This window comes from Flavobacterium fluviatile (genome assembly GCF_010645065.1).
Taxonomy (GTDB): Bacteria; Bacteroidota; Bacteroidia; order Flavobacteriales; family Flavobacteriaceae; genus Flavobacterium; species Flavobacterium fluviatile.
This window is the reverse complement of record NZ_JAADZW010000001.1, coordinates 57672-115342: the sequence shown is the minus strand read 5'-3', so window position 1 is coordinate 115342 and position 57671 is coordinate 57672. Positions and strand designations below refer to the sequence as shown.

Annotated in this window: 37 protein-coding genes and 1 pseudogene (2 of these 38 cut by a window edge); all 38 read right to left on the bottom strand. The window is 35.3% G+C overall.

What is annotated here, in order from left to right:
• Positions 1-1260: the 5' portion of a glycoside hydrolase family 16 protein gene (locus GXM17_RS00390; RefSeq protein ID WP_163397321.1), read on the bottom strand. 384 nt of this gene lie to the left of the window's left edge; only the first 1260 of its 1644 coding nucleotides appear in the window; it begins with the start codon at positions 1258-1260; its stop codon lies beyond the left edge, outside the window.
• 96 nt (positions 1261-1356) lie between these two features.
• Positions 1357-3438, bottom strand: coding sequence for a DUF5696 domain-containing protein (locus GXM17_RS00385; protein ID WP_244307291.1), 2082 nt, complete (start codon positions 3436-3438; stop codon positions 1357-1359).
• 271 nt (positions 3439-3709) lie between these two features.
• Positions 3710-5212, bottom strand: a complete 1503-nt coding sequence (locus tag GXM17_RS00380; protein WP_163397320.1) for an arylsulfatase B — start codon at positions 5210-5212, stop codon at positions 3710-3712.
• Between the two features lie 21 nt (positions 5213-5233).
• Positions 5234-6859, bottom strand: a complete 1626-nt coding sequence (locus GXM17_RS00375) for a sulfatase (RefSeq protein ID WP_163397319.1) — start codon at positions 6857-6859, stop codon at positions 5234-5236.
• Between the two features lie 17 nt (positions 6860-6876).
• Entirely contained in the window at positions 6877-8913 is a 2037-nt protein-coding gene (locus tag GXM17_RS00370) for a glycoside hydrolase family 127 protein (RefSeq protein ID WP_163397318.1), read from the bottom strand.
• Positions 8914-9274: 361 nt separating this feature from the next.
• Positions 9275-10471, bottom strand: a complete 1197-nt coding sequence (locus GXM17_RS00365; protein WP_163397317.1) for a T9SS type A sorting domain-containing protein — start codon at positions 10469-10471, stop codon at positions 9275-9277.
• A 288-nt stretch (positions 10472-10759) separates the two neighbouring features.
• Positions 10760-11977, bottom strand: coding sequence for a family 16 glycosylhydrolase (locus GXM17_RS00360; protein ID WP_163397316.1), 1218 nt, complete (start codon positions 11975-11977; stop codon positions 10760-10762).
• A 353-nt stretch (positions 11978-12330) separates the two neighbouring features.
• Positions 12331-15573: a glycoside hydrolase family 2 TIM barrel-domain containing protein gene (locus GXM17_RS00355; RefSeq protein ID WP_163397315.1), complete on the bottom strand. Its 3243-nt coding sequence runs from the start codon at positions 15571-15573 to the stop codon at positions 12331-12333.
• Between the two features lie 181 nt (positions 15574-15754).
• On the bottom strand, positions 15755-17164 hold the full coding sequence (locus tag GXM17_RS00350) for a hypothetical protein (protein WP_163397314.1): 1410 nt from the start codon (positions 17162-17164) through the stop codon (positions 15755-15757).
• 177 nt (positions 17165-17341) lie between these two features.
• Positions 17342-17977 (bottom strand): bifunctional 4-hydroxy-2-oxoglutarate aldolase/2-dehydro-3-deoxy-phosphogluconate aldolase, encoded by a 636-nt coding sequence (locus GXM17_RS00345; RefSeq protein WP_163397313.1) that lies wholly within the window; start codon positions 17975-17977, stop codon positions 17342-17344.
• Complete coding sequence (locus GXM17_RS00340) at positions 17967-18920, bottom strand: 2-dehydro-3-deoxygalactonokinase (protein ID WP_163397312.1); 954 nt, start codon at positions 18918-18920, stop codon at positions 17967-17969. Before GXM17_RS00340 ends, GXM17_RS00345 begins: the two co-directional genes overlap by 11 nt.
• Positions 18921-18924: 4 nt before the next feature.
• Positions 18925-20358 (bottom strand): aldehyde dehydrogenase family protein, encoded by a 1434-nt coding sequence (locus GXM17_RS00335; protein ID WP_163397311.1) that lies wholly within the window; start codon positions 20356-20358, stop codon positions 18925-18927.
• Between the two features lie 2 nt (positions 20359-20360).
• The gene (locus GXM17_RS00330; protein ID WP_163397310.1) at positions 20361-21494 is read right to left on the bottom strand and encodes a mandelate racemase/muconate lactonizing enzyme family protein; all 1134 of its coding nucleotides are present in this window, start codon (positions 21492-21494) and stop codon (positions 20361-20363) included.
• A 30-nt stretch (positions 21495-21524) separates the two neighbouring features.
• Positions 21525-22535, bottom strand: coding sequence for an L-rhamnose/proton symporter RhaT (locus GXM17_RS00325; protein ID WP_163397309.1), 1011 nt, complete (start codon positions 22533-22535; stop codon positions 21525-21527).
• A 484-nt stretch (positions 22536-23019) separates the two neighbouring features.
• Positions 23020-23901, bottom strand: coding sequence for an AraC family transcriptional regulator (locus GXM17_RS00320; protein ID WP_163397308.1), 882 nt, complete (start codon positions 23899-23901; stop codon positions 23020-23022).
• 243 nt (positions 23902-24144) lie between these two features.
• Positions 24145-25134 (bottom strand): phosphatidylinositol-specific phospholipase C, encoded by a 990-nt coding sequence (locus tag GXM17_RS00315; protein ID WP_163397307.1) that lies wholly within the window; start codon positions 25132-25134, stop codon positions 24145-24147.
• Positions 25135-25386: 252 nt separating this feature from the next.
• The gene (locus tag GXM17_RS00310) at positions 25387-27213 is read right to left on the bottom strand and encodes an alkaline phosphatase (RefSeq protein WP_163397306.1); all 1827 of its coding nucleotides are present in this window, start codon (positions 27211-27213) and stop codon (positions 25387-25389) included.
• 218 nt (positions 27214-27431) lie between these two features.
• Positions 27432-28967 (bottom strand): RagB/SusD family nutrient uptake outer membrane protein, encoded by a 1536-nt coding sequence (locus GXM17_RS00305; RefSeq protein ID WP_163397305.1) that lies wholly within the window; start codon positions 28965-28967, stop codon positions 27432-27434.
• A 23-nt stretch (positions 28968-28990) separates the two neighbouring features.
• A complete protein-coding gene (locus GXM17_RS00300; RefSeq protein WP_244307290.1) occupies positions 28991-32314 on the bottom strand; it encodes a SusC/RagA family TonB-linked outer membrane protein in 3324 nt (1107 codons plus the stop codon).
• A 209-nt stretch (positions 32315-32523) separates the two neighbouring features.
• The gene (locus GXM17_RS00295) at positions 32524-33444 is read right to left on the bottom strand and encodes a FecR family protein (protein ID WP_163397303.1); all 921 of its coding nucleotides are present in this window, start codon (positions 33442-33444) and stop codon (positions 32524-32526) included.
• Positions 33445-33541: 97 nt separating this feature from the next.
• Positions 33542-34099 (bottom strand): RNA polymerase sigma factor, encoded by a 558-nt coding sequence (locus tag GXM17_RS00290; protein WP_163397302.1) that lies wholly within the window; start codon positions 34097-34099, stop codon positions 33542-33544.
• 368 nt (positions 34100-34467) lie between these two features.
• Positions 34468-36822 carry a glycoside hydrolase family 2 protein gene (locus GXM17_RS00285; RefSeq protein WP_163397301.1) on the bottom strand — a complete coding sequence of 785 codons (2355 nt, stop codon included), beginning with the start codon at positions 36820-36822 and terminating at the stop codon, positions 34468-34470.
• Positions 36815-38284: pseudogene (locus GXM17_RS00280) on the bottom strand (sulfatase family protein). Before GXM17_RS00280 ends, GXM17_RS00285 begins: the two are co-directional and overlap by 8 nt.
• A gap of 70 nt (positions 38285-38354) precedes the next feature.
• Positions 38355-39713 (bottom strand): sulfatase, encoded by a 1359-nt coding sequence (locus GXM17_RS00275; RefSeq protein ID WP_163397300.1) that lies wholly within the window; start codon positions 39711-39713, stop codon positions 38355-38357.
• A 26-nt stretch (positions 39714-39739) separates the two neighbouring features.
• The gene (locus GXM17_RS00270; protein ID WP_163397299.1) at positions 39740-40627 is read right to left on the bottom strand and encodes a sialate O-acetylesterase; all 888 of its coding nucleotides are present in this window, start codon (positions 40625-40627) and stop codon (positions 39740-39742) included.
• Positions 40624-42252 (bottom strand): sulfatase family protein, encoded by a 1629-nt coding sequence (locus GXM17_RS00265; RefSeq protein WP_163397298.1) that lies wholly within the window; start codon positions 42250-42252, stop codon positions 40624-40626. The genes GXM17_RS00270 and GXM17_RS00265 overlap by 4 nt, the downstream gene beginning before the upstream one ends.
• Before the next feature lie 458 nt (positions 42253-42710).
• The gene (locus tag GXM17_RS00260) at positions 42711-46772 is read right to left on the bottom strand and encodes a hybrid sensor histidine kinase/response regulator transcription factor (RefSeq protein ID WP_163397297.1); all 4062 of its coding nucleotides are present in this window, start codon (positions 46770-46772) and stop codon (positions 42711-42713) included.
• 303 nt (positions 46773-47075) lie between these two features.
• Entirely contained in the window at positions 47076-48680 is a 1605-nt protein-coding gene (locus GXM17_RS00255; RefSeq protein WP_482788936.1) for a sulfatase family protein, read from the bottom strand.
• A gap of 333 nt (positions 48681-49013) precedes the next feature.
• Complete coding sequence (locus tag GXM17_RS00250; protein ID WP_163397296.1) at positions 49014-50819, bottom strand: alpha-1,3-galactosidase-related protein; 1806 nt, start codon at positions 50817-50819, stop codon at positions 49014-49016.
• Positions 50820-50878: 59 nt separating this feature from the next.
• Complete coding sequence (locus GXM17_RS21615; protein ID WP_208796398.1) at positions 50879-51082, bottom strand: sulfatase/phosphatase domain-containing protein; 204 nt, start codon at positions 51080-51082, stop codon at positions 50879-50881.
• 81 nt (positions 51083-51163) lie between these two features.
• Entirely contained in the window at positions 51164-51421 is a 258-nt protein-coding gene (locus GXM17_RS21610) for a sulfatase/phosphatase domain-containing protein (RefSeq protein WP_341872897.1), read from the bottom strand.
• Positions 51385-52317, bottom strand: coding sequence for a sulfatase-like hydrolase/transferase (locus tag GXM17_RS21605; protein ID WP_208796396.1), 933 nt, complete (start codon positions 52315-52317; stop codon positions 51385-51387). Before GXM17_RS21605 ends, GXM17_RS21610 begins: the two co-directional genes overlap by 37 nt.
• A gap of 363 nt (positions 52318-52680) precedes the next feature.
• On the bottom strand, positions 52681-53010 hold the full coding sequence (locus GXM17_RS00240) for a sialate O-acetylesterase (protein WP_163397295.1): 330 nt from the start codon (positions 53008-53010) through the stop codon (positions 52681-52683).
• 40 nt (positions 53011-53050) lie between these two features.
• On the bottom strand, positions 53051-53218 hold the full coding sequence (locus GXM17_RS00235) for a hypothetical protein (protein WP_163397294.1): 168 nt from the start codon (positions 53216-53218) through the stop codon (positions 53051-53053).
• A gap of 35 nt (positions 53219-53253) precedes the next feature.
• On the bottom strand, positions 53254-53553 hold the full coding sequence (locus GXM17_RS00230; protein ID WP_163397293.1) for a sialate O-acetylesterase: 300 nt from the start codon (positions 53551-53553) through the stop codon (positions 53254-53256).
• 52 nt (positions 53554-53605) lie between these two features.
• Positions 53606-54895 carry a glycoside hydrolase family protein gene (locus GXM17_RS00225; protein WP_163397292.1) on the bottom strand — a complete coding sequence of 430 codons (1290 nt, stop codon included), beginning with the start codon at positions 54893-54895 and terminating at the stop codon, positions 53606-53608.
• Positions 54896-54906: 11 nt separating this feature from the next.
• On the bottom strand, positions 54907-56475 hold the full coding sequence (locus GXM17_RS00220) for a sulfatase-like hydrolase/transferase (protein ID WP_163397291.1): 1569 nt from the start codon (positions 56473-56475) through the stop codon (positions 54907-54909).
• 186 nt (positions 56476-56661) lie between these two features.
• Positions 56662-57671, bottom strand: partial view of a PQQ-binding-like beta-propeller repeat protein gene (locus GXM17_RS00215; RefSeq protein ID WP_163397290.1) — the 3' end only. The gene runs 1813 nt beyond the window's last position; only the last 1010 of its 2823 coding nucleotides appear in the window; the start codon falls outside the window, past its right edge; its stop codon occupies positions 56662-56664.

Sequence of the window (57671 nt, the reverse complement as noted above, 5' to 3'; positions counted from 1 at the left end):
AGTAAAGCCTTTTGAGATTTCAACCCATTTTCCTTTTTGTACCCCTGAAATATCAATATCCATTATTTTGAACGGATTTCTTAAAATCACTCTTAAATTATTTACTGCTGTATTGGGATCAATCCAAATTTTCATTTTAATTTCATTGTCTCCTGTGGGCAGATTTAATACACCATAAGGCGAGTACATAGTATAGGTAAAAGTTGCTGGCAAAGGAGTTGTATTTTTAAAGCGTAGACTCAAATCTCCTGTTGCTGCTTTATCATTTTTCATTTTCCACGGATGCGTATTGTTAGCGTACCAGTTGGAACTTCTTCCCTGATAATAAAAAGGGCCTTCAAAACCGAGTGCATTGAAATCTTGTGCGTTTTTTTCTTTTTGCCAAATGCGTACATAGTCAATTTTAAACTCAGCGGGAACGTTTAAATCAGCCATAGCTGGTAAGCCATACCATTCAAAAACTTCGGTATCCAACCATAACTCTTGAGGGTACATATATTTCCATTGGTCTTTTACCTCTAATTCAGCTCTTGTAAAACGATTAATCTCTACACCGTTGAAAAAGATTTTCACATAGTCTTTATCCCATTCAAAACCATACACGTAATAGTCACTAGCGACACGCACGTTCACATCAGTTTCTACTTTTATCGGGTCATTAACGCTAATACTTTCAGAATCCCAATTGATTAAATTGGTTCTGTATTTACGCTCTAGACTTTCTGGTCTATTTTTTGGATTTCCAATTGGACGTTTTCCATAATTTTCGACCATATCAATTTCAGAATGGTAACCTGTTGTCCAAAATGCTCCTGTTACTGGGGCTTCGGCTAATTTGCACCTGATTTCCATATAACCGTATTTAAAAAAGCGCTCACTTATAATGGCCGCTTGAGTAATTGGATGGCTTTTATTGACTCCTCCGTAAGGAGTTCCGTCTTGCGATTCATTTAAAAAAGTAAAATTAGGCTCCCATTGTGAAGACAAAATGAGGTTGCCATTTTCTACTTTTACATTTTGAGGGGCAAATTGTCCAGGCGCACGACCTTTCCACTTACTACGGTAATCGCCATTTTCGCCAAGAATCCACCATTTATTTTTGTCTAAGCTAGTGCCGTTAAATTCGTCACTCAAAAGATCGCAAAATACCCATCCTGAAGCATTGGTAGGATCCGACATTGGATTGTTTTGTGCGGAAATCGAAAGTGCACAACAAACAACAAAAGACCATTGTAAAACATGTAAGTAATTTAATTTCATAAGCTGTTTTTTACATAGTTCATATGTAGACCGTCGCGGAGTATCACAACAGCAATGCACATAAAATACGGGTTAATAATTGGTTATTCTTTAGAATTATTTTACCGTCACTTGAAAACTTCCTTCGGCGGTTTTCCCATTACTGTAGGTTACTTTATAACCAAAAGCAGGTACGGTTACACCACCTGGCGTGGTTTGTTGTACAGGGCCTAGATTAACTAATACTTCGGTGCCCGAAGCAAATTTTGATCTTTGTAAGTTAAAATCTGGACTTAAATATTCGTGTGATTGTAATTCTGCAAAGAAGGTTTCACGATTTACGGGACTCACTACTTTATTGGCCATTTTAATCATGTCTTTCATTCCATCAAATTCGTAAGGAGAAAAGAAAATAGTTGTTCCCAAACCAAAAAGCATGTTTCGCAAGGATTTTACTCTAAAATCACCATTGATTGAAATTTGGTTATCTGGATCTTGAATTTTTCCAAAAACCGCAATAGCATCGTGAAACACCAAGTTAAAAAGTGGCGCTCTGTGTGAAATTTGTACCAAATTATAATTTGGCAAATAGGTCAACCCTTCAAACATGTCAAAGTACGGAATCCACTGCTGTTGCCCGTGTTCCGTTCCATTTACCAAATTTAAAGAATCGATATATTTCGCTAAATCAAATAAACCTTTGTTATCACCTTCTGGAAAAGTAGCAAAAGAAATATCAGTAATGTCGGCCTCTAATCCTAAAGCCTCAATTTCTTTTCCTAAGTTCTTTTGCGCCAAACCAACTTGTTTGTTCGGGTCAATATTATCCCAACGGCTTCCTGTATTTTTAAGTTTTCCCTTGTCATCTTTAGCGAACAAAGCGGTATTAAACTCTGGATCGTTCTCTAAGGTTGCTGAATACGCATGGTAAGAGGAGTACAAATAGCCGAATTTTTTTGTCAAATCTACTGCGGCTCTCAGTTTTGGTTCTCCACCTAACTTTTCGTTAATCGGCCAGCAATTTGGTACAAAATTGGAAAAAACACCCCAAGCATGAAAAAACGCATTGTCTACCTTCAATTCGTCATGGGTTGTTTTGATGATTCCTTGTAATTCATCAAAAGTAAAAGCCATTCCTTTCATATTAACATAATGTGGGTATCCACCATAAACCCCCATATAAATGGCACCTGGCAATTTATTTACATCTGGATCTCTTTTTGCTTTGTCTTTTAAGGAGACAAAATATCCTCTTTTAATAGCTTCTTTTCGGTACACTTTTGCCATGTCTACATAATCTCCATTTGGAATAAAAGTGTAAGTGATGATTTTTTTCTCTTCTGTTTTATTAAAATCCCAAATCGGATCTAAATAGGCCAATCGTTCGTAAGGTGACATTTTCCCCTCTGGATTAAATAAATACTGACCATTGTTATTAATATTATAAAACATATCCGGACGAGTAGATTCGTCTAAAATTCCAATTACTGCCGATTTTTCATTGTACGTTCCCCACCACGGCATTGTTAACCCGGTGCCATTATTGAACAACTCCAACTTGCCCATTGATTTATTATAATAGGTGGCATCGTCCCACTGGCAAAAAGTTCCCCCATTCATCGGAAAAATGTAGGAAGGACAGATTACCCCTTGTTTTTCTGGAATTACCGCTGCTCCTTTATCGACATCGGTCTCTAAACTAAAACCTCTCGCGGGATAGCGTAAATCAATGAGTTTGAAACTTCCCGATTTAAACGATTTCACCTCTACCGCTAAAGTTCCTGAAGCAGCTGCTAAACGCAATTCTGTTGCGATACTTACACCCTCTGCTACTTTAGAATTTTCTAGAACGGGATTGGAAAATTCAATACTAATCGTATTTCCATTTTTGGCTACGATAATACTTTTTGAATTGGAAATATTAATCGTTTGTTGTTTTCCAGAAGCATCCTTTAAGGTCAATAAACCTGCAGCATTTTCCCAAGGATCTGATTGCCATAATTGTCCCGATTTTTTTTCTAAAACAGAAAAACTTCCGGTTTTTTGGTCAACAGTCACCTTTAGAAAATCATTTTCCACAACAACGTCATTAGCAATCGCATCATTTTTTAACACGGTATCTTTGGCAGTAAAACTATAAAGTACTTGCATGCACAAAATAGCTGCAATCAATCTTAAAATTGAACTGTATTTTTTCATTATATTTTTATAATTTATTGTTTTCAATCCATAATAGTTATAAACAAACACAATCTGCAGACCTAGTTCTTAATCACATTGCTACAAATTGTATTTATTTTGACTTCCCAATACAGAAATTACTACATTCAAAATAGTAACACTTTTTTAAGCGACATAGAGATTTGAATGCAAGTTAAAAAATACTGTAAAATGTATCGAAAGCTTCACTTATTGTAACTTCTCAATACATTTTTATTTCTATTATTAAAATTCAATCGGACGGAAAAAACTATTCTTTTTTCTGTTCTAAAGACTCTTGGTATTCAATAGGTGACATTCTTAACTTTTCAATTTCGAAAGTATCGTCGTAATTCGGAAGTCTACCTGAAGCCCAATATTCTGCATCTGCTTGCGAATAAAACCATAATGGTGTAATGTGTGATTTTGTCCATTCTTTGGTTTCTGCTACCATTTCTTTTACACGTTCTGGAAATTGACCTGCTAAATCTTTATGTTCTCCCATATCATTTGTGATGTTGAATAATTGCCAAGGCTCATTACCCATACGCGTAATTTTCCAATCTTCTTTTCGAGCAGCAACATCACAATAACCTTCGCGGTAACGCAATGCGTAAATCATTTCGTTTTTGTGTGGACTGGTATTAGCAGCCAAATCATTCCAAATATTTAAGCCATTAACTTTTTTACCTTTTGGTAATTTTGTTTTAGCCAAATGCGCAAATGTTGGGTACAAATCTAAAGCAGTAACAGGGTGGTCAAACTGTGCTCCCGCTGCTACTTGATTGGGCCAATGGAAAAACATAGGAACGCGAAAACCGCCTTCAAAAGTATCTCCTTTTGTTCCTTTTAGTGGGTAATTATTGGCTCCATGATCAAAGTTTCCACCATTATCACTTAAAAATACAATCAACGTATTATCAAATTGATTGGTTGCTTTTAAGGTTTTTACAATTTCTCCCACACCACGATCTACAGCATATACCATTGCTGCATAGGTTCGTCTGTCTTTGTCTTTTATATTTTCAAAAATTTTCAAATCTTCTTCTTTTGCTTCTAATGGTACGTGCGGCGCATTATAAGCTAAGTACATAAAGAACGGTTTTTTCTTTGCCGAAGATTCTTTGATGACACGAACTGCTTCTCTAGAAAATGCATCTGTAATGTACTCTGTTTCCTTTACTTCTTTATCATTGTGCAACAAAGGTGTAAAATACACATTGATTGGATAGGCTCCTGCTGCTTTTTGTTTTTCATAGTACGGTTGATACTTCTCAGGAAAATATTTATGACCACCACCTAAAAAACCATAAAAGTCATCAAAGCCCCTATTGTTCGGACGAAATTCTGGATTGTCTCCCAAGTGCCACTTACCAATAACAGATGTATAGTATCCCGCATCGTGTAACATAGTACTCATAAACGTTTCTTTTACTGGAACACCACTTGGAGTTGCACGACCGTCGTCTCTTAAATTGTAAGGAGTACCTATTTCTTGTGTATAACGACCTGTCAACAAAGCCGCTCTACTAGGACCACAAAAAGTATGTCCTACGTAAGCCGAAGTAAACGTTGTTCCGCCTTTAGCTAATTTGTCTATTTCTGGTGTAATGATATCTGTTGATCCATTAAAGCCAACATCATTATATCCTAAATCATCGCATAATATTACAAGTATATTAGGCTTTTTAGTTTGTGCTTGTCCAAAAGAAACCAAACATAGTATTAATGCTAATGCAAATTTGATTTTATGGTTTGTTACGATATTAATCATTATTCTTAGGTTTAAAAAATATTAATTAGAGAAAACTTTTTTCTGACTTTTATTAAATTGTTTGGTTAAATTGGCTATTATTTTAGTATTACTGTCTGCAATATTGGTGGTTTCATTAGGATCTTTCTCATGATCATAGAGTTCTACAAACAGTGGAGCATCATTACGATGTCTTCTGTCTTTCCACAAAACAAGACGGTAACGATCCGTTCGCATCGCATATCCCATTACAAATTCTTCAAAAGCAGCACGGTTCCATTTATCACCCATTTGATTTTTTATCTTGGTTTCAATTTTCTCAATTAATGGGGCAAAAAAAGAATTGCGAAACGGAGGTGTAAATGGACGTGCAGCCCATTCGCGTAAAGCAGGCGTAGGAAACACACTAAAAGCAGCTTCTGCTCCTTTTTTACTTGGATTTTTAATTATAGAAACAATACTATTTCCTTCTAAGTGCGTAGGCTGCTTTAATCCTGCCAGCTCACATAGCGTTGGATAAACATCTATCAACTCTACTAAGGCATCTGCCTTTTGTCCTTTTACTTTGTCGGTTACACCTGGAGCCACGATGATGAAGGGTACACGAGTAGAAATTTCATAATTAGTTGCTTTACCCCAATATCCCATTTCGCCTAAGTTAAAACCATGGTCCGACCATAATACGATAATGGTATTTTCGTACTCACCTGAAGCTTTTAGCGCCTCAACCATTTTTCCTAATTGGGCGTCTACGTAAGACACACAAGCAAAATATCCGTGACGCAACTTACGTTGCAATTCTGGTGAAAAAGCTTCCGTTTTAGGCATATCTGCTCCCACACGAACTTCTAATGATTCGGAAAGCCCCATAGCAGCACCATTTATAGGAGGATCTACTTGTGTGGCAATTGGAATTTCAGACTCATCATACATATCCCAATATTTTTTGGGTGCTATCCAATCGAGGTGCGGTTTATGAAATCCTAATCCTAAAAACCAAGGTTTATCGCTTTTGGTTAATTCATTTAAAGTAGCAATAGCAGCGAGTGTATTTTCGCCATCTTCATAAGTTTCATCTGGAACATCGGCACATTCTACATCTGGACCTTTTGCCAACCAGTTTTCACGAATCATTTTTTCGCCGTATTTGGCATCCAATTCCTTTTTATTATCGATGTACATTTGTTGGTTTTCCTTCAACGCATATCCCCCTTTTGTTTCTGGTATATTTGGATCTTTCTTAGGTTGCGTCGCTTTACGACTCCATGACAATTCATCATCCGTATACTTTCCGTGAAATACTTTTCCGGTATAAACAGTTTCATACCCATTTTCACGAAAGTGTTGTGGCAAGGTTATAATACTTGGACAGTTGGCTCTAAAATCTTGAAACAAATCAATTACATTAATCGTTTCGTTACGTGCCCCCGTCATGATGCTCGCACGTGATGGACCACAAATAGCTTCCTGACAGTACGCTCGATTGAACTGTACTCCCGCTTTCGCTAATGCATCAATGTTAGGCGACTTCACAACTTCAGAACCATAACAGCCAAGCTCTGTACGCATATCATCAAAAGCGACAAATAGGATATTTGGCTTTTTTTTCTGCCCCTGACTTACAAAGCAAGCCAAGGACAACAAAAAACATAAAAAATTACTTTTCATTGAATTTTTTTATAATATTAGTCCCAAATAATTGGCATAAAAACAGTCATTTCTGAATCACCTCTATTCGACCAAGCATAATAAGGAACAAAAGACACTTTAGAATCTTCTAAAACAGGTTTTGAAATAGTATGGTACATCGTATCTGGTTTTTTATCTTTTCTAATCATAACATCAGTAGTGATTGATGAAATTCCACCTAAAAGATCAGGACGGTACGTTACATCAAATTTGTTTTTTCCAGAAAGATAAACATCTAAGATACTGGTTCCTTTTGGTAAATCGGTAGATTCTGCACAGTACACTACTGGACCTCTTTTGATAGCTACTTGGTTACGTACTTCTTCAATGCGACCATTTCCTTCTACAAAGTTAACGTCCATTGGCATATCCAAGGTTACAACGTCTCCTTTTTTCCAAGCTCTGTCTATGGTCGCAAATTCTCCCGCCACAATTTCTACGGCAGTATTTACTCCGTTTACTTTAATTTTACTTCCTTTTGCCCAGTTTGGGATTCGGAGCATCATTTTAAAAGCTCCTTTTTTACAATCTTTAACCGTTACACTTACCGCACCATCCCAAGGATAATTGGTTACCTGCTCCAATTTTAATTTAGAACCATCAAGCATGGTCGTATTTAATTCGTTACCACCATAAAGATTTACAGCCACACCATTATCGGTCAAACTGTATGCCCAACCAGAGATTTGAGCAATAGTACGCACCAAGTTCGGAGGACAACAGAAACACTCTAAATATGATTGGCGCTCTGGGTATTCGGTATTCATTTTTGAATAATCTCTTGAACCGTGAATCTTACGTAATGGGTTTGAATAATAGTATTTATTTCCTTCAAGGTTGATTCCTGAAAGTGCACTGTTAAACAGTACATTTTCGATAACATCAGCATACTTAGAGTCACCACGTAATCCCAACATACGGTAACTAAACATGGAATTACAAATGTTTGCACAAGTTTCATTATAAGCCGTCATGTTTGGCATCATGTATTCATCAATAAAACCCTCTTCAATCATCTGACGGTTACTTGAAGCTCCATAATGCGTCTGTCCTACTGCTCCTGTAACATACATTTTTTTGTTAGTCACATTCTCCCAAAGACGATCTAAGGCATCTGACAATGCTTGTTCACCTGTTTCTGCTACAACATCTGCTGCTCCTGCATAATAATACAAAGCCAACACTGCATGACCTACTGCCTCATCGGACTTACGAATAGGTGTAAATTCTTGCACCATATCTCCTACTGGATATCCTTTAGTTGTCGAATTCTCTTCGATACCATAAGCACCACGACGGTTGATGAATTTTTCTGCTAATTCTAGATACTTTTTATCTTTTGTAGTTCGATACAATTCAACCAACCCCATTATTTGTGTTTGATTGAATCCAAAACGAGCATAATGCTTGGTGTCTGGATAGAAAACTTCGTATAAATTATCAGCATGTTTTACAGCGATATTTAAGAAATTTTTTTTGCCTGTAGCTCTGTAATGAATACAAGCACTAGTATACAAGTGTCCACTATTGTACATTTCATGGTATTTACGATTCTCAAAAGGATCTATAGCACCTTTACTAATTTGAATAGTAGTTTGTAAATACCCATTTGGCATTTGCGCTTTTGCGATAATCGCAATAATATCATCTAATTGTTTTGCAATTTTTGGATCTTTATTTTGAGCATAAACGTAAGACATTGCTTCCATCCACTTATAAAAATCTCCATCATGCCAAGCAAATCCTTGGTGTTTTCCGTCTTTGAGTCCTGCTGCAATTTTAAAATTATTCAAACCATGCCCCACATCACCCATTAAAACCTCCCCCATATACGGAAGCATTTCATCTTGACAAATTTTAAACTTATCTGCCCAAAATCCATGTGTCCAGTGGCAATCAGACATACCAATACTTTTAAACTTCACATTCGGACTGTTGGCATTATCGATAATTCCTTTGTGCTGTCCGAAAGAAGCGCTTAGAAAAAACAGACCTACCACAGCCAATCCGTATTTGCTTGTAATCTTTTTCATTTTTTAAATTTTATGTTTTTGTTTTTTGATTATGCTACACTCTCCATTTTTCTTTGATGCAAAATAGTCCTCTATGACCAGCATAGTATTAATATTCACGCCGCTTATCAAAAAATCTAGTAATAGCATAAAAGAGTCGGAAACACAAAGTAAATGTAAAAAGCGTTTTTTACTCCTCTAAAAATTACCATTCACATACATTATTTTACCTTATTTTAAGTAAATGTTATTTTTTTGAGATAATTCTGTAAAAAAAAGAGGCTAACTTAACGTCAACCTCTTTACTAACTAGACTACAAGAATAAAAATATTAAAAAACAAAAACCTTACCTATAAATGAGTCAAGTTATAACTAAAAAAATTATTCTACTATTAGTTTTTGAACGTACGCCCCTTTCTCATTTTCTACTTTAAGTAAATAGACTCCTTTGCTATATTTATTTAAAGACAAAATGATATTTAACTCGGCACTTTTTTGGTCAAGAAGTAGTGAACCATTCATGTCAGCCAAGGAGATTTTAGCTTCGCCACCATACTCGTTGAATGCGATTGTCACAGTATCTTTAACTGGATTTGGATACACATTAATCCCCATTTTTTTTGCTGCACTTTCTTTCAAATTAAGTGTTTCTTTCTTCTTCCATACTCTAACATAATCTACAGACATAGTTGTTGGAATCGCAGCTAATTGCTTATTTGCACGCTCATCTGCTCTTGGATCAATAGGTTCAAATCTATTATTTTGAAATTTAACAAAGGGTACCCGTAGACCAAGCGATACGGTCACATTCATAGGTCTGTACCAATAAGTATTTGGCTTTCGCGCAACTTCTAAACCATCTACATACCATATAATTTGACTTTCATTAACCTCACAGCCATAAATATGGTAATCTAAAGTAGGATTAAATTTAGCCGTATAATGATTTTTTTGAGCTTCTGGACTTTGCTTCGGTCGGTACCAAACCTCTTTCCCTCCTTCTTTAGCAACCCGATGCAAATTCATATCCATATCATAAATATCATCTTGTTCACCGTTGTAATAATCGAATTGTTGTAATTCTACCACATCAATTTCAGAGTAAACTGTTTTACCTTCAGCAGCATTTCTGTCAAAATCACTATACAACCAAAACGAAGGACAAACGCCACGTCCGTTGTCGGTTCCTGCAACATTAAGAATAGCTCCCTTTATCCTGGCCTCCACGTATCCTGTTATAAAGGTTCCTTTGGTTTTTAAAATTCCAGAACTAAAATAAGTTCCGTCTACAGGTACGTTGTTAGTGTTATGACTCATTTTAATTTCTACAGCATTGTTTACAATAGTCAAATTGGCATTGTTATCCCATTTCCATGCATTTACGTTGGGCAGTTCACTGTTATAAAACCATTTGTTAGTCCAATCGATCTTAATATCAGTAAACTCATCTGACAAGTTTTCTTGATACTCCCATTTTTTAGTAGAATCGGGTGCTACCATAAACGGATTATATTGTGCCTGCATTGCGAAATTAGATAGGACAATTATTAATGAAAATAGAATTTTACAATTTTTCATATTTGGGGGGAATTGATTACTTAGCGCAAAAAAATTTTTATTAAACTGTACAATAAATCCTTTAACTTTTTAACTTAAAACTGACAGTATAGTAAAAAATAATCAACGATAAATGATATTTATTGCTAATAGTTAATTTAACAAAACGCAAATTTAAACCTAATATGTTGCTTTTTACTAGCACTATTTTAACTTATAATAAGCTTGTTCTACCTTTCCGATATTTCTATAAAAAAAAGCCTGCTCACATAATAAATAGACTTTCTTCCAAAAACAAAAGTTAGAACTTTATTTTATAAATATTTTTTGACTGTGTACTCCATTTTGATTCGTTACATGTAATATATAAGGTGCATTAGGATATGAGTTTGTAGGTAATACAATCTCCGAAAGTCTACTGGTGGTATCCAATAACTTCGTTCCACTTAAATTAAACATCGTTATTCTCGATTCACCCGAAAAGTTACCTAAAACAATATTCAGCGTTTTTAATCTCTGGTTAAGAAATACTCTTATATCGCCCTTGTACCCATCAGTTGGATTTGTAGTACCTGTATCGCTTCCTGTACTATCAGACCGCTTACTTTTCCACACACGGACATAATCTACTGACATGGTTGTCGGAATAGCGGAAAGCTGATTCTTTGCACGTGCATCTATTAAAGGATTTACTGGTTCAAAAACATTATTTACAAATTTCACAAATGGAACGCGTAATCCTAATGATAAAGTTACATTCATTGGTCGGTACCAGTAAGTGTTTGGTTTACTAGCAACGCGAGCACCATCTACATACCAAATAATTTCTTTTTCATTCACTTCGCAACCATATACGTGATAATCTTTTGTCGGATCAAAAGAAGCAGTATAATGATTTTTTTGAGTAGCTACATTTTGTTTAGGGCGAAACCAAACATCTTGTCCGTTTACTTTTCGAACCAGATGTAGATTATGTTCCATATCAAAAATATCATCCTGTTCTCCATTGAAGTAATCGTATTGCTGCAACTCTACAATATCAATTTCCGAATACACAGTTTTCCCTTCTCCGACAGAACGATCAAAATCGCTATATAGCCAGAATGACGGACATACACCTCGTCCATTGTCAGTACCGGGAACATTCATCACTGCGCCTTTAATTCGAGCTTCAACGTAACCCGTTACAAAAGTTCCCTTAGTTTTTAAAATACCCGAATTGAAGTAAGTACCATCAACTGCTATATTATTGTTGTTGTGACTCATTTTAATTTCTGCAGCATTCCCAACAAGCTTTACATTATTTCCGTTGTTCCACTTCCATGCTTTTACAGTAGGTAAATTATTGTTGTAAAACCATTTATTGTTCCAATCAAGAGCATTACCATTAAATTCATCAGACAAATTTTCTTGATATTCCCATATTTTACCGCTGTCTGCAGCATTTATTAAGGGTTCGTACTGTGCTTGTACTACGGCAGTACCCGTGAGAAAAAATACACTAGCTAAAGTTTTAATTTTTATCATTTTATCATAGATTTTGGTTAAATCCAAATCTACTCATAATAATCCTTATCAAGTAGCTCTATACTAACTATATATGAGACTATTTTAGCTACAAGTTATTGATTACTTAAAAAAAACGTGCTTTTTTTTTACACTAAATAAAAAAAACACAAAAATTATAATAAAATAGAACTTGTAGTTTTTGGATTATGGTCGAATTTTATGAAACGCAATTTAATTAGCATCATAATACTTAAAGAAATAAAAATTATTTTTACTTCAAATATACAGTTAAAAAAAAACCTTGATAAAAATGCAGTAGTATGCATCTTTACCAAGGTTTAATCATAATTAACAATAATTATTTAACTAAACTAATCAAGGGATTTAATAGAAAATTCAAAATTGTATTTACCTGGTTTTAATAAATATTTTTCAATCGGTTCGGATAACGTACCTCCTAAACTTCTTTGGCGTAAAGCAATATTAACCGTATAAAATCCTTGTGGCTCCAAATCTTTAGGATGGCGTGCTTCTTCTATATTGTCCGAGCTATATTGCCAAACGGAAAAATCAAAAACTGGCTTGGCTATAAATTTGAAGCCTTCTTTTTTATGATTTGATTGCAATGTCATCCATCGTGTTTCGGTATGATTTCCTGTTTCTTGTGGTTTGATATAGTGGTAAAAAAGATCATTTGTCTTTACATCATACACATTTACTTCTGCCGATTCCGCGCGGTCGATGTAATTTTCCCAAGGTCCTTTTCCGTAATAAGAAGTATTCTCTAATGCTTTTGAAACGCCCATTGTCCAACCAATTCGCATCATATCGGGAAGGTTTTCCTCTGCATCCAAATCCATTTTTACTGCTAAAACACCCTCAACTGTTACTGTGTAATGCAATTGCAATTTTACTTTATCTTGAAAAGCTTGTGTAACTGCCACTTGTACCGCATTTGATTTCCCTTTGGAAACCGTAACCGATTTGGTTTCAAGTTTCGATACGATGTCTTTCCAAAACGTTTTCGATTTCGACCATGTTTTAGCATAATACCCTCGGTGATCATTGTCTATCGCTGGTCGCCAAAAGTTAGGTTGTAAAGGGGCTTTTAATTGTTCTCCGTTTTTATTCTTTAATGAAGTAACAAAACCAGTCTTTTTAGATACCGTCATTTCGAAATTTTTACCGCTAACGATAATCGCATCTGCACTTTCTGTAAAATCAAAACCAGCTGCATTTTTAGTCGACTGCTTTTCTTTTTTGGCGTCGGCTGCGTGAAGCAACAGTTGATTAGAGCCTAACTCGTATCCTTTTTTGCACCATAAACGATCTGCTTTTTCGTGTAAACTTACACGCAACCAATAATCGTTTTCTTCTTTGAAATTGATTTTTCCAAATGGAATTTTTATTTCTTTGAACTCCCCTGCGGGAATATCGAGGCTAGCAAGTGTTCCACTTTTAATCACCTTTCCGTTCTCTGCAACTGTCCATCTTATTTCGTAATCCGAAACATTGGTAAAGTTCATACGATTTACAACGCGCACTACTTCATTACGATGTTTTACAGCTTCAAAAGCGACAGGCTGAAAAACGTGTTTCGCTTCGTGCGCATGCGGATTCGGTTTTAAATCTGGTGTAAAAACCCCATTGATACAAAAATTACTATCATTAGGAATATCTCCAAAATCACCCCCGTAGGCGTAAAAAGTTTTTCCGTTTTCATCTTTTTTCTCCAGACCTTGATCGACCATATCCCAGATAAAACCACCAATCAAATTTGGACGAGAACGAATTTCCTTCCAGTAATCTGTGAATCCTCCTAGCGAGTTACCCATAGCATGCGCGTATTCGCAAAAAATAATTGGCCTATTGATATAAGGCGATGTCGCCAAACCAATGGCATGTTTGTAACTTGGATACATTCTACTAATTACATCCACATATTTAGGATCATCAGGATTTGCCATTGTAGGGAACTGTTTCACATTATACCCTACATCATCTCCTTCTATATAAGCAGGATTCAAAGGATCGCCTTGTGCACCCTCATAATGTACAAAACGTGACGGATCAAAATACCTGATCCAGTTGGCTGCTGCCGCAAAAATTGGTCCTGTACCTGACTCGTTCCCTAAGGACCAAGAAATCACACAAGCTTCATTTTTGTCTCTTTCGACCATTCGGTAAATACGGCTCATCATTGCCCCCGACCATGAAGGGGTGTTGGCCAATAACCCACCTGCATGATGGCTTTCGATATTTGCTTCATCCATCACATACAAACCATATTCATTACACAACTGATAGAAATAAGGATCATTTGGGTAATGTGAAGTACGTACTGCGTTAAAATTATATTGTTTCAGTAATTCCACATCCTTACGCATATCTTCGTGCGTTAATGCTTTTCCTCGAATCGGATTGTGATCATGACGGTTTACCCCCATAATCTCCACTACTTTTCCATTGATTAACAGCTCATGCTTGGCGCTAAATTCTACTTTTTTGAAACCTATTTTTTGGCTTCTTGCCTCTACAACTTCTCCTTTTGGATTGGTTACCGTAAGGACAAGCGTGTACAAATAAGGCGTTTCTGCCGACCATTTGTGTGGTGATTTTACGGTGGTTTTAATAAATCCAAATACAGGAAGATCTCTTGGCGGCCAACGTTCTAAAAACACTTTCTCGACAGTCGTAGATAAACCATCTTCTAAGACTTTATTGGAATCCTTATCGTACAATTGTGCATTGATTTTCCATCCTTTTAAATTATGAGCATCTTCTTTCACCCAAACTTTTGGACGAATTTCCACTTTGGCGTCTTTTAGACTTTCGTCTAAAGTAGTACGTACGTAAAAGTCATTTAACGCAATTTTAGGTTGTGCCAATAACAGCACTTCACGATGCATTCCGCTTAAACGCCACATGTCTTGATCTTCCAAATAACTTCCGTCACTCCATCTGAAAACCTGAACGGCAACGCGGTTTTTTCCCGCTACCAAAAACTCGGTAACATCAAATTCTGCTGCCAAACAACTCCCTTGGCTGTATCCTACTTTTTTACCATTTACCCAAACGTAAAAAGCCGAAGTCACACCACCGAAATGAAGAATAACCGATTGTTCTTTCCAATCAGCAGGCACTTCAAAATCTCTGTAATAACTTCCAACCGGATTATCACGGTATATTTTTGGCGGAATTGGAGGCTGAGGCCCTTTCCAATCATAAGTCAAGTTTGGGTCTAAAATATTAGGCGTAAATGGATACGTAATATTGGTATAAATCGGCTGGCCGTATCCCTGCATTTCCCAATTAGAAGGTACTGGAATATCTTTCCAATTGGCACCTTTAAAATCTTTAGCCATAAAATCCATCGGTCGGTCTTCGGACTTATCGACAAAATTAAATTTCCACATGCCATTTAACGACTGCATGCGAGAGGCTTCGCGTTTTCCTTTTAATGCATCTGCTGCATTTTTATAGGAATACGAAGGCACCCGTGATTCCATTTTGTTTTGTTCAAATACAAACTCATTTTCCCAATCGTTTTGAGCTACTACCCATTGTACCGAAACAAGGCAAAGAAATAGTATATGTGCTATTTTGTTTTTCATTATAAAAAAATGTATTCATAAGTAGATAAGTAATCAAAAATTTAAGTTTTAAATTTTAAAGATTACACGGTTGTAAATTGAACTCCATCTAATGGTACTCGCTTAATAGTATTTTTAAAAAACACTAAAAAGCATTTAGCATTAAATGTAAAAAGATATTCTCCAACCCAAATTAAATTGTTTAAATCGTTACAGCATCAAGCAAATGATAATCGTTGTGATCATCTTTTATATACAACTGCAATTTAACACCCTTGACTTTGTCTTGTAACTGGAAGTCAAGTTCATATGCTTTTAAAGGATTTACATTATTTTCCACTACTGTTTCTGATGTTTGACCGTTAGTCGTTGTTGTTCTTAAAACCAAAATTCCTTCTTTAAAAACGCCATACTTACCTGTGATTTTTTTGGAATCAGTACTTAAAGTTAAACTTTTGGTAATGATACCAATTCTATTGACAGCAAGTACAGTTCCTGCCGAAATTTTCGCTGCCGCCTGAATTTCATAATAATCAAAATGTTCGCCTGGCTTCAAGTTGTATAAAGGAGTTCTAACTTCTGTTTCTAGATAACCAGTTTCTAATCCGCTGCAAAAAATAGAGGCATTCACACCATCCTCGTACTCTAATTTTGGATTATACGGTTCCAATATTTTTACGAAAGCAGTATTATTTGTTTTATTTACATAGCACAACCACCCTTTTGATGAGACGATATGAAAGCCACTCATCAGTTCATAGTCATAAGCTACTTCATAAATTCCAGGAGCAACCTCTCCGTTCCAATTGGTCCCGTGATTGTAATACTTCTTTACATCTTCAGGATTGTTTTTATCTAATGGCTTGCGGTTTTTATTGACGTAATTCCATCGCGAGTCTGCTGTCCCCGTAATTTCGAATTGCTCACCATTAGGTAATTTATATTTTTCATCAAAAGGAACGTAGGCTACAAAATTCTCCCCATCTGTAAGTTCCGGTTTAGAGCGCGAAACATGTTGACTGGATATCATAATTCCACGTTTCACATTTTTGGTTCCCACATTTGTTAGCGTATGCTTCACATGTACAAGGCTACTATTGTCTTCGATAGATAAACTGCGTTGGTATTGCAGCTCCTCATTTACACTTTTAGGATACACAAATGCTTTGGATTGGTTGTCAAATTGAGGCACGGGCAATTGCTGCACTCCCGAGGTCACCACAATCTCCGATGGTTCCGATGATTTGTTTTTTACAATTCTTGCATTGTACGGACTATCACCAATCATCACGGGTGGCGGCCAACGTTTTGCACTATTTCCATTTTTATCAACAGAGCAATTATCAATGGGCAACGGTACTAAGCGGTAACCACCAAAATTGCGCCAATCACTCATTTTTACTTCCTCGCTATGCGGAAACGACTTGCCGAGCAACTTGGGGTTGACCCATAAAGAAGGAACATCACCCAAGTTAAATTCTAAGATACGTCCGGCTGACTGTGGAACCACAGCTACACTGATAAATTTATTTTTTGCGACATACACACTGTCCCATTTCCAATTGTTATAGTTTTTGATCACGCGCACTGTTTGTGTTGTCTGACTTGTCATCCCGCAAACCGACAAACTAAAAATAGTGCTAAAAAAGAACTTAAAAATGCGTTTGTTCCCTGTCATTATTTCTTCTTTTTAACCGTTGAATACTAAGATCTTAATAAATAGAAATACAGAATTTTCTATGAATTATGTTGTTTATTTAAATTATACCTAAAGGGTCATTTTAAAAAATTATTTCGCTTGGTTTTTTATCAAAATGAAATGATTTTTTAACGCTTCAAAATCGCCTCTAGCAATCATTTCTTTATCAAAAAGAGAACTTCCCATCCCTACTCCTACAGCACCTGCTTGAAAAAAAGAACCAATATTATCGGCAGAAACACCGCCTGTTGGTAATAATTTAATATCATTTAACGGCGCTGCTACATCTTTTATAAATTGTGTTCCCAATTGCGTTGCTGGAAATATTTTTACTGCAGAAGCGCCCAACTGCCATGCTTTATAAATCTCTGTTGGGGTGTATGCTCCTGGAAAAATTGGAATATTTAAGGACACCGCTTTCTGAATCACCGCCTCATCAATAATAGGCGTTACAATAAACTGTGATCCTGCATTTAACGCATTATCCAAATCAGCCAGTGAACAAACCGTCCCTGCTCCAACATTCAAATTAGGAAAAGTAGTGCGCAGCGTTGCAATTATTTCTGCTGCACCCTCTGTATTCATGGTGATTTCTATCGTAGACATACCAGCTTCACTGTACATTGCGGCTGCTTTCAAAACTGTTTCTAAAGGAATCCCCCTCACAATACCTACTATTGGCGCGGCGTTAAAAAGATCCCATGAAAATCCTGAATTATTTTTCATTACGTAGTATTATTTTCTTTTGTCCAATTAATAAAGCTCTTTCTAAAGTGTTACTATCAAAACAAACTAAGTTGTCTAAAGCAATTAATTTTTCTAAAGCAATCTTATAGAGTCGAAATACCTCCCCAGATGCCGCTAAGAATATTTTTCCCTCATGCCCCTTCAAATACGACAATTCATCTCCGATTAAAAGACCACTTAAATAATAAAAATTATCTTCTTTTTTAGATTCTCCAAATAATTGTGTTGCTCGTACCGTCAGTAAATTTGCACTCCATTCGCCTGCAAAACCTACTTCAATTCCTTTAAGAAAAGCCGCTTCACTATGGGTACTCCACCCTAAGTTTTCAATAGAATTACTCAAAATACTTTTCGAAGATAAAACTTCAAAAAGTTCTCCAGTCATATAATTGCGTAAGCCTGTAAATGCACCATATTCGTAATGCATATGTTTACAGTGCGTTCCAGGCAAAATCAAGGTTCCTGACTCGTATTGTTTTAACTCTTCTTCTAAACCAATTGCTTGAATTTCCTCGCCTCGCATCATTCCCGTTTTGGTTTTCACTCCTGAAATAACCAGCAGATGCAACTCGACTACATTAAGGTATAAATTTTCCCAAAGTAAACTTTCACCATTCATCGTGATTGGCATTTCCGTATACGGCAACTCGTGTAAACCAATGCTGGAGGAAGCCATACCCGCCAAAACAACCAAATGCTTTTGATGTTTTACAGGTAAATTTTGAATTTGCTTCACCAAATAATCTGCAAAAAATTGATTTTGGTTTAACGTATCCTGTTTTAAGAATTTATCAAAAACGGTTTTCACCCCTTGATCTGTTTTGTGTTCTTCGAGCACGTTTAGATTTTCGGTTTCTACTAAGCGCAATCTAAAATTACTCGTACCCCAATCACAGCTAATAAAATATCTTGGAAGTGTCATGCGATTATATTGCTTTTGTAACTCGTTTTTTAATTAGGTAATCGTCCAAAGCATAACTAGAACAATCTACACCAATGCCGCTATTTTTCACCCCACCATGAGGCAAGTAAATCGCATATTTCACACCATTCAATTGTACTTCTCCAAATTCTAAATTTTCAGAAAAATACTGTAGTTTTTTCTCATCGGTAGAGAATACATACGAAGCCAAACCAGCATCCGTATTATTTGCCAACTCAAGTACTTCTTCTTCAGTAGAAAAAGGAACGACTATGGCAACAGGTCCAAAGAATTCTTCCTGCAAAATGGCTGCTTTTTTATCATTTAAGCGAATCAATGTTGGCTCGTAATAATAGCCTTTATCACCATATTTTTTACCTCCATATACCAATTCTCCTCCTTGAGCAATAGCTTCTTTTACCAGTGTATCAATTTTTTCTCTGGCTACTTTATTAGCAATTGGTCCCATGTCGGGCTTATTTTCCTTACCAAAACCTATTTTGGCATTTTTGAATTTTTCTAATAAACCATTACTAAATTCTTCGATCACCGACTCATGAATAAAAAATCGGTTCGGTGCTACACAAATTTGACCTGAATTTCCAATTTTTAAAGCTGCGCCAATGGTCACTGCTAAATCCATATCGCCATCAGGAAATACTATAAAAGGGGCATTTCCACCACACTCCATACTGTATCTCTTGATCGAAGTTTTACTACTCTGACTAATCAATTTTTGAGCCGTTGCTGTAGAACCAATCATGGTAATTAATTTTGGAATGGTGCTCTCACAAAGCGGAATTCCAACATTTTGCAAATCACCTGAAATAATAGTGATTACTCCTTTAGGAAAATTAATTTCTTCGCAAATTTCACCAATAATGTGGGCAGACAGTGGTGAAAATTCAGACGCTTTTAAAATAATGCTACATCCTGCTGCCAAAGCAGGTCCAAGTTTAAAACCTAAGTTTAAAAGTGGAAAATTATAGGCCAAAAAAGCCACTACTACCCCTAGAGGTTGCGACAAAATTTGATGTTGATGTGTTCCCTCAGTATCTTTAATAGCAATGGTATGCCTGCTTTTTATTTCTTCTGAATAAAAGGCCAAAGAATTGGTAATACTCGTCAAGTCTTCTTCGCTCCCCTCCCATGTTTTTCCCATCTCATGCATAATACTATTACGCAAAAGATCACTATTTTCTAACAATTTAGTTCTGAGCTTGTCTATCCAATCCAAACGCTCTTCCAATGGTAACACTGACCAAGCGGTAAATCCTGCTTGTGCTGTTTGAAGCGCTTTTTCAGTATCTTCTTTTGTAGCCCAAGCAATGGAACCAACTTTTTCTTCGTTTGCCGGACTGATTATATCAAAAGTGGCTTTATTCGATGCATCTGTTAATTGTCCGTCTATATATAATTTTTTATACCCAAAATCCATACTTATTCTTTTAAAGCAAATTTATGTAAAGCCTCTTCATTCAATGTGAATCCAAGTCCCGGTTTATCCGAAATTTTAATCAAACCATTATCAAAAACCATATCACTGGTTGTTAATTGTTCTCGTAACGGATTCTCTGTACGATCGTGCTCAATGTAACACTCAGGAGTACGCAAACGTCCTGGCATACAATCTAAGTTACTAATAAAATGTAACGCTGCTGCAAAAGCAATTCCTGTTCCCCAAGTATGAGGAACTACTTCAACACCATAAACTGTTGCTAAAGTTCCGATACGCTTGGCTTCTGTAAGGCCACCAGTAGCACAAATGTCTGGTTGAATAATATCTACTGATTTGGACTGTAATAAAGTTTGAAAACCAAAACGCAAATATTCACATTCGCCTCCCGAAATCGGAATGGTTGTTTTAGTTCTTAACTCCGCATATTGATCGTAATATTCTGGAGAAATTGGCTCTTCAAACCATGAAATATCGTATTGTTCTACGGCATTGGCCAACTGTACCGCTTCACGCAAATTATATGCGTGATTCGAATCAATCATTAATTTAACGTCTGGTCCAATAGTTTCTCTAAGTTTTTTTACATTTTCGATGTCTTCTTCAAGGGTCAAACCCACTTTCATTTTCATCGCTTTATAGCCTAAGTCTACATATTCAGAAGCTTCTTTGCATAGTTTATCGGCCATTACTCCACCATCTGTAAAGTACATTCCAGTGGCATAAGGAACAATAGTATCGCGTTTTTTACCACCAAGCAATTGATGAACTGGTTGTTCTAAAATTTTACCTTTCAAATCCCACAAGGCCACATCAATAGCACTTATGGCTGCGACTAAAATTCCTCTTCGAGCAAAATCTAACGTTCTGCGGTACATGATACTCCAAATGGTTTCGGTTTGTAAAGCATTCATCCCAACTACATAAGGAGTTAAGTGCTCAATTCCTGCCTTGATTAGACTCGCAGGACCGTATCCTTCTCCCCAACCCACATGACCAGAATCAGAAGTTACTTTTACAACACACACCCTTCTTTCCGAATATTCCCATTGCGAAAAATAAAAAGTTTCCTTCAGCTTATCCGCAAGGACAAAACATTCTATTGATTTAATTTTCATTTCAAATTCTATAATTATTTATATCTTTTTTTAATTTACACTGTTCGCATAACCTAAAATAATGGTCGCTACAATTAGAATAAATAGCCCCACTAATAAATATGAAGAAGCTTTTCCTGCACCTTCCCATTCTTTGTTTAGATACGCCCAAAGATTACCTACTATTAGGGACACTCCTAATAATATTGGCCATCCAATTACCGATCCCATTGCCCCCATTAATGTAGCACCTTGACCATAAATACCTAAGGCACCAAACCAAAGCACAGAAGCAATTATCGCCCACATGTACGCTTTTTGCGAATGTGCCACACCAAAGGAACTCCAAGTGTTATTTTTGAATAATAAGAAGATGGCATAACCTGCATTTACCAAAAAACCTCCCCAAAGCACTACTACCCAAATAGCCAAACTACTATTTCTAGTTAGTGCTCCAGCCGTTTCAGCAATTGCACCAATCGATTTTCCTTTATCAAAACCGACACTCAATGCTGCAGATAACAAACCACTAAGTACCGCTATGATTAAACCTGTTTTAAGATCAATTTTAGTCTCCCCTTCTTTTTGTGTTATTTTATCTCGCTGAATTCCAGCATATGCTGTAAAAGCAACACCTACTAACATAAATAAGACACCACCTATTACATAAGGAAAGGCAGGCAGATTAGCGGCATTATCTATTAAAAAGAAAGGAATTAAACTACCAGCTGCAGCACAAACTCCCATTACGATACCGTACGTTAATGAAATACCGATATAAGGAATACTTTTTCCGAACATTATACCTCCAACACCCCAAAGAGCTCCGAAAAACATTCCTTGTAAAATAGCATCTGAAGGCGCTTCAGCAATTACATCAAACAAATTAGGCACTACCATGATGGCCCAAACCAAAGGAATTAGTAACATCGCCACAGTGGCATGCACCAACCACCAAGCTTCCCATTTTAAAGGAGCCATAAATTTCATTCCAAGTCCAAATGATCCTTGAAAAATGCTAGCCAATAAGACTAGTGCAAAAGGTATAAATGTAAATTCCATAAAATTTTTGTTTTAACAAATAAAAGAGAATAAAATGACTTCCTAACAGCAAAATTTACCTTCCTCTAGCACTATTTTAACATTATGATAAAAAAGCGGTAGTAATTTTTATTTCTAGATAAAATTCAGTGATAAATAATGAAATAATCAAATAAACATCAAACATGTAACCAGTAGTAATTTACTAGTAAAACTACTGATTATGAGCTACAAATTAAATTTTTAAAAGGAGAGGAGACCGTGAGCATACGGTTTAAAATGTTAAAATAAAGTTGGCAGCACTTTTTATAGAAATGGAGACCAAGCTGTTACCCAAGTGAATTTAGATCGTTTTACTACTTACTTAAAATAGTTTGTATGGCAATTGAGCGTATAATGACTACGCACATCCAATAAATACGAACGATATTAAAAAAAGTTTATTAAAATATATTTTCAATAAACTTTTTCTTTAAAACTAAATTGGTTGTAAAATTAAATTGGTTTAATTTATGGTGCTGCTCGCGTATCGATCGATATATTCCGAAGGCGTAACATTCATTAGCGATTTAAACTGTCGGTTAAAGTTGGTTATGGTATTAAAACCAGATTGATAACAAATTGTAGCAACCTGTAACTCTCCTTCAATCAGTAATTTACAAGCATTACGCAAACGTATTTCATTAAGGTACTGCGTAAATGATTTTCGTGTTCTTTTTTTGAAATATCTACAGAAAGCGTTGGGAGTCATGTACGCGATAGCTGCAACCTCTTCTAATTCAATTTTTTTATCAAAATTATCAGTCAAGAACGAAATTATGCGTGCCATGCGTTCCTTTTCCTTATTGGTATAACTGCTCACTACTACTTCAGAACACAAAGAAGTAAGCGTAGTAGTTGTGGATAACACTTCCAAAACATTTAGTAATCCTATTACACTTCTAAGCCCTTTACTTTCGGTCAATTCGACCATGATATTGTGAACTAACTTCGAAACAGATTTAGGGAATTGCAATCCTTTTTCAGCATTTTCAAATAACAATTGAAGATTTCTACTTTCAGACAATCCTAAAAATTGTTTTCCTAAAAATTCTGGATCAAACTTAATTACTATTAAATCAACAGAATCAGCTTCTACTGTCAACAAAGGATTTGCTTTATCATTTTTAAATAGATGCGGTACATTACTGCCAATCATATACAAATCACCTTCACTGAAAGTTCCAATAGAATTTCCAATATAACGAGTTCCAGAACTTTTAATAAAGTAAATTAACTCTACTTCCTTATGAAAATGCCAATCATGATCCAGACAAGGTCGACGATCTTGTTTTACTAAAAAAGAATTTTCAGGTTTACGTTCGGTTTGTTTATAAGTAAGTTTCATGGTATTATTTATCCCTTATATGCTAATAGAGCAATAATCATATATCAGTAAAAGATTCAGTATAATTATACAATATTAAAAAAAAATCAAGATAAAAATACATATATCGTATTTTTTTTTACAAAAATTATCATTTTTAAAATTAAAAAAGCAGCAGCATTCGGGTAGAATACTGCTGCTGGCTTGCTATTGAAGCGTTTTGCTTTACAATTACATAAAGGTGTGGTAACTTTTGAAAATAGGTTAAAAATTAGATTTAACAATTAAAGTATTACTTGTTTCTGTTGTAAAATCCATTATTATAATACCGTATCGTCCTTTTGATGCAGTAGTAAAATAATTACTCACCTTCGGATTTACAAAGTCAGCAACTGTAGGGATGTTCGGAATACTAAAAAGTCCAGGTTTATATCCGCTACAGTAGTTTAAATACAACTTACTGATGGCACCCGTTTTTGCTTCGTTGAATAGTGTAGCAATCGCAGACCATTTAGTGTTATTATTGGGTACTTTATACTGATCTTGTATTTTAATTTTTTGGGCACCGTTAATTTCAAAAATGGCATTGTCAGCCCAGTTGGTGGCATCAATTCCTTTGCTAGTTGTTGCTGCAAAACGTCTTACTAACACAATTTTACCTCTTGCTACCTTAATGGTTGGCATGGTATTGCCTAAATACCACAATGCTGTATTTTGTTGCACATACGAATCAAAAGTAGCTTCGTAAGAGCGATTATTTCCTGAAGCGGTATGCTCTTCTTTAAGTGACATAATGATGGTTTCGGAAGGATGCTGCGCTAAAAAAGCTTTGCAACTGTTAAGGACTGCGGTAAAATTAATGTTTTGATAGACCACACCATGGTGAATTTCAAACGTATTATTGTAATGACGACCACGAATATCCAAGTACCGAACACCTGCTTTTAGCTGATCATCAATTGACAGCTTTTGACAAATGGCTGTACCCGAAAAAGTCTCAAAACGTGCACCCGAATCATGGGTACCTGGAATGGTAAGAGCCGTAAGAGCAAGGTTTTCATCTAAGGCGCCCATCCAGTTTGACATTGTATAAGCGGCTGATTTTTTAGTAATTTCTAAATTTTTAGGTACAGTTTCTGTAGTCGTAGTTGAATTAGAATCCGCCACTTCTTCTATTGATGGAGTTTCACAAGAGATGAATAAAATTCCAATCATACCAATCATACATCCAAAATTTTGTAGATAATTTTTCATAAAAAATAATTTAAGTTACGTTACTATCTATAAGTCTAAAAACTTGCAAAAAAGGTTAACTGTAACTGATTATCAAAAAGTTAAACTACTATAAAGCAAACCTTTCTATTTTATTTTTTGTTTGAATGAGTATCCATGCGCTTTATTTATTTAGTACAAACAAATCATTACGAGCCGGTTTTATCCAATAAAAAAACCACCGCTCTGTATTTGTAATTTACAAGCAGTGGCTCATTATTAGTTTAAATTATACTATTTCAAACCAATAGTGTCCAAAATTTTTGTAAAAATTGCGGTATTTTGGTACACACCGCTAAAGTTTTCCGAACCTGGTCCGTAAGCAAATACAGGTACAGCAACGGATGTATGGTCATTAGTGCTAAAATTTCCGTGCACATAGCCATCGGCAGTACTGCCATCAATGAGGGAAAGTCCTCCTGTTTCATGGTCAGCTGTAACAATTAATAAGGTATCTTGATTTTTATCCACAAACGCCATCGCTTGCCCAACCAAACGATCGAAATCTAAAAGCTCTCTAACAACATAGCCTAAATCATTTTTATGACCACCATAGTCTATTTGTGCCCCCTCCTCCATTATAAAAAATGGACGAGATGAGTTCGAAAAAGTGGCTAGCACTTTTGTTAAAGAACGCTTTAAAAAATCACCTCTACCCTCTTGAACTGCTACAACAGCTGCATCATCGGTAATTACAAAACGACTGTTGGAAATGCTATCTATGGCACTAAAACTTTTCGAAAATGCATATCCCTTTTCAATCAAGGATTCTGCTACACTCTTGCCTTCTTTTATTGTTGAAAATTCCTTAATGCCTCCGCCTATTAAAATATCTGTGGGGTTTTTCAAGAAATCAAAAGCGATCGCCTCATTATAACTTCTATCGGTCTGATGTGCGTAAAAAGCTGCCGGAGTAGCATCTGTTACATTTCCTGACGAAATAAGTGCCGTTTGAAACTTTTTTGCCACCAATTTTTGAATTATTGACTGTATGTAGTTACCATTCTGATCTACACCAATAAAGCGATTATTGGTCTTCTGACCTGTAGACATGGCAGTCGCCCCCGCTGCTGAATCTGTAATGTAACTATCGGACGCTTGGGTAATCGAAAAGCCTTGTGTAGGTATATTAAATAAGTTCAGTTGTCCTTTATTAGCAGTATAACCTGCATAAATTTGTGACAGCCCCATACCATCACCAATAAGAAAAATTATATTTTTAGGAGTTTTTTTCTTTAAAATGTTCGACTGATTTTTTGGTACATATGCCTGATAGAAATTGGTATTTTGGTAGTAATTTGTTTTTAAATCTTTTATAAATTTCCCCAGAGCTGGCGTATCATCGGATGCTATAAAATCTACTTGCAAATGCATTAAGGCAATCCAGGTATTTACATTATCTTGGGTAGACCAAAAACGAATTTTTTTATCCTGATTGTGTACTGTTGCAATTGCATTTTTAATTTTTTCAGCATCTACTTGTGTCAGCACACCTTTACCATTCCATTTCGTATAATTTTTTAAGTCATCACTAATCATGGCAACACGCAACAATTCCTCTTTTGAATATTTTTCAGTTATTCGTCCGTCAAAGTAGATAAATTTTGGATATTTTTTCCATTCTAGAGGTTTGGGTCTGTTACCAGAAATTACAATTTTAAATTCTTTACATCCAAGTAAATCAGGGTATTTCCGTAGTTGTTGCTCAATTACTTTTAATGTAGGTAACGCTTCTGATTTAACATCAATCATCAGTATTAATGATTCGCCGCCCGAGTAAATCGCACCGCCCAAGCTTTTAATTTTTAGGGAAATTGGTTCTAAATACATACTTCGTAGCGAATTATTGGGGGTAATTTCATCCGAAGAGTGGGCGACAAATAACTCATTATTTACTAAAAAAACATCTGCCTCAATTACTCCTACTTTATTGGAGTAAGCTTCAAAAAAGGGTAATGCATTGGCATAATCGTTATGCGAATGAATATTAGAGGTACTGTATTCTTGTGCGTGAACAAGCACGAAAAAATGGAAACAAAAAAGGACTGCTATTTTTTTCATTTTTATTGTATTTTCATCATGTCAGTAGCCTTGTGCTACGAGAAAATGAAGTTTAGCGGAAGTAATCGTATTACTTCTTTGCTTCTAATTTTACTATATAGTTTATGATTGCCCCCTTAGGTGCACTAAAATCATTTTGGCTTACACTTGTTTTGCACCTGTGAGCTTCTAAGAAACCCACAGGATTAAAACCAAATAAAAAACACTAACAAAACTTTTTACCAACCTTCGTTCTGTGATAAGGTTCCTTTACTTACTGCAATTTCATCTGGTGGAATAGGCCATACATGGTGCACGGCTGGATTAAAGTTACGAGCAGGATAAATCACAGTTCCATTATAATGATGTAAAGGTTTGGCATAAGTAGCCTGTGCATCACCCCAGCGAACTAAGTCATAATGACGATCTGTCCACTCGCCAGCCAATTCACATCTTCTTTCTCTTTTAAGATCATCCATTGTTGCATTAGAAATACTGGATAAACCGGCACGATTTCGAATCATATTTATTTCAGCGTCGGCATTTTGACCTTTCATCAATTTGGCTTCGGCTAACATTAAAATTACATCAGCGTAGCGTAAAAGAGGAACATTTAAAGTAGTAGATGGTTTATCTCCATTTGCATTAACATACCGAATATCTACACCTCCAGAAGTAGTTTTGGGGTAAGAGAATGGTTCCATATACTTTTTAAATTGATATCCAGTACGATTACTTGAACTAACAGCATACTTACCTTCATTAAAAATCACTTCCTCTCCAAAATAGGTAAATTTATCTCCTTTTTGTAAAATGGTTGCGCTACGTCTTTTATCCGCAGGATCGTACGCATCAAACAATTCTTTTGTTGGATAAAAATTTCCCCAACCATTATAAGCTCCCCAGCCTTTATCTTCTAAACATACTCCTGGAAAAATTGACCCCAAAGTAGTATTATCTGCACTAGAAGTTACCGACCAAATATATTCGGATGACCAATTATTCGCAATTTTAAAAACATCTTCAAAATTAGGAAGCAAAGCATGTTTACCACTATTCACGATTAAATTTGCATATTTAATGGCATTGTCCCAATCTTTAGCATACAAATACGTTCGTACCAAATATCCCCATGCTGCCGTTTTATGAGCTCGTCCATAATTGTCCGCCGATAATTCACTAAAATAAGGTAGTAAATCTGCAGCTTTTATTAAATCTGCGGCGATGTAAGCATAATTTTCAGCTACATTTTTAGCGCGTGGCACATAAACATTAGTTGGATCATCGCGGTCTTGAATTGGAATTCCAGCGCGGTTGTCTCCGTAACGATAAGCTAACTCTAGATGCATAACAGCATGGTTAAAATAAGCTTGCCCCAACATATTATTCTTTGTATTCTCGTCCAATTTGATATTCGGAATATTTCGAATTACATCATTACAACGTTTCATAATTTCATAATGAATAGGCCAAATACTTTTTGTATCTGATTCGGAACCGTCTACAATAAAGTTTTTTATACGTTCTGCATTTTGTCTTGGCTTGGTACCAATATCATCACTAGCATTATTAAGCCAGAAAAAGCCACGACCGTACATATTATCATCTGAATACAATCCATAAATTGCGTTTACTCCAGCCTTTGCATCCTCAGGAGTTTTCCAAAAATTCCCGCTTGACGGAGCGCCTTGAGGTTCTAAGTCTAAATTATTTTCACAGGCCGTAAATCCTAACAGCATTGTAAAACTCAGTAGTAAAAAAATTATATTTTTCATTTTGTTGCTTTTATATTTTATGTTTAAAAAGTAGCGTTGAGACCAGTCATATAAATACGAGACAATGGATAACGCCCTAGGTCCATTCCGAGATTGCTTAATCCTACTTCAGGATCCATACCTGAGTATTTGGTAATTGTAAAAAGATTTTGTCCAGAAACAAAAAATCTTAGATTTGCTTTGCCCTTCAACCAACTATCTTTTATAGTGTATCCTAAGGTTAAGTTTCTAAGCCTTATGAAAGAAGCATCTTCAATATAAAAATTAGAGATACGTCCAAAGTTATTATTGTTGTCTTTGGCAGAAAGCACAGGAATTGTAGACTCTGTATTTTGTGGAGACCAAGCATCTTTGGCTTCAGCCAATAAATTGTATCCAGGAAAAGAAGCATTTAAACCAGTGTGCTTTACTGCATTAAAAACACTATTTCCAGCCACTGCATTAAAAAATACATTCAAATCAAAACCTTTATATCTGAAATTGGTATTTAAACTTACAGTTGTTTTTGGAAAAGGAGTACCTAAAATTACTCTATCACTATTGTTTATCACCCCATCTCCGTTTTCATCTTTAAACTTCATATCACCTGCAACAGCATTCGGTTGGTAACGTTCCCCTTTTTCATTTACGTAAGCAATTGCCTCGGCATCACTTTGAAACAATTCATCGGTTTGAAAGCCGTAAAAAGCACCTACAGGACTTCCTACTTGGTAAATATTTGCTAAAGGCAAACTACGAACTCTACTTAAATTCAAAGGCTCTAATGAAGTCAAATCATCTTTAATCGAAACTATTTTATTATTAATGAAGGCTGCATTTGCGGTAATATCAAATTTAAACGCTCCTCGTGTTTTTTGATACATCAAGCTGGCTTCAATCCCTTTATTTTCAACATCACCTGAATTAACGATTCGTCCAAGCGGCGTACCTGCTACTCCTGGAAGTTGATCACGAACGAGCATGTCTTTGTTCGTCTTTATATAAGCATCTACCGATCCTGATAAGTGATCATTAAATAAAGTAAAATCTACTCCTACGTTAGTTTGTTCTGAACTTTCCCATTTTAAAGAAGGATTTGATAACTCTCTTTCAGAATATCCATAATTAATAATAGGAGAAGCTCCTAATAAAGCAGAAGATTGCGTTAGGGGTACACTAAATTGATAGGGACCTAAATTTCCTAAATTACCAATTTGCCCCCAGCTTGCACGTAATTTTAAACTTGAAACGATGTTCTTAGCACCGTCCATGAAGTCTTCTTCAGAAATCAACCAACCTGCAGAAACAGATGGATATACTTTCCAACGATTATCAGCTGTTAATTTTGAAGTTCCGTCACGACGAACAATACCCGAGAACAAATATTTTTGACTAAAATCATAATTCAATCTTCCTACATAAGAAGATATTATCTCTTCACTGCTTCCAGCTCCTAATTGCTGAATCACCTTGGCATTTAAAAGATAACGTTGCGAAAAAGCTTCGTTATCAAAACCTGTTCCTTGCACTGAATAAAAATCTCTTTTGGTTTGTTGATACGTATAGCCTGCTAAGGCTTTAAAATTATGTTTACCTAGTGATTTTTCATACGAAAGTGTCTGCTCACTCAATAAATCATTTGTTGTGGACGTATTTTGCCTTAAGCGATTAAAGTCAAATATTTTTCCCGGTTCGGTAATCTTAGTTGTAAACTCTTTGTAATCATTTTGTATTCTGGTAAAACCCCAGTTGGATTTCAGTTTTAAACCTGAAAATATTTCCCATTCAGCATAAGGATTGATCAAAATTGTTGAAATAGGATTACGGTTATCTAGTCGTTCTAAATAGGCTACAGGGTTAATAACGTCTCCATAAGAACCAATATATTTTTCTGGCACACCGCCATAAGCTCCAGAACCATCTTCTTTGCGAATGGTAGCATTGGGTGGATAAAAAATAGCGGCAAGAATAGCACCCGTATAGGCCTCCATAGTATTAGCACTTTGTCCGTCAGTTAATGAGTAGGTAAGATTCTCTCCTATCGTAAAATTAGGAGCTAGTTTGTATGAGGAATTTGCTCTAGCTGTGTAACGCGTACCATAAGTATTAAGTAAAATACCTTCATTTTTTCGGTAACTTCCTGATAAAAAGAAATTTGATTTATCAGTTCTACCGTCTAATGAAATTGACAAATCTTGAATTTGACCTGTACGGAAAATTTCATCCATCCAGTCTGTCTTTGTCGTTCTTGCTGTGGGTTCAAAATCTGTATTAAAAGCAGGTATTCTTGGTAGACCACCATTATCGGTTGCTGTATTCATAGCATCAGCATACTCAGCAGCATTTAATACTTCTAACTTTTTTGCTACATTCTGTACACCACCTTGGTAATTTACATTCACGTTAATACGGTCAGAAAGTCCTTTTTTAGAAGTAATTAAAATCACTCCTCCTGACGCTCTTGCCCCATAAATTGCTGCAGAAGCCGCATCTTTCAAAACGTTTATAGAAGCGATATCATTTGGATTAATATTATTCAATGAACCACTGTAAATAATTCCATCTAAGACAATTAAGGGCGTTTCTGCGTTTAATGATCCAATACCACGTATATTAATTGTCGGTTGTCCTGTAGGGTCACCACCATTGTTAATCACCGTGACACCAGCAACCGTTCCTTGTAGTAAATCTGCTGCCGAGTTGTACGTTCTACTTGCTGTTTCTTTCATCGATACGGTACCCACAGCCCCTAGAACTTCATTCTTTTTCACACTACCATATCCCATGACAACCACTTCTTGAAGTTGTTTCATATCAGCCATTAATCGCACGTTGATCACTTTTTGTGATTCACTTACATTAACCTCTTGAGTGGTATAGCCTACATAAGAAAAAAGAAGCGTTGCTTCTGAACTCGTAATAACTAAACTAAACGTTCCATCAAAATCAGTAGTTGCCGTAACATCAGAATCTTTAACTTTTATTCCTACCCCTGGCAGTGGCATTCCATCATCATCTGCATATACTGTACCCGATATTTTTATTTTACTTTGCTCGATAGCGCCTAGTTTTAGATTTTTTTTAATGATGATGTTTTTGCTATTTACAATTTCATATCTTAAGAAAAATGAATTACAAATTTTGGTAAGCGCTTGTTTTAGTGTTACATTACTAAGTTGCAAGCTTATCTTTTGATCCGTATTCAATTGGTTGGTTTCGTACATAAAATGGACGTCCACTTGATTTTCAATTTTTTGAAAAACATTTTTTATACTTTCATTATTTACTTTTAGCGTAACCCTTTTTGTAGTATCAAAAGTGGCCGCATTAGCTGTAAGTCCTAAATAAAATAATGCTAGAAACAACATTACCTTGGTTAAACCGACATTTCTACTATTTTGATAATGAAAGAAATACCGCATTTGTTGTGCATTCATAATTTTGAGTTTTTGAGTTTTTGAGTTTTATTTATTCTTATTTAAGTGTCGTTCAATCATTGATATAAAGAGTCTGGCAACTAAGCTTTTAAAGTTGCAGTTGTCTGATTATTAAAATGTTGTAATATATAATTTAGCGACTATTGAATGGTATACACGCCTGCTTTCAATTGATATTCTGCATTAATTATCTTGCACACCAAAGCAACCACTTGTTCAGGAGGTAATTCTTTAAAATAAGCACTAATTTGGAGTTTTTTTAGCTTATCATTTTTGAGTTCAAGTGTAACATTATAGTTCCGATTAATTGTCGCAATAACCTCTGGCATTGGTGTATCGTCAAAAACAATTATACTTTTCCGCCATAGCGAAATAGAACTTACTGGTACATCTTTAAAAGCGCGTAATTTGTTACTTTTGTTCTGAAAGACAGCTTTTTGTCCAGGAGTTACAAATACGTTTTCCTCTGTGATAGTTGATTTGACATTTACCCTTCCTGTCAAAACCGATACCTCCTGATGTAATTGTTCTGGGTAGGCTTGCACATTAAAACTAGTTCCTAATACTTTTGTATCCATTTGTTTCGTGTGAATTATAAACGGATGCTTTTTATCTTTAGCAACATCAAAGAAAGCCTCTCCTGTTAGTGACACTTCTCGAGTACCACCATTAAACACTTCAGGATACTCCAAAACACTACCCGCATTAAGCCAGACTTGCGTACCATCTGTTAACGTAATTTTTGCACGTTCTCCAAGTTTGGTTGCATACTGCTTGGTGGTGATTGTCATTACTGATAAATAGTAAAAAGCTGAAAAACCAACCACTAATAAAACGGCAGCTGCTGCTGTCCACTTAAAAGAAGAAAGATAAAATACTCTTTTTGCTTTCTTTATTTGACGAATTTCATTTTTTAATTTTGACTTGCTTGATTGTATTACACATTTCTCGTCTGAATGCATTTCGGCACTGTCATACCATTCGTCCCAAAGTTTCTGGCCTGTTAAAGAAGACTTACCTTCTAAAAATAATTTAATATCTTGATGTAATTGTTCTGGCATTATTATATGTTTATTCCTTTAGTAGTATGTCTCGCAAATTCCGCTTTTTGGTAGGCTGTCAAGATTACGATTGTGTTAAGAAAAGATTCAGCAGACTTTAACTGAATTCTCCCAAATAAGAGCGCATAAATTTTAAAGCGTAGGAAATATGATATTTGACTGTTTCGTGCGAAATATTAAGTTCTGCGGCAATTTCTTTGTTCGAATATTGTTTAAACCGACTTAAAATAAATACTTCTTTTGACTTTTTAGGGAGTAAAGCGGTAGCTTTATCCACTGCTTGTTGCAATTCGTCATGATAGATGGCTTCTTCTACTGAATTATTACTCTCATAGGTAATACCATCACAATGCATTATCTCCTGTATGTATTGATCGCTGAGCGCATGCGATTTAAAATAATCTAAAGTTATATAGCGAACTGAAGTATAGATGTACGCTGAAAATTTTTTATGTATTGTGATCGTTTTGCGCCTTTCCCAAATAGTCGTAAATACTTCCTGAACAATTTCTTCGGCGATAGCTACCGACTTCATCCGTATGTACACAAAACGAACTAAATCATCACGATATCTAAAATACAACTCATCAAAAGCCTTATCCCGACCCTGTTTCAACAAGTCAACAAGCTCTTCATCTGTATATTTACTAAACATAATGATTTAATTTTGAGTCAATACTTTCAATACAAAAAGGATGTACCACAACAATTTTGTTGTTTTTTTTACGGTGGGCTATTACTATTAAAAAAGACATAGTTTACAGTATTTGGTTTACATATATGTCTCCAAAATTAAAAATATGAGTAGGTGCTTAAGGTTATGTTTATATTAACAAAAGCATAGTTATGCATACCCTATATTAACATTTTATAAGGTGAAATAACTGACCACAACAAAATCACAGTAATAAAGTTGTTTTTAATAAAAAAAAGTCGATAAAAGAGAAAGAAACCTCTTTTATCCACTTTTTTAAACTTTTTCTTAACTACAACTGTAGTGTTGAATTTAAATAATTAACCAACTTACTTATGAGGTACAACTCCCAATTTTCCACTCAACTCTTTAGTTGTCGCCGAGAATGAAATTTTACTGTTTTTATCTCCTATTTGCACTACCGCAGTTGCAATTCCTGCTTCGGCATTCACATCACCTACGTTCATTAGTTTAACATCTCCATGGATTGAAAAGTCTATTTTTTCATTAAAATCTGGGACTATGGTACCATTTTTATCCACTGCTGCGATATACACAAAAACAACATCATTGACTCCTGCTTGCGCTTTTTTGCCACTTTCATCAATCCAAATTTTGAATTTTTCAGCAGCTTCTGGAGTTTTTACCGTTGTGGTTTCGACTTGTTTTCCATTAATGAAACCAACTGCTTTCAATTCCCCAGCTTCAAATTGATTCACCTTAAATGTAAAAGGTGGATGTGATAAATTGGTGGTATTTTTATCGTTATCTGGTTTTTGTTTCCCAATACTTTTTCCGTTTAAAAACAACGCTACTTCATCACAATTGCTGAAAACTTTGACATTCAAATCAGAGGTAGCATTCCAATAACTTGCGATTTTAAGAACTACTGCTTCAGATGGACTTTTTTGACTTTCGTAAAAATTAAAACCAAATTTTGGCAAACGGAAAATATCCATAATCCCAGATGTTTCAATATCATCGTGATAGCCGCGGTTGTAATCATACATTACCCAATACCCATCACCAAAGGCAGTTGTATTTAAATTATCATTGTGAGATTCCTGCAAATTGTAGGCTTGTTTCAATAAAGCTGCTTCGCCTTCTTTTCGGTAATGACGGCTGCTTTTTTCCAATCGCATGCCTTTTGGCATTTTGTCTTGGTTCAAACCTGCATTGCTTGAATAATATTCCCAATCTCCATATTCAGAAACAAAATAAGGTTTGATTCCCTTGTTTTCATTTGGATGAAGGATTCGGTGTTGTCTGGCTTGAAAGAAAATATCATATACCTCAGGCATCCATCCACAAGAAAAAGCCTGACTTCCTGGATATTCCTCATGTACTCTTCGGTTCAATTCTTCCATAAAAGGAATCGGCATCTTGGTTTCATTCAGTGAAACTTCCCAAGAAACTACAGACGGATGATTACGGTCACGACGAATTAAATTGGCAGCCGACTCATAACAAAAATTCTTGAAAGCCTCATTTTCCGCATAATATTGCCAACCTAAAATAGCATCTACCACAAATAATCCTAATTCGTCACAAGCCTTTAAGAATGCTGGCGATTGCGGATAATGTGACAAACGGATGCAATTGAATCCTGCGTCTTTTATCTTTTTAGCATCACGGTATTGTGCATTGTCTGAAAGGGCATACCCAATAAACGGATATTCTTGATGGCGATTGACACCACGTAAAAAGGTTTTTACACCGTTCACATACAAATCAGTTCCTCTAAATTCTAACGAACGAATTCCGAAATTGGTAGTCTCTTTATCTTTTAATTGACCATTTACCAAAACTTTAGTCTCTAACTGGTATAAATTTGGACTTTCAGTTGACCATAAATTTGGATTACGAACTGTAATAGCAGCTTTCAATTCCACCTCTCCTTTTGAAACAATAGTACTTTGAGATGTCGTTTCTTCAATTTTCTTTCCTTTGAAAAATACCGTTTGAACCAAATCTACTTTTTGATTTTCATTTGTTTCGTTTAGTAAATGTGTTTTAATGGCCACATCTGAAGATTCTTTTGAAACTTTTGAAAAACTCACAAAAATACCACCTCCTGCAATTTTATTAGCCAATAAAGGGTGCGAAATATATACCTTTTCTTTGTAAGTCATCCAAGCATTTCGATACAAACCGCCATACATATTAAAATCTAAAATTTTAAGTGGTTTTGGTCCTGTTACAGGATTGTCTGTATTGTCTAATTTTACAGCAATGGTATTGGTTTCTCCAAATTTTACAAACTTTGAAGCATCAATTAAAATAGGCAAATATCCTCCTTGTTGATGGGCAACTTCTACGCCATTAATCCACACTTTAGCTATATTCATAGCGCCTTCAAACTCTAAAAAAACTTTTTTGTCTTTTTCGGAAGCATCGACTTTGAATGTTTTTCGGTACCAACATACGCCCTGCCATTGATTATTCACAATCAAAGGTTCGATGTTCGCGGTATGTGGTAAACTTACTTTTTCCCAATTCGCATCATTATAGTTTGGCTGTATCAAATCAGTATCCGCAGTAGTGGTTTCGTTGACTTTTGTAAATTTCCAATCTTTATTAAAATCAAGTTTTACACTCGTTTCTTGAGCCGTTACAACCGAAGAAATTGCTATAAAACTCCATACAATACACCTCTGGGCTTTCTTCAAAAAGGAATTATTCATCGTTCTTTTTAGTTTGTTTTGTGTTATTCGATTTTTTGTGTGCTGCCTTGTATTGATTGGCTAATTTTTTAAAACCTATTTCAACGCCAGCAAGCATTTGTTGGTATAGCTCAGGTTTTTCTTTTTTTACCCAATCCAACACGGCTACCGCATCGGCATCCTCAGGATGATAAACATTGCTCACTGGTTTCATTTCTTTGTCATACCAAAGCGTTTTTTTACGCAAGTCTGTTAAAACTTTTGCATATTTTTTATCGAAAGCGAGGTTGTGTAATTCCTCTGGGTCTTTTTCTAAATCATACAATTCCTCAACAGGTTTTGTTTTTGCAAAAAATGGTTTCTGAGCTTCATTCAGCTTTCCTTCTTCATTCAATTTGCGCATGATGTGTACTGCAGGACGATAAAACTCTAAATAAGCTTGATGTGCATCATAAGGCATTTCAGGTTTGTCATTGCGAATGTATTTCCATTTATCAGAGGTTATGGCTCTTGATTTTTCCTCAATTTCATCCCACAAATCGCGTGTTGCATATACATAATCGTTTTTATAATTTTTGTCTAAAATCGATTTCCCTGTCATATACGAAGGCACTTTGACCCCTGCCCAATCCAAAATAGTGGCAGTAATATCTACCGCCGAAACGATTTCTTTATTCACATGAGGGCCATTGTACTTTTGCGGATAATGAACAATAAAAGGAATTCGCAAACCTGAATCGGCGAGATAGCCTTTTCCTCTGATGTTGCATCTTCCGTTATCGCCAATAAAAATTACGATGGTATTATCAGCCAAGCCTTTTTCTTCTAGCTCTTTGAAAATGATTCCCACCTCGTTATCCAAAAATTCGATTTGGTCTAAATATTTCGCCCAGTCCAAACGGATAACAGGATCATCAGCCAAATACGATGGTAATTTGACTTTATTAGGGTCAACAGGGTGTTTTGATTTGCTTCTTACCTCATCCTACCAATCACCACGATGGCTAGCCAGCAACTGAATTTGAGCAAAAAAAGGCTTTCCGTCATTTTCAAAATGATCGTATTTGTCAAATAATCCAAATTGTGTTTTACCATCCCAAGGGCCTAGATTTTCAGATTTGAAGTTCATATCTGTTTTACGACCCAATCCCATTACGGCATGATTTCCTAAAACAGTTGTATATCCCGCTTCTCTTAACAAAGCAGTAAAGGGTTTGAAATGAGAATCCAACGGCACATCGCGATTCGAGCGATGGTTGTGCGCATTGATTTTGACTTGGTGTGTCCCCACCATCATCGCAGAACGACTAGGCGAACAAATAGAATTCGTTACAAAACAATTATCATAACGAACCCCTTCGGCAGCCATTTTATTAAGATTGGGTGTCTTTACAGCTTGCATTCCGTAGCATTCTAAGTCCAAACTCATATCTTCGGCCATCAGCCAAATGATATTAGGTTGTTTGAGTTCTTTTTGTGCCATGGCTGAAAAGCTCATTAGTGAAGCAAATGCCAGTGGTAGTATTTTTTTTAAAATTCATCCTATTTCTGTATTACGCTTTTTTATAATTTGGAACAGCTTCTTTCTCCCATTTAGCCAAATCTTTTTTTAATTTTTCGGCCATTTTCAATTCCGTATTTATTAAATCATTTTTCTCAGAAATATCGTTTTTGATATTAAACAATTGAAATTTCCCGCTATGGTATTTGATTAATTTCCAATCGCCATTCATAATAGCGGCATACTGATCTTCATAGCTACGGAAGAAATACAAACTTCTATCTTTAAACTTTTTACCGTTTACAATAGGCATCAAACTTTTACCGTTTACTTGTTTGTCATTGCATCCTTTTCCTGAAGCAATGTCGATTAATGTCGGAAAAACATCTGTAGTTTGAATTGGAATATCCGAAACCGTATTCGCTTTAGTCACCCCTGGATAATATAATAAAAACGGTACTCTTGCTCCTCCTTCACCTAAGGTATTGCCACTCGTTTTACCACCACTCAATGGGGCGTTGCTGAAAAAACCACCTTGGTCAGAAGTAAATATAATTACCGTATTATCTGCAATTCCTTTTTCGATTAATGCTTTCCTAACGCGACCCACAGATTCGTCCACAGCCGAAATCATCGCAGCATATTCGGCATCCTTCCCTTTTAATCCTTCTTTTTTATATTGTTCTACCCAGTCCTTTCTTCCTATTTGTGGCCCATGTACATCATAATGAAAATAAGAAAGCATAAATGGTTTTTCGTTTTCATAATTCGAAATAAAATCCAATGCTTTATCAGCCAAAACGGTTTCTAAATATATATCTGTGTTATCAAAACTAGCCAACGGGTTTACATCTTTGAAAAATGGAGGATAATACCCTTTTGGATGTCCATAATTACAAACACCATATTCTTCGTCAAATCCTTGTTTTGTTGGATAATATCGTGCGTCACCCAAATGCCATTTTCCTAAGAAAAAGTTATAATACCCTAATTCTTTCAAACGCTCTGCATAAGTCACTTCTTTAAGCGGCAACATATTAATCGATGGCATTTGTACGGGATCAGTAGGCCACAAGCTAAAATCGTTGATCGAATTTCCTTTGTCATCAAAATCAGCTCCTTCACGATCATCAATATGACGCACCATTTGAAAACGAACAGGTTCCATTCCTGTCAAAATCGAAGCTCTACTGGGACTACAAGTAGGTGTAGCCACATAAGCCCGATTAAAATCCATTCCGTCTTGACGCAATTGATCGATATTAGGCGTATGGAATTTCGGGTTGCGATAGCCCACATCAGCCCATCCTAAATCATCTACAAAGAATAGAATAACATTCGGTTTTTTTTGTTGTCCAAAACTAAAGTGTAGCACCATTAAAAGCACTATAGTAATTACTGATTTTTTCATTTTTATCAATTAAAAAAAAATTATAGTTATTTTTTGTTTTGCATTTGAAGTAATTTTTCTCCAAATGCTGTTCCTAGGCGGTATTGCCCCATTTCGTTATAATGTACCTTATCCGAATGTTTGGGGAAATCGTCATACGGCTCATTAGCAGTGGTTTTTATAACGGCCACATTTTTCAATACATGGGTAATATGTTCCTGAGCGGTACGAACCGTTTCAGGTCCAGCAGGAAATTTGCCGTAGTGGGAATTAATTTGTCCCAATACAAAAGGCATTTCGTTCACCTTGAACTCAGTGCGTATTCCGTTTATCAATTTGGTCAAATTAGCTTCATAACTCAAAGCCGAAACTTCTTTGGCAGCATCGTTTTCCCCTTGCATCCACGCCATTCCGATGATTTTATATTTTTTGCCTTGAGCATCCAGATTTTTTAAATTTTCTTTGATGTCATTGACAAAATTAGAATACAATTTCAAATCTCTTTTAAAACCTTCCGCTTCTACTTCAATTGCTTTTTCAGCCGTCCATTCTGGATTCCATGCTCCGTATAGAGCCGTTCCTCCTTGCGCTGTTTTGATAAGCAAATAATGTGCATTTGGATTTTTCTCTGCCAATACAACTCCAACCATTAATTCAGGTCCAAAAGCTTCTTCAAAACCATATTTTTCTTTATGTCCTTTTGCCAAATAAAAAGACAAAGGCTTCGGTGTTCTACCTGAATTGCTTACTAAAACCCTGTCTTGAACTTTGGTCACTCTATCTTTTACAGATTGGTCTAAAGCAGTGTAATTCCCTGCTCCCGCCATATTTGATTGTCCTGCTAAAAGAACTACCTGAACGACGAATTCTTTATTTTGAGATGACATGGTTCCAAAACTCAAAACACATAGTATTGCGATAACTATACTTTTCATTGCTTCATTTTTTGTTTAAGATTTACTTCATTAACTGGCTCTTTTTTATCCATTACATCCAAATCAATATCTTCTGTATTGATTCTTCCTTTTTTATAGGGTTTTCCATTGCTATAATTATTGTATAGATTTTGTACACCCTCACCAGAATATAAGTACTTATCAAAAATATCTCCATTTCCTAAAATCCTTGGATCTTGCTCTTTTATTAACTGTTTGGTCATCGCTTTATTCATGCTTGCCATTAACTTGGAATACTTTTCATCACCCGCTAAATTGTGGACACAAAAAGGATCTTTCTTAATATCGTACAATTCGTAATCCCCTCTTTTACCAAAATTTAGCTCCCAATATTTCATGATGCCTTCTTTTCTTCGAGAGTTCAATACCTCGGTTTTTGTTGGGCTATAATCACAGTTTAAGTATCCTAATTCTGGATTCCCTACTGGCCAACGGTCTGGCTTAAAATTATGCAGGTATAAAAAACCGTCTTGGATGATTCCTCTCACTGGATAGCCTTCATCATTAGGACGACCTACATCATGACGCTCTTTTCCGACCATTTGGAAATTGCGCTTTTTATTGACAACTCCTGATTGTTCAGAATAAAAAATATCTGTTAAACTCTTCCCCGTTAATTTTTCCATTCCCGATTGTTTTTCTGAAATACCCGCTACTTCTAAATAAGTAGGAACAAAATCAATAAAACTCACCATATCCTCTACTACTCTTCCTGGATTTTTGATTCCGTTTGGCCACATAATAGCTAAAGGCGAGTGATTAGAATATTCGTAAACCTGTCCTTTAACACGAGGAAAAGGCATTCCGTTATCAGATGTAACAACTACGATAGTATTGTCTAATTCGCCGCTTTCTTCTAATAATTTTAGAATTCCCTGCAAATGTTTGTCAAAATATTCGATTTCAAAGGCATAATCGAGCATGTCATTGCGCACTACTTTATTATCTGGCCAAAAACTAGGTACTTCATCAATAGAATTAATATCCATTCCTCCTAATTTTGCCCCTGACATAAATTCATACGCGCGATGTGGCTCTTTACTTCCGTACCAAAAACAAAAAGGCTGTCCTTTAGGTCTGGCTTTTAAGAATGCTTCAAAATTCTTAGTATAATCAACGTTTGAAATTTGTTTAGTAGGTGGCGTCAATTTGAATTCATCAAATTCGGTTCCTGTTAGTTCCCTTTCTTTACCATCTATTTTTCCTGGATCTCCAGGTCCCCAACCTTTTCCTGTGAAACCAACAAAAAAACCATTTTCAGATAAAGCTTCAGCATAGGTTTTAAACTTTGCAGGAAAACTTGGTGAATGATTGGCCGCTTCTTCCAATTGCCAACTGTTTCTTCCTGTAATAATGCATGCACGTGAGGGAGCACATTTACCATTCGGTGTATAAGCGTTATTGAATAAAATTCCGTTTTTAGCAACTTTGTCAAAAGCAGGTGTTTTTACCCATTTGCATCCATAAGCTCCAAAGTGCTTCCAACCCGCATCATCTGCCACAGCAAATAAGATATTAGGTTTTTTATTGACTTTATGTTGCGCTTTTGTGAGTTGACAGAAAGTTATAAATAAGCTAAGGGCAATTAAAAATATTTTTTTCATTTTCAAATACTACAGTTAATAGTTCAGTAATACAAATTTTAAAATTTTAACCAATAAGCTTGTCTGTTCCCGTATTTGAAAAGTATCTATGCGTAAATATCTAGACATAAATGTTTTTTCTATTCTAGATATCATTCAACAAAAACTATTGAAGTATAGTATACGTTTTTGTCGAATTAGTTTTTAACTAAACATTTTAATTCACAAAAAAATTCATGCTTTTAAGCGCAAAGAATTCTAGTGTTGTTTTGTTCTCGAAAAGACAAGTTGTTTAATTGCAATTGACCTAATTTTCAAAAAACAACATTTACGATCAAAATTTATTTAACAATAAATTTCATTTATAAACGGTGTATAGAAACAGTTTCAAAGAAACTCCTTTATCAGTAGATTACATTGCCAATAATTACCTTTAAATCATCTTATTTTATCCAATTAGACTAAAACTATTAAGAGTTTTATGTGTTGTTATCTGAATATTTGTTGGCTATTTCGACCGCGTACTTCCCAGGAGTCACTTCGTATTTTTCCTTAAACAATTTACTAAAGTGGGTACGACTTTTAAACCCTGTCATCATATACACTTCGTTTACTGACAATTTCTTTTCAATCAAAAATTCGGCGGCTTTTTTTAGACGATAAACTTTTAGTAATTCAAAAGGGGTGTAATTCGTCAAAGTTTTTACTTTTTGGTAAAAGTGCGTGCGATTCAGATACAAATCTTTGGCAAAATGATCTAAATCTAAATCTTGATTGTCCAGATTATCCGCCATCAAACTGTATAATTTTTCTAGAAAAGCATTGTCATTACTGTTATCTTTATTTGTTAACCTCAAAGGCAATTCAATTTGGAAACGCTCTCTTAACTGTTTGCGGTTGCGCAATATCGATTCGATTGAAGAAATTAAATGCTGCATGTTAAACGGTTTCTGAATATAAGCATCGGCTCCATCAATGAGCCCTTTTACTTGATCCTCAATCGTAGTACAAGCCGTTAACAAAATAACGGGTATATGACTGGTTTTAATGTCTGACTTGATTTTTTTACACAAATCAAATCCGTTAAGTTCAGGCATTAATACATCACTTAACACCAAATCAGGCCAATCGTTTTCTAGTGCGTTCAAACACTCTTGACCGTTTACAAAAACCTCCACCTTTACAAATTGAGACAATGTGTTTGATATGTAGTTTCTTAAATCGGCATTGTCCTCAGCAATAAAAATTTTAGCATCTGAAAAACTGCTGTCAAAATGCAAACTTTTGTAGTCGATGCTTTCCAATTCAAAATTGCTGCTTTCTAATTTTTCAGCAGACAGTACTTCGTTTTCTATTACCTCCTGATCGTCCGAATATTCATGATGAATAATAGGCAATCGAATATGGATTATAGTTCCTTCACCTGAAATACTCTCAGCATTAATATAGCCATAATGCATTTCGACCAATTGTTTAGAGAATGCCAATCCTATTCCAGAGCCACCATAATAGATGTATTCCTTTTTCTTGGATTGGTAAAAACGTTCAAAAATATGCGGTAAATCTTCACTATCAATTCCTCTTCCTTTGTCTTTTACATCAAGCAATAAGTCGTTATTCTCCACTTTATATTCAATTGCTATTACGTCATTTTGCTTGGTATATTTGAACGCATTGGTGATTAAATTATTCAAAACCTTTTCAATTTTATCTTTATCAGCATATACATACACCGCTTGATTCGGTTTTATAGCACGAATAGATTTTTCCTCAGCAGCAGCCATAAATTCATACTCTGAAATAAGTTCATTAATAAAAAGATCGAAACTAAAGTAAGTATAATTCATCTTAAGCTGATTGGCATCAGCCTTTTGAAAATCATGCACTTGATCGATTAACTTAGCTATTTTTTGGGATTGCTTCTGAACAATCTTCAAAGTTCCTAATACTTCATCATTGTTCCTAAAACGTTCAAAAAGCGATTCAATAGGCCCCGAAATTAAGGTCAATGGTGTTTTAATCTCATGAGAAATATTACTAAAAAAACGAAGTTTAGCTGCATTTACTTCTTTAACATTGTTCTTTTCCAATTTTTCAATTTCAACATTATGTTTTAAAGCTTGCAGTCGTAGAACAAAATGTACAATGTAATAGCCTCCAACCAATAATATTAAATAATAGAGTATAATAGCAGCAGTTGACCGCCAAAAAGGAGGCGTAATGGTTATATGTAGTACTTTGGTTTTCGTCCATTTATTCATTGTATTTGAAGCTTTTACTTTCAAGACATAATCTCCTGGAGGCAAACCATTAAAATATATATTTCTTTGATCGGTAGGTATTTCTAACCACTCTTTATTAAGAGGCAACAATTGGTATTTGATAAAATGATTGTTTTGAGTAGAAAAATGCAAGGAGGTCACCCCGATAGAAAATACATTTTCATTGTATTTTAAGACCAGTTTATCCAAATCGCTCAACCTTTTTTCCATCAGCACTCTATCGTTAAGAGTATCACCTACATTAATCGCCTGATTAAAAACCTTTAACTCTCCGAGCTCTAAACGAGGTAATTTTTCCGTCATTGGAAGCTCTTTTGGTTTAAAGTAACAAAAACCATCAAATCCAGACAAAATCATATAGCCATTCTTTAAAAGGTCATAACCATAATTAAAGTCTTCAAAAGGCAAACCATCGGACTCACTAAATCTTTGAAAACGATGCGTTTCAATATTAAACTTATTCAATCCTATATTTGTAGTAATCCATAAGGATTTAGCGCCATCGTAAATAATACTTTTTACTACGTTATTAGATAATCCTTGTTTTTCAGAAAAAGAAATAAATTCTGGCTGTTTATCACTATTTATCACTTTACAAATCCCTCCTCTTTCCGTACCTAACCATAACTCTTGATTAGGCAATCGTACAATTGAAGTTACAAAACTGCTCGAAATGGATTTTTTATTTGCTTTATCATTGGTAAAACGATCAATTTTGGCTGTTTCTAAAGTCTTGTTTTTACCAAAATCAAAACGGTACAAACCATCAGCATTTGTACCTACCCAAAGTAAATTTTTGTGTAAGGGATCGGGATAAAGGCACCTTATCAAAGAAATTTCATTGGTTTTGAAAAAAGGATTGTCATTTAATCTCTCTAATCGCGTAATTTCCTGATTGGCATTTAAAATGAGTCGGTATAAATCATCTGAACCTCCTACTAAAATACTACCATCAGGAGCTTCTTTAATTACTTTTACTGCCTCATTATTTAACTTTTTAAGATCATTTTTAAAAACCGGCTCTAACTGATTTGAATTGAATTTTACTTTAAACAACCCTTTATCTGTTATTTTTAGCCATACCGTTTTTTTAGAATCAACCGTTACCGCCCCTACTTTTAGCAAATCTTCAGTTGCAATCTGAAAAGGAAGTTTTTCAAAAGACTTCGTAATTGTATTGAACAAACTTAGACCACCTTGTATGGTGGAAATATAGACTTTATTATTATCGATGGCACTAACGCTTAATACTTCATTAGAGGTTAAGCCATAGGGTAAGTTTTTGCTCTTATTGTAATGTTGAAATGGATTTTCATTTAAATCAAATTTAAAAACACCTTTATTAAAACTCCCTACCCAACAGCTGTTTTTTAAGGGTGCGAAACAACTGACCCGTAACAAACTAGGATGCACATTAAAATCTACTAAGTGATAAGGCTGTTGCTGAATTAATTTTGTACTATTATCAATACGTGCAAAACCATCTTTCGCAGTACCTAGCCACACATTTTTGAAACGATCTAAAGCACAGGTGACAAAAGAGTGTTGCTCTAAATTAGTATGACTTAAGCTAAGTTTTAGCGCATTTTCACCGCCCTTATAATTGATAATTGCTATTCCTTTCTCAAGTGTTACCAGCAGTTTAGTATCAGTTAATTTTGTCAAAGATCTACTAAAACGAATCGATTTTCCTAATACCCCAGTGAATCTTTTCGTGACTAAATTAAAAGAAATCAAACCGATGGAAGTGGAAAACAAATAGTTATTTTCATCTACTGCAATACCATCATAAAAAGAGATACTTTCTTTTCTGTCTTTCATTGCAGGGACGTATTGATGATTAAAACTATAGTCATCGTTAAATAGTAAAATCCCTTTACGCTCAGTAGCACACACTACTAATTTTTTGCTCTCATTAAAAATAACTTTACGGACAATTGGCCCAGTGCCCCCTTTTTTTAAAAGACTATTAGAAAATAATGTGGTGAATTTCTCTTTAGTATAATTGTATATTGAAATTCCTTCATCCGTCCCAATCCATAAATTACCTTTTTTATCTTCGGAAATTGTTCGAATTCTATTGTTAACTAACAAATCTTTATCAACTGAATTTTTAAAGACTGAAAATCCATAACCATCATACCGATTCAAACCATCGTACGTACCTATCCAAATGTATCCTTTGGAATCTTCAAAAATCGAAGTCACTCCATTATGAGCTAAACCATTTGAAATAGAAATATTTTTAGAAAACTCCAATTTTTCCGTTTGAGCGGACAATTGCACTATAAAAAAAAAACAAACGAAGTTTAAGGCTCTATAAAACATAGGTGGGGGGTAGCAAAAATTTAGAATCTAAATGAAATCATTTTTGATAAAAAAACAAATACTTAAGCAAAAACTAATTATAATTGTAAATATAATTAAAGATTTTATGAATTAGTATTTAATAGGAATCAAAGCAAATACTTCAAATAGTAACATTTGAAAAAAAAAAAAAACAACTCTCTCCAAGTAACCTACTTTTTGAGAATTAGTTTATACACTTTATTTTTTGTATCGCTATTGCAATTTGAGTTCTGAAGAAGTTTTATAATTATCACCTCTAAGTTTTTCAAAAGTAGCGATCATTTCTTTCAATTTTTCATGATTGGCTTTGGCTAAATTATTTTGTTGACCCATATCTTTCTTAATATTATACAACTGAAACTCATCAGATGGTCCCATCTCAATATTTACCTCTTTATTGATTTTAGGCGATCCTTTATACGGAGGAATCATAATCCAATCTCCTTTTCGTACTAAAGTTTTTGAGTTAGCTTCTAAAATTAACGCTTCACGACCTTTTTTGGTTTTTCCTAAAAAGTCGTTTAATAAATTTTGGCTATCGCTAAGTTTTGTTTCTTTACTACCTACTAAAGAAGCTAAAGAAGCTAATAAATCCATTTGACACACAACAGCATCTGACTTCCCTGGCTTGATATGTCCTTTCCAATAAGTAAAGAACGGTACTCGTGTACCTCCATCTAGCAAACTGTATTTTCCACCTCTTAAAGGTCCTGTTGGTTTGTGGTTTCCTGATTTTTCAACGGCATCATCATAATAGCCATCGTTTAAAACTGGGCCATTATCACTAGAAAATATAATCAAAGTGTTTTCTAATAGCCCTTCACTTTCTAACTTTTTCATTAACTCACCTACACACCAATCTGCCTCCACGATTACATCACCTCTTGGCCCTAAACCTGAAGCTCCAACAAAACGAGGGCTCGGGGTACGGGGTACATGAGGTTGTTGCAAAGCATAGTACAAGAAAAACGGACTTTTAGCATGACTACCAATATAATTTTTAGCTTCTGCCAAAAATGTATCAGCCATTTCTTCATCGTTCCATTTAGCTGCTTGACCACCTTTCATGTAACCAATTCTTGGAATACCATTGACAATACTGTTGTTGTGCCCATGATGCCATTTTATTTTCAACATTTCTGGATTCGTGATAGCAGTAGGTTCGCCATCAAATTTTTTCTTATAATCAACCATAATAGGGTCTTTAGGATCTAACCCTACTACATCTCCGTTTTTAATATACACCGTAGGAACTCTATCTTGAGTCGCAGCCATGATAAAACTATAGTCAAACCCTACTTCATTTGGACTAGGGCTAATATGCTTGTTCCAATCCACGGAGCCATTACCTAATCCTAAATGCCATTTTCCAACGATTCCTGTCTCATAACCTGATTCTTTTAACATTTTAGTAATAGTCATTTGGTTTACATCAATAAGCAAGGGAGCTGTACCTGGAAGGATTTTTGCATCAGAATTTCTCCAAGGATACGTCCCCGTTAATAATCCAAATCTACTAGGTGTACAGGTTGCAGAAGTTGCATAACCACTCATAAACATCATTCCTCCATCAATTAATTTATCAATATTTGGGGTTTTTATCCCTGTTCCTCCATAAGCTCCTAAATCACCGTAACCTAAATCATCTGCATAAATTATGATGATATTCGGTTTCGTTTTCGATTCACTTTCAGCATGTCCATCACGCTTTTTCTTATCTCCATTACATCCTAACATGGAAAATGAAAGAAAAAAAATTAAAAAATATTTCATACTTGAGAATTTTATATACTTATTTAAACTTTTATAATTTGACATTTTTTGATTTTAGACGTAATAAAAATGATGTATTTTATACTTAGCACACAAAACTAATGTTATATTGAACAACATTTCAGATCACCATACTAGTTCTTTCTAATTCCAAACTAGTTCTTGATGATTTTTAATTAATTTTTAAAGTAAAGATCTAACAAAAACGCATTACACAATTGCTGCATTTAGCTACTTATTACTTAAAGCAATGGCAAAAGACAAGCAATCTTAGCTTTTTCTTTTACTCTTATTTTACTAAACGCTCTACGTCCCATCTACTTATAAATCATTATTTGACTATCAGCAGATAAAACCGATAAGTAGTGTCATTTCTTTTTAAAATCCTGTATTGTCTTTCACTTTTAAAGTTTGCTTCGATTTTGCATCAGCAACAACTGTTTTCATTGCATTACCAGTATAAGTGTTTTTAGCGATTTCTACGCTATTGCAGTTAATCAAATCAAATAGTGGTGCATCAGGATAAAGTTCTTTTGACTCCTTTGTTTTGGTAATTTTATTTCCGGTAATGGTTAAACCATCTACTCTATCGGCCCAAATGATGCGGTTTCCAAAAGTTTCAATGGTGTTGTTTTCAAAACGAATGTTGCGATCAAACAAGGCGGTCTCGTCAAAAATTTTCCCTAATCGTGGGGTTACATATAAAATAGCCGCTTCGCCTCCGCCATAAGCACAATGCACAAAGCGGTTGTTGCGAATGGTTACATCATTGACAGCACCCGATTCAAACCAAAAATAATTATCCCCACGCAACTGAATTGCCGACATCATGGAAGAAAAATCATTGTTTTCAATCACAATTTTCAACGGTGTTTTAACAATCACATTTCTGGCACGGTGGTCGTTAATGGTACAACCACGCATGGTAAACACAGGATTCCAAGTTTTATTTTCTAGATTATCTCCAATTTTTAAATTGCTTGGCAAATTGTTTTCAAAAGCAATTTGAATAAAATGATCGTTGATTACTTTGACATCAGCCACTTTATTAACCGATGCTCTATCAGGACTTGGTTGCTGAATGATCCACATTTCATCCCCTTTACCTGTAAATTCAAATCCCAATTGCTCAAAATGTTTAAACTCTACAATAACCGTTTTTGCATCTACAATTGTATTGATTTCGACATAAGTTCCGTGTACGTTAGTACCATCATCTAGCATGTGTTGGAACTTACAATTTTCAATCAAAATATCGCCTTTGCAATTGCTAAAATGAGTAGCATCAGCAATGGTTGAAACCAATCTATCAGAACCGGGACGAACAAAAATCCCACATTTTGAGATCACTATATCTTCTGATTTTTCGAATAAAAATCCCATTCCTAAAGCGTGGTGAATGGTAATTGCTTCGAAAAGGATCTTTTGCGAATTCATCGTTTGAAAAGCAGGTGCATAGCGATTTTGCTCGCTTTCTCCTTTGGAATTCAATATATCTCCCACTTGAGGCGTGTATCTTTTTAGTTTTTCATGAATTCGTAATATTCCATTAGGTCTTTTTTCTACCCATCGCGGACGACTACGAAGATCATAAGCGCCATGAGCCACACGTTTCAACTTTGGGTCGAAAGCTAAGGTGCTACCCATTTCGAAAAAAGAAAAGCCATCAATATCAGGAAATGAAATTTGCTCTCCTTCTAATTTCCAAGAAAATCCTTTGGTGAAAGGTCTCACTTCAATCCAATCTTCGGTTTTGTTAAGCGCCGTTACTTCACTTTGGAAAACAAAAGGTATATTCCAGTCGATAGTAAAATTATTGGCTGTTACTTTTTTACAATTTTTTATCTGAAAAGGGGCTACTTGACCATGAAAAATAAATTCGGCACCATTGCCTTCAATTTCAACTGAATCATAATTTTCCAACAGAAAAATGATTTTTTTAAGTCCGTTACCATGATTGGTAATATAACTGTATTGATTTTCAGCATAATCAGGTAGAAAAAGATATTTTCCTTTTTCGAAAACAATTTTTAAGTCTTTGTCAGTGTTTTTTTCAATAACTTTTCTAACAATGGTGGTCATATCACCCTCCTGATGTTTAATTTCGATTACCTCCTTAGCTTTAGATGTTGTCGGAATAAACAATACACCAATAGCAATTAGTTTTAAAAATAAATGATTCATTCTTTTTAATTATATATAGTCAATATTATAAATTCACACCTGTACCTTGAAAACTACTATCATGTTCCCATATAATAATCCAAGGATCTCTCGTTTTTTTTTTGAAATTCTTTTAAACTCTTTTTCATCACTTCCAAAGTAGCAGTATAATTTTTATCGGTCGCCAAATTTTTGGTCTCATCAGGGTCGTTTCTCAAATCAAACAATTCAAATTCTGGATGATGTAAGTAATCCTGAACGCTACGTTTTCCATACTTGTCCACTTTATTGCGATATACTTGTTGCCAAGTAGAGGAAGCCCATAAATCAGATGCAAAAGGATATTCTAACGGATAAGCGATATTCTAAATTAATTTATAATCACCCCTGCCTACCACACGCATTGGGTAATACATGGTAATTTCGTGAAAGGTATGCGAAGCATTAATTTCGTTCCAACCTTTAGGATTTTGCTCGTCAATTATGGAGTTAAAAGAACGACCATGAAACTTGGTTTCTCGAGCATCAACTCCCGCCATATCAAGAATAGTTGGTGTTAAATCTACCCAAGAAATCATTGCACTATTCACATTTCCTTTTTTCGATTTAAATGGGTCTTTAATGATGCAAGGCAGTTTAATCCCAGGTTCATACCGTTGTTTTTTGCCTCTGGGAACGCCATTCCGTTGTCTGAAATATAAAGCACAATGGTGTTTTTGTCTTTTCCTCTGGCTTTAAGCATTTCCATTAATTTTCCAAAACCTTGATCAATACGAGAGATACTTTGGTAATACTGCGCAATTTCTTCGCGTGATTGTTTTGTGTCTGGTAAAAAATATGGTACCATAACATCTTTTGGATCATAGACTGTCGTTTTTACTCCTGGAAATCCTTCGGGTTTGTTTCCAACACTATTGGGAGTATCCCACCTGCTTGGATCAGTTGATTTTTCACGGTGTGGATCATCCGTACAGAAATACAGAAAGAACGGCTTGTCTGATTTTAAAACATCGGCACATTTCTCTGCCATTTCGTATGTATTCCTTGGATTGGCCTTTAATTCTTCTTGAAAATGATATACTTTTTCAGGAGCAACATGGTATTTTCCAATTCTAGCTGTTAAATATCCGTTTTCTTCTAGTAAAACGGGCAATGATTTTACATCATCAAAAGTGCTAAAATGATGATACTCGTGTACATGACCGTAAGAGCCTGTCGCATGACCATATTTTCCAGATAAAATCACTGAGCGACTAGCAGCACTAGCGCTGGTACAATACGCATTAGTGAATCGAGTTCCTTCGGCTGCTAATTTGTCTAAATTTGGGGTTTGAATCACGAGGTTTCCATAACAACCTAACGCATCCATCCCGTGATCATCAGCCACAAAAAGAATGATATTCGGTTTTGATTTTCCGTTTTCATTTGGCTCTTTATTGTTTTTACAACCCGTAATTAACAATAAAAAAACAACCATTAACAATACGATTAAACAAGATATTTTTACGTAGTACTTCATTATATTTTGAATTAATTTGTCCAAAGTATTTAGCTGGATTAAGAATAGAGAAGAAAGCTAATTCAACTACTTTTGATTATTTTTTTTCATTGTTTTAATTCGTTATCTATAAAAAACAGCGGTGATTGCGCTCTATTATAAACAGAGTACTAAATTCATCAAATACTACTAAATCTATGTACCTGTCCGTTATTAATGTGTCTTTGACAGTTTTTATGTTGAAATACAACAACTATTTGCTCTTTTTGTTCAATCAATTAGGATTAATTCAATAGTTACAGTTTTTTACCTGAAGTAAAAAAAGAGCAAATGCCGCAGTAAAACTTCGGTATTTGCTCTTGTAATCCTAATTTTAATCAAAAATTATTGCGCTACATGAAGGTATGCATTCGCAAAAGCTGTACCTAGCCTTTTTTGTCCTTCAGCATTGTAGTGAACGTTATCAGCATCTTTTCTAAAATGATTCCAATCCACTGAAATGTCCGTTTTTACCATAACCGTATTTTTGACAGTGCTTGCAACATTTTCCATTTCGTTTCTGACAATTTGAACTCCTTCAGTATATTTTTTCCCTGGAGGACAATTTATTTGACCAAAAACAAATGGCAGGTTTGGAATTTTAAATTCTTTATGATATGAATCAATCAATATTTTCAAATTCTCTCCATAGGATTTTTGCGGTAAAATCATCATGGGTATCTTTTTCACCTTGCATCCAGAACATACCTATTATTTAGTACCGTTTTCCCTCATTCGTAAGACGCTCTAATTGTTGACGAATATAACTCAAATGTTCAGCATACAATTTAGCGCCTTGTCTTGCTTCACCTATTTCACTCGCTAAAGCTTTTTCTGTAGTCCAATTAGGACTCCAAGCGCCATAAAGTGAGGTGCCTCCCACGGCATGTTTGATAAACAGATACTGTTGAATTGGATTTATTCTGCTAGTTCCACACCCAAAAACAATTCAGGACCAAAATTTTTCACATGACTCTTCCCTTCAGCATAAGATAAGGGAGTGGGGTCGTTGTCCTTTATAGAAGCCAGAAGCCTATCTGCTATTTTATCAATTCTTTGTTTATCAGTGGTACTTAACGCTTCATATTGTCCATGACCAGCCATATTAGACTGACCACCAAGCAAAACCACTTGAATTAACTCTTTTGAATTGTGGGGATGCAAGGGGCTCACAACTAAACTGACAACTATCAATAAAGTATAAACACTTAACTTCATTTTATTACAATTAAAAAATTTATGACTAGCGGAATTACTTTTTCAGACAGTATTATTTATCTTTTGGTTTACGTAAAATCTTCTCTCTAAAGTCTGTTTTCCCTGTGATACTAATATGTTTCAAAGCTGGCAATTGCGGTTGATAGCATACAGCACTTGTATATATCGCAGCTACTGAAGGGCCTAACAGAGGTGCATTACTAGTAGGTAAACCTTGAGCATCAAATTCTACATTGACATCCGTATTGTCAATCTTAAAATTAGGTTTACTGTATAAGGTGTTCAATTCTGGATTTAGGTATTTCACATTTTTAAAAGGAAGTGTAGCCGTATCATCTGTAGCTACCATACTTATATTTTTAAATGACGAATTAGCAGCAAAAGTTCCAACTTGTTTTCTTTTTGATTCTTGAGCTACAAAACCTTCGACAATAAATGCGGTAAAAGCACTACCATAAGAAGTTGCTCCATCAACAGTAATTGTACCGTTTTCTACAGAATGTGGTTGTAATAGTACCGTAGCAAAACCAAATTTATTAGAAACATTCAGCATTCGAAGATCGGCTGTTCCTAAGTCGTATTTACGACCATTGTGCGATTCTATTCTACAGGTTACACCTCCTTCACAGCTTAAATTTCGCATGGTTATGTTCTGCCCCACGTTTAATTGTGCTAGTCCGTAACCAACCGATCCACCTGTCTGTCCAATGTTATTTAGCGTCACTTTTTCAGGTCTGTAGGCTGTGGTGGTTTTTCCTATTTGTACTGGATTAAATGCTATGGCCGCTCCTTTGGTTTGATTATCCTCAATCGTAAAGTTTTGGATTAAAACATTATATGCATATCCTATTTGCATCAGTCTGGTTACTTTTTTCCCATCTCTTTCTAAAATAAATTTAGGTCTAGTAGAAAGAGTTCCTGTACCAATAAATTTAACATTTTCTACTCTAGCTTGATTAGGCTCTTTTCCTATGTAGAATCCATCCTTACCTGCTGGAATTTTGACAACAACACCTGGGGCAAAATTCAAACGAATATTGGATGTAATGTTTACACTCTCAAAAATATAAGTTCCAGCAACTACATTTATTGTTCCTCCTTTTGACAGTCCATCAATTTCTTTATTCAAACGAGTTGTATCATCTTTCCCATTAATGTGACTAAAATTTTTTACTGGTCCAGGCGTAGTTTCGGAAATTGAACCTGCATCATTTGAATCAAACTTTGGTGGAAATAAATCCATATCTGAAACATCAACATACGGACTGCTTTTTAAATCTTGTGCTTTTGCACCAAAAAAAGAGAATACAGTTACAAAAATTACTATTGCTAAATTTTTCATCATTATTTGTTTTATTTCGAAATTAGTTCGTCTAGTTTTTTAGAAACACCCTCATTTTTATCTTTATTATTTTTCATATAACCTTTTAATTCCATTGCTAGTTTTTTAATTACTGCACTGTATTTTGAATCATTGATAAAGTTGATTCTTTCTGTTGGATCCGCTTTAATATCCAATAACCAAGGCACATCTTTTTGAGCAAGAACTAATTTGTATTGGTCTGTAACGGCTGCGTAGAAACCTAACTTTACAAAAGTCACATCATTCCAATTAACTGGTTTTTTATTCAACAAAGGCGTTAAATCACGTCCAGCGACCTTTGGGCAATCTACACCCAAAACTTTTAAGAAAGTGGGCATCCAGTCCGTTGTATTACCAGCTTCATTGATTACTTTTCCTCTTGGAATTAATGGCGATTTTCCTGTTGCTCCTTGCGCAACGATAAAAGGAATTTTAGACGAAGCTTCGTGAATGGTTCCTTTGTTTACACGTCCGTGTTCACCTAACAAATCTCCATGATCTGATGAAAAAACAATAATCGTATTCTCATAAACACCGTCGTCTTTTAGTTTTTGAACCAAACGTCCTAGATTATCATCGATCAATTTAACCATTCCGAAATACTGTTCGATTTCGTTTTTTAATTTGGTTTCATTTTTTGTTTTTGCATCTGGTTTTTGCCAAGAAGGTAGGTCTGGATTGGTTTTATTTTCGTACGCCGTTTTATAAGTCGCTGGCAATTGAGTTACTGTTCCTTTGTACATAGTATCATAAGGAGCACGCACTACATCAGGTGTATGAGGGTCTGGAATGCTTAAAACCAAATAAAATGGTTTGCTTTTATTGGTATCAATAAAATCCAAAGCTCGGTCCGTCAAAAAGTCGGTGGTGTGCTTTACATTCTTATACTTAGCATCTTCAAATAACGGTTGTCCGTATTTGTCTTTTCCAATTAATTTTACATTTTTACTTGCAAAATAAGGACTTCCATTGGCGTCAAGTCCTTTGTATTTCTCATGTCCACCATTGAACATAAATCTTTTATCTTGAAAACCATAAGTGTCCTCAGGAGCACCTACTGGATAAGGAGACCACCACTCATCATGGTCTTTATCTCCTGATGCATCTCTACTTTCAGCTAGGTGCCATTTGCCTGTATAACCAGTCATGTATCCTGCTTTTGATAAAACATCAGCAATAGTCGTTACATCTGGTTTTAAGTATTTCCCATCGCCATTAGTGTTTGAATTGTTTGGAATACCCAAGGTCACAGGATACATGCCTGTAAACATAGAACTACGCGAAGCCGAACATACAGGCGCACTGCAATACATGCGGTTAAAAATAGTTCCGTTCTTGGCCAAAGCATCCAAGTTAGGTGTGTCTGGAAAAGCTTTTGGCCCCCATAACAATGCTTGTTCTGGGGTCAATTGGTCTCTATAGGCACCGATGGTTCTAATATTATGTTCGTCAGTAATAATCCAAATCAAATTAGTCTTTTGATTTTTTTGGGCTTGTATATTGATATTAGAAAATAGAGTGACTAGCACTACTAAACCTAACATTAATGACTTTCTCATTTTTTATCTGTTTTATTTTTTCTTTCTTATGTTCTAAGAAATCGTTTTTAGTTTGCTAGTTAGACGCGTACATTGAGATAAGGTTTAATTAATCTTGTTTCAAAAAAATTCTTATCAGTAAAATCCAAATTAGAGTTAATTTGTACCTACAAGGTCAAAAAGACCTTGTAGAATGACAAAATTTATTTAAAAAGCTTTCTCTAATTCTACATCAATAAAACGGAAAGAACCTACGGGCACATCAATTTTTACCGAAGATGTGTTTTTAGAATCCCACTTTTCACCTGTCAAAACATCTGTGATTTTTACAGGTTTTACGCCATTGAAACTAATATTTGCTAGGCGTTCTGCAGGGTTAATGTATCCACTATCGATGATGGTTAGGCGTAAGTGTGCTGGAGCTGTTTGTGCTACAACCCAAGCAACTTCTCCTGAAACAGTGATAGGCAATAATTTTGCACTCTCATTGATGTCTTTTTCAATTCCTTTGTAATAGGTATTAGCTGGATATTTTTCTTTTCCATCAGCGGAGATGTAATCTTTACCGTCTGTGATGTATTCTTTGGTATTGTTTTTATAAAAAGGATGCAAATGATCGGTAAGTTTTCCTCTAGGTTCATCCGTTTTAGCCAAAGCTCCTTTTTGCGGAGGCACAATTAATACCAGACCGTTTTTGTATGGTGCCAAGAAATTCAAACGACGATCTGTTACTCCAGCCGCATATCTTGAAAAATCCCAAGGCGTAACTTGAGCTCCTGGCCAACATCCCGTCATTCTGCTGAAAACCGCTGGATTCTCGTCTTCATATTTTTTATCGAAGAATGTGGTGTATTTGTTATTTCCACCCTCTTGAATAAAATTCTCATTTGGTTCTATCATCGCTAAATGCACTGGCGAAAAGCTTAAAATCTCTTTACTTTGGGGCACATATAAAGCACCTTTGGCAATCAAATTCCAAAGTACACTCATATAATCTTGGTCAATAGGGAAATTATCTAAATAAGTAGCTCCATACGAAATATGATACACCAACATGCGTAAATAATGGTTTGGAATGGTTTGATACGACACCTGACGTTGGCGGTCAAAACTAGTGTTGTCTCTCACGGCACGTGATCCCCAACTGTTTGTAGCGCCACTCGTCCAAATTCCTAAACGACCCGAAAGACTTAATTCCATTATTTTATCAGTGGTTT

Bases quoted from the DNA above. Each gene is read 5' to 3' on its own strand.
- GXM17_RS00255 (WP_482788936.1), bottom strand. From the start codon at position 48,680: ATGTCAAATTATAAAAGTTTAAATAAGTATATAAAATTCTCAAGTATG.
- GXM17_RS00360 (WP_163397316.1), bottom strand. From the start codon at position 11,977: ATGATAAAAATTAAAACTTTAGCTAGTGTATTTTTTCTCACGGGTACT.
- GXM17_RS00270 (WP_163397299.1), bottom strand. From the start codon at position 40,627: ATGAAAAGTATAGTTATCGCAATACTATGTGTTTTGAGTTTTGGAACC.
- GXM17_RS00330 (WP_163397310.1), bottom strand. From the start codon at position 21,494: ATGAAAATTAAATCAATAGAATGTTTTGTCCTTGCGGATAAGCTGAAG.
- GXM17_RS00325 (WP_163397309.1), bottom strand. From the start codon at position 22,535: ATGGAATTTACATTTATACCTTTTGCACTAGTCTTATTGGCTAGCATT.
- GXM17_RS00310 (WP_163397306.1), bottom strand. From the start codon at position 27,213: ATGAAAAAAATAGCAGTCCTTTTTTGTTTCCATTTTTTCGTGCTTGTT.
- GXM17_RS00225 (WP_163397292.1), bottom strand. From the start codon at position 54,895: ATGAAAAATTTAGCAATAGTAATTTTTGTAACTGTATTCTCTTTTTTT.
- GXM17_RS00345 (WP_163397313.1), bottom strand. From the start codon at position 17,977: ATGAAAAATAATTCAGGATTTTCATGGGATCTTTTTAACGCCGCGCCA.
- GXM17_RS00375 (WP_163397319.1), bottom strand. From the start codon at position 6,859: ATGAAAAGTAATTTTTTATGTTTTTTGTTGTCCTTGGCTTGCTTTGTA.
- GXM17_RS00305 (WP_163397305.1), bottom strand. From the start codon at position 28,967: ATGAAAAATATAATTTTTTTACTACTGAGTTTTACAATGCTGTTAGGA.
- GXM17_RS00250 (WP_163397296.1), bottom strand. From the start codon at position 50,819: ATGAATCATTTATTTTTAAAACTAATTGCTATTGGTGTATTGTTTATT.
- GXM17_RS00370 (WP_163397318.1), bottom strand. From the start codon at position 8,913: ATGAAAAAGATTACAAGCAAATACGGATTGGCTGTGGTAGGTCTGTTT.
- GXM17_RS00240 (WP_163397295.1), bottom strand. From the start codon at position 53,010: ATGATGATTTTACCGCAAAAATCCTATGGAGAGAATTTGAAAATATTG.
- GXM17_RS00315 (WP_163397307.1), bottom strand. From the start codon at position 25,134: ATGAAAAATTATCTACAAAATTTTGGATGTATGATTGGTATGATTGGA.
- GXM17_RS00365 (WP_163397317.1), bottom strand. From the start codon at position 10,471: ATGAAAAATTGTAAAATTCTATTTTCATTAATAATTGTCCTATCTAAT.
- GXM17_RS00350 (WP_163397314.1), bottom strand. From the start codon at position 17,164: ATGACAAGTCAGACAACACAAACAGTGCGCGTGATCAAAAACTATAAC.
- GXM17_RS00340 (WP_163397312.1), bottom strand. From the start codon at position 18,920: ATGACACTTCCAAGATATTTTATTAGCTGTGATTGGGGTACGAGTAAT.
- GXM17_RS00285 (WP_163397301.1), bottom strand. From the start codon at position 36,822: ATGAATAATTCCTTTTTGAAGAAAGCCCAGAGGTGTATTGTATGGAGT.
- GXM17_RS00230 (WP_163397293.1), bottom strand. From the start codon at position 53,553: ATGAAGTTAAGTGTTTATACTTTATTGATAGTTGTCAGTTTAGTTGTG.
- GXM17_RS00355 (WP_163397315.1), bottom strand. From the start codon at position 15,573: ATGAAAAACAAAATAGCACATATACTATTTCTTTGCCTTGTTTCGGTA.
- GXM17_RS00275 (WP_163397300.1), bottom strand. From the start codon at position 39,713: ATGAAAAAATCAGTAATTACTATAGTGCTTTTAATGGTGCTACACTTT.
- GXM17_RS00295 (WP_163397303.1), bottom strand. From the start codon at position 33,444: ATGCCAGAACAATTACATCAAGATATTAAATTATTTTTAGAAGGTAAG.
- GXM17_RS00290 (WP_163397302.1), bottom strand. From the start codon at position 34,099: ATGTTTAGTAAATATACAGATGAAGAGCTTGTTGACTTGTTGAAACAG.
- GXM17_RS00320 (WP_163397308.1), bottom strand. From the start codon at position 23,901: ATGAAACTTACTTATAAACAAACCGAACGTAAACCTGAAAATTCTTTT.
- GXM17_RS00265 (WP_163397298.1), bottom strand. From the start codon at position 42,252: ATGAAAAAAATATTTTTAATTGCCCTTAGCTTATTTATAACTTTCTGT.
- GXM17_RS00335 (WP_163397311.1), bottom strand. From the start codon at position 20,358: ATGGATTTTGGGTATAAAAAATTATATATAGACGGACAATTAACAGAT.
- GXM17_RS00385 (WP_244307291.1), bottom strand. From the start codon at position 3,438: ATGAAAAAATACAGTTCAATTTTAAGATTGATTGCAGCTATTTTGTGC.
- GXM17_RS00220 (WP_163397291.1), bottom strand. From the start codon at position 56,475: ATGAGAAAGTCATTAATGTTAGGTTTAGTAGTGCTAGTCACTCTATTT.
- GXM17_RS00300 (WP_244307290.1), bottom strand. From the start codon at position 32,314: ATGTTGTTTCTAGCATTATTTTATTTAGGACTTACAGCTAATGCGGCC.
- GXM17_RS21605 (WP_208796396.1), bottom strand. From the start codon at position 52,317: ATGAAGTACTACGTAAAAATATCTTGTTTAATCGTATTGTTAATGGTT.
- GXM17_RS00380 (WP_163397320.1), bottom strand. From the start codon at position 5,212: ATGATTAATATCGTAACAAACCATAAAATCAAATTTGCATTAGCATTA.